The following is a 56478-nucleotide window of genomic DNA, read 5'->3' on the forward strand; positions in this document are numbered from 1 at the left end:
AGCGGCCCACGTGGTGCTCGGTGCCGTTGGCGGGCAGGTCCATGAGGACGGAGAGCGAGGTGATCTGCCCGAGTCCGTTGTCGAAGGTCAGGCATACGGCGGACCAGGTGGCGCCGGGGCGCTGGTAGGCGGTGCCGTCGGCGCCTGCCGTGCCGCCGTCGTCGGACCCGGTGCCGTTGCCGGAGCCCTGGGTGCCCAGGCGGCCGCGCATGTAGGAGAACGCGGTGCGCTTTTCCTCGGCCAGGCTGCCGCCGTTGTTCTGCGCGGCCTCGTTCATTTTCGGCCGGGCGTCCATGACCTGGAGCATGGCGTCGAAGATGGTGGACTTGCCCACGCCGGAGTCGCCGGTGAGCAGGGTTCCGGCGCGGTCCACGTAAATGGTGTGCGCGCCGTCGAACGTTCCCCAGTTCACGATCTGCACGGAGGACAGCCGGTTCTGGCCGGGGTTGATCAGGTCGCCCATGGGAAGGGTGGTTTCGATGCTCACGCGATGTCCTCGCCGTCGTTGGCTGTGGTCGGTTCGGCCGGTGCGGGGTCGGGCAGTGTGGGCTCGGGCAGTTCGCCGGAGGCGTCCGCCAGAGCCTGCATGAAGGTGACAATGTCACCGATGTGTTCGTAGGGCAGCGCCAGCGGCAGGGCACCGGAAATGACCCAGACGTTCTCCACCTCGGTGGGCAGCAGCAGCCGGCGTTCCTGCACCAGCTTGCGGATGGCGGCGTCGGCCACGTCCTCGACCGACTTGGCGTCGCGCTGGCCCGGATCGACGTAGCCCTCGATGATTTCCAGGATGTCGCTGCGTGCAATCACGGCGTCGTTGCCGGTGCCGGCGTGCCGGTCCAGCAGCAGGCGCATGCGCAGCAGCAGCAAGGTTTCCTCGCGGGTCATTTCGCGCTGGCGCTGCAGCACGGCGGTGTGCGGTTCGGGCATGTCCACCGGGCGCAGCAGGGCGACCTTGCGGTCCTCGTCGATGACCAGGGTCAGGAACAGTTCACTGAGCCGGGTGCGCAGTTCGGCCTGGTTGTCCACCACCGTGTTGTAGACGTTGTCCGAGCTGGTTGCGTCCAGATACGGGCCGCGCAGCAGCCGGATCAGGGCCTGGCGCAGCTTCAGCGGCAGGGTTCCGGTGTCACCGGGGAACAGTTCGGGTCCGTCCACGAGGACGTCCCGTTCCGCGGGGGCTGCGGCGTAATCGTCCGCGTAGGGATCGTCGTCGTTATGGTCGGCGGGACCGGCGGTGCTGGTCGGATCGAGGCTGGTTTCACTCATGGGTGGGGGCTTTCGCGACGGCGACGGCGGGCAGCAGCGCGGTGCGCTCGCTGCCGTCGATCTGGGTGAAGGTGACGGATTCGGGCGATGCGGCCAGTCCGGCGGGGGTGCTGCCGCCGCGGGAGCCGGGGGAGAAGTCAGCGGAGCCGGCTTCCAGGGCTGCCGAGAGCAGGGCGCGGATGCTGTTCAGGTGCCGGTCCTCGGGGGCGAGTTCGGCGAAGATCTCGCCCACCGTGGCGGTGCCGCGTTTTCCGGCGGCGCGGGTGACGGCGTCGCGCAGTGCCCGGCGGTTGGCCTTGGGCGTGCGCGCGGAACGGTGGATGTCCGCTTCGCTGAACGACGGCGGTGCCGGCAGCTTGGGCGGCGGTGCGTGGTCTTCGGGGTTGAACAGGTGCACCATGCCCAGGGATTCAAAGACCGCGCCGTACAGCTGGGGTGCCGGAACGACGGCGGTGCGGCGTTTGCTGCGCGGCGCCTTGTGGATTGCGGTTTCCGCGGTGCGGATCAGCTGACGCAGCTGGACCGATTCGCGGTACTCGTCGCTCTGCACGTAGGTGTGCATGGATTCGGAGAGCCGGCCGTAGATGCGGTGGATTTCGGTGGCCTGGCCGCGCATGTCGCTGATCAGCCGGTGGAGGCTCTGCCGGTCCTCGGGACTCATGTCCTCGGCGAAGTCCCGTTCCAGCACCTCGGCGATGGCGGCGCGGAAGCGGTCCTGCTGTTCGGCGTCGTTTAGGAACGCGGTGAAGCCCTCGTAGGTGCGGCCTTCGCTGGTGTTGCGCAGCTTGCGGTCCGCCTCGAGGATTTCGCCCATGGTCAGGCCCTTGGCGGCGTTGGATTCCACCATTTCCTGGCGCAGGGCGTGCAGCATTTTCTCCAGGCCGTCGCGCATCCGCTTGAAGTCCGCAGGCAGTGCTGCCGCGAGGTCCAGGATGTCCTGCGCCGCTTCGACGGCGGTTTCCCCGTCCACCGGGGCGGGCGCCTCGCCGGCCTCGAGGGCGCGGATCATGTCTTCGCGGCGGGCGACTTCCTCTTTCAGCACCGCGATGCGGGCTGCGGGGTCCGGGTTGGTTTCGTGGGCCAGGTTTTCCACCCGGTCCAGCAGGGTGGCCAGCCGGGAGGAGTTCAGGCTGGTTTTGTCCGAGGTGAAGCCGTCCAGGTAGGAGAGGTAGCGGACGGAGGATTCGGTGAGTTCGTACACGAACCGGCCGTCGACGCGGGGGCGGGCCAGGAAGCGGCGGGCCACCCAATCATCGGCATAGTTCTTGCCGGTCCAGTCCTCGCGCAGGGTCACTCCGGAGATGCGCAGCTGGCGCAGGAATCCGTCGGTCATGTTGTGGAATTCCTCGAGCGGAATCCGGGGCCGGGTGCGGCTGAAGGCTTCCCGGAAGAGGGCCAGCACCCAGGGGTTTGCGGTGGTGAGTTTCCAGCCCGGTGTGGCTTGGAGCCGCTGCAGTTCCGCCCAATGGGCCACTGCGTTTTCGATAAAGGACATTCTGCGCTTTCCGGACCGGGAACAGGACAAACGGGCCTTGTCGATTTTAGCTGTCGACGGCGGGGAAGGTGGCATTTGGTGGTTCCAGCTGGTGCGCTGCGTGCGGATACCAAACTTCAACTTCTGTCTGATTCAAGCTCACGCGCTGTGATCCCGGCATCCACCTGTCATGGCGTTCGTGGACAAGCCCAGTATTCTCATCTACCTAGTGAATTGCCTCCTGCGACAATTTTCATCGAACGATCTGGCTTATTCCAAAGAATTCGCGGACGCTAGGCGCTGGATCGCCGAGCCAGACGTAAGGCTGAGATTTCCTTATGGAAGTCCCGGAAGGAGGCGCTCCAGTCTGACTCTGTAGGAGCATTCTGCTCCGCAAAAATCTTGATCTTGCCTCCCCAAAGGTCGCGCTTCTCCAATCCGCTGCGAGCGACGGTGAGAAGAGCGGACCTGGGATACACGTTCCGTTTGGCTGCGATTCGATCGAACGCGAAGGTGTGCATGTCCTGGGCCGCGCGTAGTGCTCGGACCGATTCAGGATGAGTTGGCCAGTACCCTCCATGCACTATGCGGTGGCGTAAGAGGTATGACGCCTCGAACCACTCACCAACTGGCCCACTGGCCGTCGACCAAGACGCGCCTAATCGGGTAGACAGTTGACCGGTGATGCGCTGCAAGACCCTACCCTCGACAAACAGCTTCTCGGCGTCCCTCGGATCTACCCCCTCCTCCCAAAGGAGCATGCTGAGAATGACGTCCATGAGTGTCTCTGTCGCCGTATTAGCAAGAATCACACCTCCGGATCTGTCGCCTAGGCCGTTGATTGCTTCATCCGCTTCAATGATTCGCTCGCGCCACAAAACGACCGGATTGCCCTGCCGGATATATCGCATCCACTGATGAAACTCGGAGACCTGTTCGTCTGATAGAGCGTCACCTTTAAGTGGATCAGCAAAGTTCTCGTGTTCTAGCAGCACAAGTTCAGGTCCTTCCCACGCAGCAGTGGGCCCCAGCACCTTCAATAGCCCTTGGTCCTGTTGGTACACCTCACGTATTCCGGGAGCGGTGAACCGTAGAACAGGGAACGGAATCCGCTCGTAATGAGGGAGCGTTACGCCCTTGCCGCTTTGGAGTCGGTAGGCTCGCACAAGATCGGTGACGAGACGCAGGCATCGCATGAACTCATCGGAACGCGGCTCTGCATCCTGCGCGGTCTCGATCGATGCTTGATCTGGCTTGTCGGGGGACTCAACAGGAGTCAAAGCCTCCACCACCGTATAGGCCGTCTTCACCGAGCTTTCATACTCCTTGTAATCAGATGCGACTGGCTTCGCTGTTCCTGATCGCTCGGCTGCCTCCATGACAGCTTTGCTAACTCCTGACATGCGGCCATGCGTGTACTCCAACTGATGAAATACCAGGCTGACGTCGGGATCGTCCGGCTGACCTGGGTCGTCGGGGCGGTTAGCAACCTGCTCGCTCATTTGCAGGCCGTCCGGGAAAGGAATCGGGTGTGGCAAGGCGAAGTACCAGAGAGCCAAAGGCACCTCCGTCGAACTGATGAGTTCGCCCAATGGGCTTGAAATCGCTTTCGTGCGCCGCGAGTTGGTAGCTTTCCGCTTCACTCGAGCTCTCTTCCCGCTCACTTCGACGATGAGGCTCGTCTTGAGACACGGCGAGTTCGCGCAGCAGAGAGGTCCAGTCCGAGCTTCTTCAGTTCGTCCTCACTCCACCCGTCCTCGGTCGCCCGGACGTAGGCCTTCTCGTCCTGGCGTTCAGCCTCGGCAAGCTGCTCGCGCAGCTCGTCCACGCGCTTACGTGTGATCACCAGATCGGTGACCGATTCGATGCGCGAGTCGAGTAGCTTGTGTGCCTGGCTCTTGGTGGTTTCGAGGTAGATGGTCGCCATGCTCACTACACTAATGTCGTGCACGGATGTGCGTCACGACGCACGGCTTTCATCGGCCGGCTGGGTAGTCGTGGAGGTACCCGTTGGCGTGATCGCTGAACCAGTCCTCCCGGAACGAGCAGGGCGCACGGACAGGAAGAAAAGCAAAGCGGATACCGACCACGAGAATGCCATGCACCTCGTAGAGGCCGCCCGCGCCGAAGAACTCCACGCCCGAGCCGCGAAACTCGCGCCGGAAATGGAACGGTATCAAGTACCCGCGAAACAAGGGAGGACTATCACGTTAGTCCGGAACAGCTGGGAAAGGGCCGGTGCCACCGTTGGTGACAGCTTTTTCCTTGAGACGGCTACTTTGTAGTAGTTGCCACGGATTTCCCAGCGGCCGCCAGGAGTTCGCTCATCAAGGAAGCGGTCAGAGCAACGCCAGAATCTTCCTTGGATTCGGGCGACGAACCGAAGACTCGGGCAGCGAAGGCTGCCCGCATCTGGTCGCGAAGAGACTCATCGTGCAGAGGTTCCACGTAGCCGTCAAAGGTCAGTAGCTGCTCCTTGATGGTTCTCGCCCAAGTGCCTAGGTCTCGATGGTAACCGGCTTGCTTGCCGAAGTAGGTCGCCAACCCGAGGACAGCTGCCAAAAGGGAGACTCTGAGGATCCCATCTCCTATTGTCGTCGCTCCGCCATGCGAAACGCCCGGTACGAAGGCGAGGAAGTATGTGCCCGTGATGCCTGCCATGACACAGATAGCCGTTAACCAGCGGAATATACATGCGGACCTGAGGTGATCCTTGGATAGTTCTTCGAACCTTTTTGTTAACTGTGCACCGGACACAAAGCCGGCAGCTGTCTGGGCGCTGGCTGCTGCCGCCTCGACTTCTTGGACGGTTATCCGTGCCTTCTTGACGGCAATACGAAGATACTGGGATAGCTTCGCTTGTTCAACCCGTGTTGAAAGCAACGATGCTTTGCGGTAATCGATCCGCGCTGCTGATGCCTCGGACTTCTCCTGAGTGCCTTCGAATCTTGCAGCTTTGTCCCGGGCCGTCTGCGCCGCTGTGGCAACATATTTCTGGAGGATGTCCAATAGGTACACACTCGAGATTTCAATATTCCTCGAGTCACGCTGCCTGAGGGCCTTTACCAGTTGCTCGACCGTGGCCCTGTGGGCATCGATGGATTTACGGTCCCAGAGTACTGATTCTTCATAAGTAGGAAGAAAGTCATAGTCCGGGCTGAGAGCTTCCCACCAGATCATCAAGACATCGCTGATAGCCGCGTTTGCCTCAGAGTCTTCCATCCTCAACTGGTCGGTGACTTCGTTGTACGCCTCGTTGAGGGATTCGAGGTCGCCACTAAAGTCGCTCAGCTTCATCTGCATGGTCTATTTGACCATGGTTGGGCGTCCCGTCATATGCACATTGTTAGGATAGGACGCAAAGGATCTTCCGGCTCGTATCCTGACGCCCGGTCCTGATGTCTAATGCGACATCTACCTCGCAGGTGCGACTCCGTTGTTTCTGTGTCTTTGATGAACCACCACGTCGTCTATGCCGTGTCCCCGGGGTCTGTGGGTGATGATGAAAGCAGGACCAGCCGCCTCGCGCTCGAAAAACGAATACGATACGAACTCAGTACGTTGGCTGAGAGCAACGCTCACCATGATTTCGAAGCTATCTGCTTGGGTCTTGCTCACAAACGCATCGCGACGAATCTTATGCCTGCGACTGGGCCAGTCAGCGCTGGAGGGGACAAAGGTGAGACGCTGAGAGCTTTTGGACCAACCTTGCCTCGGAGGTCGCAGGAGCTTCATCTTTTGCGCTAGGTGCGACCCAAAAGAACGTTGTCCTGGCTTGCGCGATCCGGCTGGCGGACGTTCCCACGAAGATTCGAAGAGATCTGCGTTCCATATGCACACAGGGGGAACACATGGACCGGGTTGTGTTCTTCACACAAAGTCCTGTCCCGGTGGCGAAGCGTCATGAATTGCAGCAACAGGCAAGAGACCATCACGGTATCTCCTTGGATCGGAGAACAGCTTTACACTCCCCAAAAGAATGCAGCGAGTCCCACCTGAGGCACATGTAACAATCCTCCTATGGCCTTTACAGCACTGCACCGCGTTCTCGGGATGTCGCCATCCGAACTCTCCATGGACCTCGTGGTCGCAGCCGTTGCTGCAGCGGTTCGCGAACAGGCGGATCTGGATTGGAAGGAAAAGCTACCGGACAGCCGTGACCAAGCGGCAAAAGAGGAATTTGTCAAGGACGTAACAGCCATGGTGAATAGCGGCGGCGGTCTGATCGTGTTCGGAGTGCGGGAAAACCCTGCCACCTCGGCCGCTGAGGAAATCGTCGACACGGGTGCTTTTACCGATGGGGAAGCGAGGCGCCTGCGATCGATAGTCTATTCGGCAATCCAGCCGGCTATACAGGACCTGGTGTTCGAGGCTGTCAGCAGTGGAGCGGCGACCGTGGTTATCGTTCAAGTGCCGTCCAGTGTCGATACGCCGCATTTTCAGGTCCGACAGGGGTCGCTTCGGGCTCCGCGTCGTTTTGGCGCACAGACCGTAGACATGGCGGAACGTGATATTGAACAGGCCTACCGAGCGCGCTTTGAGGACCGCCGGGCAAAGGACGACACGCTCAATGAATTAGCCAGCAGGCTTTTAGCAGGCGTTCCCCGAGAGGGCAGGGTGTGGCTGACGGCTGCGGCAGTTCCGGTCAACCCGCGTCCGGCTCATCTGGGTCGCCTTTCCCGGGAGATCGCCCTAGACATTTTTCGAGATATTCGTATACAGAGCCCATTGTTGTCTCCCGATAATGAACACTATTTCGGCTATCTGGATCCCAACCCCCGGCCTGGGCTGAGGAAATGGAGGGCCGCTGTTCCTACGAACGGGGATGTGGGAGTAGTGGAAGTGCATGACCGCGGTGCCACAGGCCTGGCCTGGGCGCCCAGGCCAGGTGACGGTTTTGACGCCGGGCAGGACCTTCACGTTATGTTCGCGCATCATTTTCCGGTCTATGTCGTGCAGCTTCTCAATTCTGCGCTCGACCGCCTAGATATCTCTGGCGGATACCTGGTGCAGTTGATGATGCACGGTGCCGACGACAGCCATCCCCTCTACATCCGGACTTTTGAGTACGGCCATCCCAAGGACAGGGAAAGACTCACTCCGATTCATGGTTTTGCCCCTGTGGACTCATTCTTCAATGGAGGTAGTTTTCAGGATCTGCAGGAAACAGTCCAGTCCATGGCTTTGGATGTCCTGAACCAAGCGGGTATCGGGGCGGTTGACGCCACGTATCTTCGACCGCTTAGATAAATTCGCCCGGAGCTAAGCAGTGAATGAAGAATAAGTAGGCGGAAATTCACAGACTAAGTGTCCGGTCAAACTGACAACGAGCCGAGCGCACCGTCGCGGGCAATCGCGTCAAGCAGACCGCCTGGGCAGTGCCGCTGAGCTTGTTTTTTGCGCAGCGTCGGAAAGGCGCGCAATGGGAGCCTGTCCCGATTTGTGTGGATCAGGGCATGTGGGAAATAGTCGGTTCAAAGGACCGCCCGTGGGGGCCCTCTCCCGTCGTCCTTAGAGGCGCCGGGTCCTAACCGAGATCACCGGAGCCTTGGCCTCAAGCAGGATTTACTGCGCCGCGCTCCCGGGATGTCGGGCCGACAGCGGTACGGCTGACGTCAGGCTGGGTTCATCCGCGGGTCCTCGGTCGGGTTCGGGTACATGCACGGACAGCCGGCAGTGCCGGCGTCGGGCAGGTATTCGAAATGCGAGGGCTCGTTGCCGTACACCAGGCAGAGCCCGTACCCGGCGCCGTGTGCAGACAGCCAGTCGGTGACGGCGCCGGGCGCGACGTCGACCGCGCCCCCGTGCACATGCGTCGACGTCTGTGCGGTGGCCACCCAACGGGCTGCCTCCGCCCCGGAACCGTACCGGACGACGGCGATCTCCTCGGCCGCAGCATCCACCGCCGCTGCTCGGACCGCGTCGAGTAACACCCCGAACTGGTCTCCACGCTTGCCGAGCCGTTCCAGCGTGGCACGGAACGGGTGCGCTCGGATCAGGCCGGCGTCGGCCTTGGGCTGACCATCGTTGGGAGCATCGTCCAGGCCCACGATGGAACGCTCACTATTGGGGGAAGGCCCGCCGGCGGGCTCCGCGTCTCCGCGCTGCTGTCCGCCGGTGAGGTGAGCGGTAGGCTAGGCGACGTTGTACCGTCCGAAGCGTTATAAGGCTCGATGGACGTTTGTCCCGGGCTGTTAAGGAAGGCTCCGCTCATGCATTTGTCCCTTGTTCCGCCGCGTCAAGTCGCGATCGGTGATGCAGCGTCGTTCGTCGGTACCACCTCGGAAGCGATCCGCAGCTACCACGAGATGGGCCTGCTCCCCGAGCCCGAACAGGGCGGCGACGGCCCGCGCCGATACGGCTACGAATCCATGATCCGGCTGCTGTGGATCCAGAAGATGGTCGACGCCGGGATTGCCCTGGAGGACATCCGTGAAGTCTTTGCCGACACGGCTCCTGCTGGTGCGGACAGCGGCCACAATGCCGCCGTCGTGCAGCGCCTGCGCACAGTGAAGGGCAGGATGGGTCTGCTCTCCGACTTCGTCACCGGCCGGCTCGAGGGTCTGCCCGAGGGTTTCCTGCGCCAGACGGATCTGGATGGCCTGCTGGTCATGGAGCGGATCTTCGGGTCGCTCGGCGCGGCCATGGGCGCCGGCCGTTACCTTGCGCTGGCCGCTCACCCGGGTCTGCGGGAGGAATCCGACCGTGTTGATGCCGCCGAGGAAGCGCTCGATGACACGGTGCCTGTTGACGACCCCCGCGTGGCACAGGTGGCTGCCGAACGGCACGCCTTCGAACGAAGGTTGAGTGCCGCCATCGAGGATTCCGGTCAGGCGCAGAGGGACGAAGCGCTCCTCGACTCCTGGGATTCTCTGCACCCCGCTGTCCCCGGAAGTGAGGGCGAAGCCTGTCAGGTCGCTGGCGGAGGGGACAATCGCGTGAGCCTCAGCGAGGCCATTGGAATGATGCCCTACGACTACTCCCCGGCCCGCCTGCGCTGCATGGAATTGACCGTTGAACTCGACGCCAAGGAGTCATCCGCTTCCTAGACAGGGCGTAATGCCCCGATTCAAAGGCTGGTCACGCTTCTGAGGCCTAGTCCGTCTCGTTCGGATGGACCTGCGGATTCCCGGAGGCGACAGTGTGAGAGCGCGATCCGTGTCCTGGCCGAGCGCGGCATTCCGTCCCGCGTCGCCGCGTTGCCGCCGCTTTTTCCCTCGGCTACCTCTTGCCGAATCCCTACGACGAAGTCGACGTCCCTTATGCAAAGAAATGTTTGCAAATAAACCTTTGCGGTGGCATGCTGGGTCCATGACCGCAGATTCACAGCCTGAACCGAGTCCACCCCAGGGCGGCGACCGCATTCTCGAAGGCCCCGTCCTCAAGGCACTCGCCCACCCCCTCCGTGTGCAGCTGCTCCAGATCCTCTCTCAGTACGGGCCCCAAACGGCGAGCAGCATCGGCAAGCGGGTGGGGGAGTCGAGCGGTGCAACGAGCTACCACCTCCGGCAATTGGCCCGGCACGGCCTGGTTCGTGAAATCACGGATCGAGGTACGGGACGGGAACGCTGGTGGGAACGCACGCGAGGCGCCCTGACCATCAACTCACCCGCGAAGCAGGACCCCGCCGTCCGGGAAGCGGTCCGGCAGGTCAGCCGGACCTTTGAATGCGGACGAGCAGAATTGCTGGCCGCGTTCATGGCAAGCGACCTGTCCGCCATGCCGCCAGAGTGGGCTGAGGCCCCGGTAATCAGCACGTTTAACGCCCACTTCACGGCAGATCAACTTGAGACGTTCACCCGGGACATGGAAACGGTCCTGCGCGAGAAGCTCGAGACCTACCGCAGTGATCCAAAGACACCCGGCGCCCTCCCCGTTCAACTGCATTTCAACGCTTTCCCACTCATCGATACACAGGAGCCGACATGAGTTCTTCCGCCCGCGGGTACTACCAGCCCGCCCCCACCAGCATCCAAGCAGGCTTCACCTCCCGTGCCCTGACCCGCCTTGGCACGGCTTTCATCGCGGCCGGTTCCCGGCTCGCCGATCAGGATCGTTCCGCTGAAGTGGCGCTCTTTAAACAGCATATTGAGCGCCGAACCGATGCCTGTGCCATCGCACACAGCGGCGTCTACCTGCTGCTCTAGGAAAATAAAGTGGCGATATGAAAGCGCATTCCTACAGTGCAGTTGATGTTTTCTCCCACGACCCGTATCGAGGCTATGTGCGGTCCAAGGTTGTGAACCGGACCCGCAAGGATCTGTAGCTTCTCACTCACAGCAGCACCACCTCCGAAGGGCCTCGCCGATCAGCGGGGCCCTTCGGCGGTTTCCCCGCCAACACCGCGTCGGGGTGGACCAGGGGAATCCACGAGGGGTTGCATGCACTGCAAGCTACCGGTAGCGTGCAGTGCATGGCACCTACTACTGAATCGGTTCTGACGCAGCTTCGCAAGGGCACCGTGGACTATTGCGTTCTTGCGTGTCTGCGTTCCGGGGCCGCGTATGGGCTGGAGATTGCCGAGCGGCTCGGGGAAGGGAAAGTCCTGTTCGCCAGCGGCGGCACCCTCTACCCACTGCTTTCACGTCTACGGCAGCAGGGGTGGGTAACCACAACGCTGGAGCCATCGCCGGTGGGACCGCCCCGCCGCTATTACCACCTCACCAATGAGGGCGAGAGCGCTCTGCAGGTCTTTACCCAGACGTGGAACCTGTTTGCCGCGGATGTCACCACCATGATCAAGGAGACTTCATGAATACCACTGAACCGATGCCGGCCCTCTTGGAGGCGTACTTCGCCGACCTCGATCGGGCGCTGATCGGAACCGATGAGCGGGAACGCGCCGAGACGGTCCAAGCGATGCGCGAGCACGCGGCCGAGATGCTCCACCGGCATGGAGTCTCGGAGAAGACCGCTGAACGCGTGATCGGCGACTTCGGGCCCGTGGAGCAGATTGCCGCCGCCGCCACTTCCACGCCCGCCCCGGCGTCCGCACCGGCCCCGACGCGTTCCTGGAGCGACATCTGGCTGCTCGTGGGCTCCATCGTGAGTCTTCTGTTCTATGTTTTCCCCTTGTTTGGCATCGCGATGCTCATCTGGGCGATCCTGAGAATCAGGCGCACCAGCGGGAACCGGACGCTGCAGAAGGCGGCCTTGTGGGTCTCTGGTGTGTCGGTCGCGTTCTCGATCGGGATGTTCATCAGCCACGCCCTTCACGCCCTCTGACCTAAGCCAGCATCAGCCGAATCGATCCAAGGTCGACGGCGGCGCTGCCGGCGGCGCGCTCGCCCGCCGCCGGCAGAAGGGCGGCGTGCGCGCGGCGGGCCATGGTGGGGTTACCGGATTCGATCGCAGCCAGCCCGATGAGGGACCACGACACTTCAAACAACAGGTCCCGCGGAGGCTCCGGCACCACGTCGACAGCCGCACTTGCCTCCACCAGCCGGCCTCCGCGCGCCAGGAGCAGCGGCCGTACCCACGGTTCAACGGGGCCGAAGTTCCCGTCCGGAAGCTCCGTGCCGTTCCGCACCGCAGCGGTCAGCTCCGCCAGGGCGGGCAGACCCGTCCGAAACCCGGGCATCTCGTCTCCGGCGGGCGGAAGAGGGCCCTGCAGGAAGGTCCACCGGAACCAGGCGGTGAAGACGGTTGCCAGGTGTCGGTCGTAGCGGGCGGCGAGGGCATCTATAAGGTCCGCTTCGCGGGAGGCAGCATCAATGTCGTCCAGCGCGCAGAGCGCCTGCATCCGGATTAGCCGGCCCTGGATCTCGAACGTCGGCAACTCCGCTTCCACAGCCAGCGCAACGATCTCAGTCCCAAGGGCCTCCCGTGCACCAGCCAGCCCGGCTGTCGAGAACGTCTGCTGGTACTTAGCGCTGAGGGCAAAACACAGCAGAGCGGGATCGTTCAGCTTCCGGGCAATCCGTTCGGCCTCGGCCGCTTCCGCTAGCCGGTCCGCGGTGCCCCGGGACTCCATGGCAATAGTGGCTAGCAGCCTTGCCCGCACCCGTGCCGACGTCCGCGGCGGCAGGACCTTCAAGGTCCGCACGGCGGCGTCCACAATCGCCGCCGACTGGACCGGATCATCCGAGCGGGTCCAACTCCCCGGTACCTCAAAGCCGCCGATGACCCGCGCCGCCAGCTCCGGATCGCCGAACTGCTCCGCCGCAGCGATTGCAGCCATCCGCTGCTCGGCCGCCAGCTGGACCGACCCGGATACCGCCAGCACGGGAAGCAGCTGCGCCACTCCCTCGAGCTGGGCACGCTCGCCGGTTCGCCCAGCGGCGGCGACGGTCCGCGCCAGGAGGGAGGCGCCGTCGTCGGGCCCAAGATCCAGCGAGGGATCGTGGCTCAGGATGCGCTGCTCGAGCTTGGCCAGCGGGGCCCCGGGATCGAGGCCCAGATCGTGCCGCAGAGTGGAGCGGGCCCGGGACAGCAGAGCGAGGGCATCGGCCTGGCGTGCGCAGCGGTAGAGGGCCAGGGCGAGCAGTCGCCAGCCTTCCTCCCGCCACGGGTGCTCGCCGATATGGGCGTCGAGCAGAGCCAGGACATCCTGCGGGCGGCCGAGTTCCAACCGGGCGGAGGCTAGCTGCTCAACCGTGGCCGCCCGGAGTTCGGCAAGCCGCGCCCTTTCGGCTGTGGCCCAGGAGCGGGTGCTGAATTCCTCGAACGGACTGCCGCGCCACTCCTCGAGGGCGGCGGTCAGGGCGCGCTCGCGGGCGTCAAGGCCCAGTCCCGCCGCGCTCTGGAGACGTTGTTCCACCCGCCAGAGATCGACGTCGTCGTCCGGGAGGCGGAGCGCATAGCCGTCACTGGTGGTGAGCAGGACTGCCGGGGGAGTGCGGGGCGGGCGGTCCGGTTCGAGGAGACGGCGCAGCTCGCCGATGAAGGTGCGGACGGCGCCCACGGCTCCGGGCGGGGCGTCCTCCCACAACTCGTCGATCAGCCGCCGGGTGGACACCGTCCTGCCGCGGGCGGCGACGAGGATGCCGAGAAGCTCGCGTTGCCGTGCCTTGGACAGGCGGAGCGGGGTGCCCGCGTGCTCGGCGCCGACAGGGCCAAGAACGCGGATCCGCAGTTTATTCACCTGCTGATTCTAGTGCGCTGATCGGGCGCTGATCCGGCTGTGGAATCGTCATGCGAAGCCGCGCCGGAAGGCCCGACGCCGGCAACGGCCGCGTTCCGCGCGGCAGGAAAGGCAGCACCATGGATCTGCAGCTCATCGGGAAAACGGCATTCATCAGCGGTTCCACGCAGGGAATCGGCTACGCCGTGGCCACCATGCTGGCCCGCGAGGGCGTAACCGTGACACTTCACGGCCGGGATGCCGCGAAGCTTGCCGCCGCCGTCGAGACGCTGCGGCGGGAGGTGCCGGGATCCTCTGTGGACGGCATCGCAGCTGACTTCGCGGTGCCCGAGCAGGTGGAGCGGCTGTGCGCGGAACTGGCCGACGTCGACATCCTCATCAACAATGTTGGCCTGTTCGAGCTGAAGCCGTTTGAGGACATCTCAGCCGAGGAATGGCGCCGGTATTTTGAGGTGAACACCCTCAGCGGGGCACTGCTCGCCCAACGGCTGATGCCGGCCATGCTGGCACGGGGCTGGGGCCGGATCGTCTTTATCAGCAGTGAATCCGGCGTCAACGTGCCCGCTGACATGATCCACTACGGTGCGTCCAAGGCGGCCATGATGGCGGTGGGCAACGGCCTGGCGAAGCTCACCCGGGGGACCGGCGTGACAGTGAACTCGGTGCTGGGCGGACCCACGTATTCCGACGGCGTCGCCGCCACAGTGGAAGGCATCGCCGCTGCCACCGGGCAGTCCGTCGCCGACATGAAGCAGGCCATTATCGGGGCCAACCAGACCTCGCTGCTGGAGCGGTTCATCGAGCCCGAAGAGATCGCCGCTATGGTGACCTTCCTGGCCAGCCCGCATGCATCCGCGACGAACGGATCCGCCGTGCGCGTGGACGGAGGCGTGCTGACGAGCGTGGTGTAGGTCCACCTGAACGTATCGTTGGAGCCCAAGGCAGGCACGAATATTTTAGCGGCCTGCTTCCTTAGTCCATTGAGGAGAGGATGCACCCACGGTGCTCAAGGTTAAGCCCATGGCTTGCGTAGCCATCGCGTAGGGAACGGCGCCAACTACGAGTCGGCGAAACCCTCCGATTGGTACCACGAGGTGGCGTTCAGTGTGGTGACGGACTGCGTCAAACACCCAGAGGATCACGTCTTGGTGCGGTCCAAGTACGACCCCCGGTACGGCACCAGCGCCACGTACTATGACGTCGAGGCGGAGCGGGAAGACCCTGCAGACTGGACCCAGTTAGAGCTGTCAACGGACGTCAAACACTAGGGAGCGGGACGTCCGGCATCAGACGGGCTGCCTGCCGGGCGGTGCGTGCCGCAGGCACTGCCTCATTTGCGCGCACTGAGTCCGGTTTAGCGGGAAGACACTGCCGTCGTTCCCGGGCCCGGCCTAACCTGAAACGGAGGGCTTTTCGACAGCAGAGGGAGCATCAAATATGTGCACAGGCATCAGATTTTCGGACGGCAGCGGCAACCTCTATCTGGCCCGCAACCTCGACTGGACCTCCGACTTTGGGGAGCGGGTGGTGGTGACGCCCACCGGATACGCCACAAAATCGCCGTTCGGCGCGGTGCCGAGTATCCGGCACGCGGTGATTGGCATGGGCATCGTGCAGGAGGACACGCCGCTCTATTTCGACTGCGGCAACGACGCGGGCCTGGCTGTTGCCGGCCTCAACTTCCCGGGCTACGCGGAGTACGCGCCGGAGGCGGTTGAGGGTGCGTTGAACGTTGCCGCGTTCGAGTTCCCGCTTTGGGTGGCCTCGCAGTTCGCCAGCGTTGACGAGGTCGAGGCAGCGCTCGCCAACGTTGTTATTGTCGACAAACCAATTAACGAAAAGTACCCAAGCTCGCTGCTGCACTGGATCATTGGCGACTCGAAACGCGCCATCGTCGTGGAGTACACGAGCGACGGCATGCACGTCTTCGACGATGACGTCGACGTCCTGGCCAACCAGCCCGGCTTCGGCTGGCACCACGAAAACCTGCGCAACTACCTCAATGCATCACCCGACTTCCCCGAAAAAATTGTGCTCAACCGGGCGGACCTGGTCCCGTTCGGCTCCGGGTCACTGATGCGGGGGATTCCCGGTGACTATTACTCGCCGTCGCGGTTTGTGCGGGCGGCCTACGTCCACGCGCACTATCCGGACAAGACGACCGAGGAAGAGAATGTCAGCCGCGCCTTCCATACCCTGCAGCAGGTGGCCATGGTGGAAGGCAGCGCGGCCATGGGATCGGGCGAGTATGAGAAGACCACCTACACCGGGCTCTTTTCCTCCCGAACGATGACCTACTACTGGAACACCTACGATGACCCGGCGGTTCACAGCGTGGCAATGGCCGACCATGCGGCCGACGGAACGGACCTTGTGGTGGTCTAACACTTCGCCGGAACCGTCAGTTGAAGTCCGCCTTGCGGATCAGCCCGTGGACACCCACGGTCCGGTCCACCACCTGGGATACGGCGAAATCGGCGGCCGCCGACAGATAGGCGTAAGCAACGGCCCGGTCCATGCCTTTTTCCTGCTCGAGGAAGTCCAGCGCATTCACCACGGCGCGCCGCATGGCCACATTCAGGTCGCTGCTCACGCCGCCGTCGCCCAGACCGTCGGGGTCGGACAGCCCGATGGGAATCCATGCCTCCGCCGTTTCCCCGAACGGATACCGGTGGGCCAGTTCCGGAGCGTCACCTGCCCCGGGCTTGCATACGGTCAGCCGGAAGGTGCCGCGCAGTGACCCTTCCATCGCGGTCAGGGCCACCTCGCCGTCGCCCATGCCCATGTGCGGATCGCCCACATAGAAGAGGGCGCCGTCTGCCTTCACCGGCAGGTAGAACGTGGACCCCGGCCCGAGGTGGCGGATGTCGATGTTGCCGCCGCCGAGGGTGGGCGGTACCGAGTTGGCTTCCGGATCGGTTAGTCCGCTGCTTTCTGCGAAGGCCACGCCCATCATGCCCATGAACGGGCGCAGCGGAAAACGCACCTTCATGTCGCCGCTGGTCATCACACCTTTGCCGTCCTCGATCGCGGTGAAGACGGAGACATTGTGATAATCCGTCGGGATGCCGGAGGCGCGGTTGTCCAGGGCTGCCGGCGGCATGACTTCCTCCAGCGTGATGCCCTCCGGCGCCGCCGGACCTTTCTGCACGGCCAGGGAACCCTTGCCGTGCCGGCTGGACACGACGCCGTACGGCACCCGGGGCACGGCGGCGAGGGTCTCGATTTTCAGCACGTCGCCGGGTTCCGCCCCTTCCACCGAGACAGGGCCGGTGACCACGTGCGGTCCGTCGGTGTCAAAGTTCCGCGGGGTGCGGCTGTAGTCCGCGGCGATGTCGACGGCGTCCTGCAGCACCCCGTCCTTGTCCACACCGTGACCGGCGAAGAAGGACAGCGGATCCCGTCCCTGGTCTTCCAGAATTCCTTCGTGCGAGAGGGCATCGATGGTGATGGTTTGGCCTGACTTCATCCGCATGACCGGCGTCGCATGCACCGTTGGAACGTAGCCCCACAACACGTCCCCGGGTGTGGAGGCAAGGTAGTGGTCGCCGGGGATGTCTCCGGTATTCGGCTGCAGGATCTGCCCCGGCTGAGCGTCGGAGGGGCTGGCAGTGGCTGTGCCGGCAACCCCACCCGTGCCGGAAGTCCCCGCGGTGGAACCCGCCGTGGCCTGGTTCGTGCATCCGGTGGTGACGGCCAGAGCGCCAAGACCAGCCGCAGCTCCGAGGAATCCTCTGCGGCCCAGCCCTTTGGTCAGCACTTCGGCGGCTTCGCGGCCGATCAGCATTCTGTTCATCGTGTCCTCCTGTAGCTCGTGCCATCAAGCTAGTCAGCCGGAGTTTCAGCGCTGTTTCAGGCGGATGAACGGGATGTGCGGCCCCCGTTCTGAACGACGACGTCATCATCAGCCCCCGGAGCCCCAGCCAAGGCGGCTGGGGCCGACGTCGTCGTCCTCGTTTCACCGATTCATCATGGACAGCGGGAGGTATGCGCTGACGATTCGATTGGGAGCGTCCACAACCTCGCTGATTTTCAGGGCCACGATGACCGAGGACAGCAAATACGGTTCGATGCCGTAGGTGAAACACAGGTGCTCAATATGTGCCGGAGTGCGTTTCGGGCTGCTTCAAGAAGGTCGGGTCCCACTCCTGTGGTGGCGTAGTAACCCTGGTCCTCGATTCCGGGCCGGAGTGGTCCCGAGGCTTGGAATTGCGCCCTCCCGTGCGTAGGGGACTATGCGGACGGTCCAGACGCTTTCAATGTAACTGGTCAGGCCAGTACAGCGACGCTATCGGCCCGGAGGTCAGGGGCCAACGATAGGTTGTCGGACTACTGGCCTGTACCGGACTACCGACCTGTAAATGGACGGAAGGAACTTTATGCCACCTGAGCAGCCTCTCTTGTTGTTGTCGCCGCGACAATCACATTGTGGTTCTGGTTCTCGTGCGCCGGTTTAGCAAGTCCAATGCCGGAAAACACCCACCGGCAACCAAGGGCAAGTGGTTTGAGGTTCGACACCGGTAGGGAGTTGAGAGCCTGAATGGTGCTGTTCGGTCCCTGAAATTTGCGGCAGAATTTGCCTGAATCGCCGCAACGCGCACGGTTGGAAATGGCGGACAGCTGGGATCATCCCGGACGTCGGGATAAACAATGACCATTCCGACGCAAACTATAGGCAGCACAGCTAGACTGCAATTCTTCCCAAACCCCAAGGAGTAAACGTGTCTAATCCGCTGGACCTCAGCAACGCCCAATACGCAGAGGTGGAAAGCCCTCTGGTGTTGGAGCCGCCAAAGCCTGTGGTTGAGGTCGTGGTTCACGAGCCGGAAAAGGTTGGCGGCATGGTTCTAGTCGACGCCGAGGCCCAGAAGAAGCATGCTGCGACCGCCAAAAGCTTCCTTGATGACCTGCTGGCTACGCCGCTGCAAAGCCCAGACTTCCAGACAAAGCTGGCACAGCTGATTCGTCTGGGTGAGGGCACGATGCAACAGGCCAGCACTGCGTCCAACCGTATGCTGAAAAGGCCCGCAGCGGCGCTCGCGGCGACTGGCGATGACCCCGCATCGCGGACGGGCAAGACCCTTGTGGAACTCCGGCAAATCGTGACGGAGTTGGATCCAAAGCGCCACGATCTGACCGGGAAGAAGCGCATCTTGAGGTTTCTCCCCGGGGGCGACGCCATCCAGCGGTACTTCATGAAGTATGAGTCCGCTCAGGCGCAGCTCGATGCCATCACCAAAGCACTTAAGGGTGGGCAGGATGACCTGCGGCAGGACAACGCGGCCATCCAGACAGAGCGCGACGCCCTCTGGGAAGCAATGGGGCACCTCGCGAATTATGCCGTACTGGCGAACCACCTCGGGGACGGTCTTGAGCAGCGAATCTCGGACCTCAGAAACCAAGGCAAAACGGATGAAGCAGGCACGTTGGAAGCTGATGCTCTCTTTTACGTCCGCCAGCGGCATCAGGACCTTTTAACCCAGATGGCAGTATCCATCCAGGGCTATCTGGCTCTCGACGTGGTCCGGAAGAACAATTCGGAGCTTATCAAGGGTGTGGACCGCGCGCTCGGAACTACCCTGGCGGCTTTGCGGGTCGCTGTGATAGTCGCCCAGGCACTGGCGCAGCAGAAGATCGTGCTGGCCCAGATCGATGCCCTCAACTCGACGACGGCAGACATGATTGTCTCCACTTCAGAGCTCCTGCGTTCCCAGGGCACCGCCATTCACCAGAACGCATCCAAGGCGACCCTCGACCCCGCCAAGCTGCAACAGGCTTTCGACAATGTGTTCCAGGCCATGGATGAGGTTGACCGGTACAGGGCAGAAGCGGCCCAGTCCATGAAGCAGACGGTGCAGGTGCTTCAGGGGCAGGTCAGTCGCGCCCAGCTACAGCTGGAGCGCAGTCACTCCTCTGATGCTTCCGCCACCCAAACCCTGAAGGGATAGCGATGTCACGTCTCACGCTGGGCAACGTCGTCAAAGTGACGCTTGTGGTGCTGTTTTTTTACTTCGTCGTTCTCTTGGTGCTTCTGATCGGAATACGCAGGAAGAAACCGAAAGTCATCCTGGAGGGGGCCCTTTACGTTGCGCTCTTTATTGCTGCCTTCTCCATCCCCAGCGACAGTGGGTTCTCCACCGCAGCGGCTTTTATAGGTCTCGGGACTATGGCCGTATCAGCCGTGCGGGGCTATATGCTTCGTGACCTGTGGTTGCACCGGAGAGGCCGGGGGCGGCAGCCTGACATTACGGTTCAGGCCAATGTGCCCAGCCAACCTGTTGACCCGTCGTACGCAGCGCCGACGGTGCCGGCAAGAGACGATCTGTCATCCGCTTTGGCGTGGGTAGCCTCGCTTGCCAAGCACAGTAAGAACCAGCTTCCGGCTGATGCGTACGTGATCGTTTTGGAAACTTGTCAGACGCTTGACGCGGTTATCGACGCGGAAACGCGGCAGCCCTCGGGGGACGCCCGGTTTGAATATGAGTTGGCGGCTGTAGTGCGAGAGTATCTGCCGGCTGTTCTTCGCGGTTACCTTGCCATTCCGCCAAGCATGGTGGGCAACCGACAGCCGAACGGAAGAACCCCCAACGAGGAACTGGTTGAGCAATTGCAGCTCCTGTCAGGACAAGCAGAGGCGCTTCATTCCAGCCGCCACAGCCATACCTCAGCCGAGCTGACAAGCACGGGTAACTTCCTGAGAGAGCGGTTTGGCCACCATCAGCGCGATGGATTCGACTTCGGCATTAAGTAGGACCAGACGCGCTGGTTCTACTTACGAGCAGGGAAGCGGCCGTTACCTGAAGTCAGCTTTGCGGATCAGCCCGTGCATGCCCACGGTTCGGTCCGCCACCTGGGACACGACGACCGTTCTGGCCGGAATTATCGGAATGGCCAAGGAACTCAACATCACGCTGCTGGCCTAAGGCATCGAGACGGGGCGGAGTTCAGAGTTCTCAGGGCAGCGGGCATCGGCCTCTTCCAGGGTTATTGGTTTGCAAAGCCAGCCTTTGAGGAGCTTTCGCGCGTATGTTTTGGGTCAGCTCCGATGTCGCCGCAAACATTAGTCTGACCGAATATATTCATTAGTTGACGGAGTGGAGTTTCGCTCCATCCACCGAAAAAGGAAAGGAATCGTCAATGCCGAACTACGTCGTCTTGCAGGTAATCCTCAAAGAGAAACTTCTGGGAACGGGGTCGGGCAACCTGACCTCCCTTGAGAAGGCCATCAATGACCAGGCTGAGAAGGGTTACCGGCTCCATACGATTACCACCTCCAGCAGCGGGAGCAAGGGATTCGGAGGAGGTGACCGCATTCAGGCAACAATGGTGTTCGAAAGCCTCAGCTAACCGCGCAGCCGTCAGATTGTTGACCTACGGATCAGAGGAGCTTTGTGGAACCGGGAACCGCTCTTTTTATTGTTATGGTCGCGACGATTGCATTTGTTGTTGTGGCACTTTTGCTCCTGAATAGGTTCAAGAAAACCAACTCAGGCAAATATCCACCCGCCTCTGAAGGTAAGAGGTTTGAGATTCGACGATCTCCAAATAGATGAGACCGCGTTGCTGGACGCCCCAAAACTCCCCGGTTAGGCTCCCTTCATGGGGACTAAATCAGACCAGACACGCAAAACACAGCCCAGCTTGGCAGTGCCGGCGGTGTACTGCCTGATCATCATCGGCCTTGGACTGTGGGTAAGTCTGGCCACGGGCGAGTGGATCGCCATGGTTTGCGCCGCCGGTCTGTTGGTGCTGCCGGTGCGCGGTTACAGCAATCGGCGTTCCAAGGAATCCAAGTAGGCTGTCCTTCTCCGGTCAGCTAAGCTACCTGAGGCCGCGGCGAACCCGCCGCGCGCAATAGTTTTAGCTTTTTGGGGGAAGCATGTCCGAGAAAACGGCGCAGAACGCCAACCACAGTTCCAATGCACCCGGCGGTCCGGGGACGGCTTTAGCCGCACCGGCACGCGCCAAGACCGTGGAGATTGCCTTTTGGCTGCTGCTTGCTTCGGCAGCTGCCGTACTGATCCGGATCCCGGTGGCAATCAGTGTCCTGAACACAGACGAGTTCAAGACCAGGCTTGAGGAAACTTTCGGCGCGTACGTCATCGTGCCCAACTGGATTTCCTCGGAAAGCTCAGGGTATGTGTGGTCCGGCATCATCACCGCCGTAGTCCTTGCAGCGATTGCCGTCCTGGTCCGCATGGGGCTTGGCTGGCCCCGGTTTGTGCTCATCGTGGTTACCGTCCTGACGGCGCTGAACATGCGCGTGCAGTTCACGCAGGAGCCGGTGGTCATGGCTGCAGCGTGGGTGACGCTTGCTGCGGTCCTGCTGATGCTCGCAGCCACGGTTTTGCTCTTCCTGCCGCAGGCGGGAGCCTACTTCAAGTCGCGCGGACAGTACCGGAAGGACAGGACGCTTAGTCGGGCCTGACGCGCCAGCAGGCGGCTAATCCGCGGAAGACAAAGCGGGCCATCCCTCAACGGGGATGGCCCGCTTTTGCGTGTTCGCTACTTCTGGTCGTCGTCTTTGTTGCCGTCCATTTTGTCTTTGACCTTGTCCTTGGCCTGATCAACCTGCTCCGGGTGATCCTTGGCCGCGTCCTTCGCCTTGTCTGCCATTCCGCCCAAATCAGCCATGAGATTTTGCCTTTCCTTCGAGGTCCAAGGCAGCACAGTGAGCGGCCTCGGTCTGACACGCCCCATCCTCCACCCGGGGAGCGTCGAGTACCACCCCCGTCGGGCTATCTCTTCAAGGGGCTCCGGCGCGCAGCTCATCTCCGGCGCAACTGCGTGCGCAGCAAGCCGGCAACCCGGCACGTGATGATGGTTCCGGTGAAGCGCAGCGAACGAACGCTACTGCGCGTCGACCTTGCCCGCCCACGCCTGGGCGTAGAACAGCGGGGAGTTCGAGTCCAGCAGTTCGCCATAGGCGCCGGGGTCCAAAGCCTGGGCCGAATCGGCCGGTATCCCGGGCGCGAAGGCGGATACACCCAGTCCGGCCTGGGAATCCTGCAGCGTCAAACCTGCCGCTTCCAGAATGGTGGGAAACATGCTCAGCTGGTCCGTGCCGGGCCGCTGGGCAATGGTCTTGTCCTGGCCCGGAACCCAGATCCGGTTGAAGATGGTGCGGTTCTCGTGGAAATCCAGCTGCTCGTGGAACGCGTCGCCGGCGCTCATGTGCTTGAGGTGGTCGCCCATGATCACCACGGCGGTGTCCTCGAGGTAACCCATATCCTTCATGTGGTTCACGAAGCCGGCCACCTGGGTCATGGAGCAGTCAAAGACGGACGTGACCCGCTCCTGGGTATCTACGTTGCAGTAGTCGTACACGTGCACCGGCTCGTGGGTGTCCAGCGTCAGCACGGAGAGGTTGAACGGCTGACCCGTGGTTTCCGCCTCCGCGTGCAGCTCATCGACCTTGTCCTTGGCATTGGCCATGAGGCGTTCGTCGCTAAGGCCCCAGTCGGGCCGGAAGTTCTCCTCCGGTTCGCCGGCGTCGCGCCAGTCAGCGAGCCCCTTCACTTCGGAGTAACCGTGGCTGGTCAGGAAGGTGTCTTTCGCGGCGAAGGAGGAACTTGCGCCGCCCATGAAGACACTGGTGTAGCCCTGCCCGTCCAGGACATCACCCAGGCAGGTTATTCCTCCCAGATAGGTGTCGGCGTCTTCGTCGACTGCGGTTGAGGATCCGCTGTCCGCACCGAAACCGGCGCCTTTCAAGGGAACGCCGCACTGCGTCGACGCCAGACCTGCCATGGTCCAGCCCCCGCCCTTGTACTGCTGCAGGTTGTCGACGCTCTGCCAACCCTCTTCGGCTGCGGTGGCTGCCTTGAGCGGAATGAAGGCGTCCTTCTCGAACAGCTGGTCATCCTCGAGGGTCGCCTCGCCGGACTCCAGATAGATCAGCACCAGGTTGTTCTTGCCCGAGTCGCCGGTGACGGTTGGCGCCGCATAAAAATCGTCGACGTCGTACGCGGACTTCCCCGCCTTGATGTAATCTCCCATGCCCACCGTGGTGGCGAAGGAGGTGGTGCCGCCGACGACGACGGCGGACACCAGCAGCGTGGAAACGCTGCGCATAATCCATTGCTTGCGGCGGGTAGGCATCCCCTCGCCGGAGATGCGGCGTTTACGGTGCCGCATATGCCGCCACAGGGCAATCAAAAGGGTGATGAGCAGAGGCGCGACGCCGACTGCCAGGATGCCCGTCCAGACGAGGGATCCGCCGCCGCCGTCGGTTTCCACGGAAACGAGGTTCAGGAGCATCTGGCCCACGGAGATGTTGCCCCAGTAGAAGCGGATGCCGGCAGCGGCGATAAGGAGCGCAAGGCCCGCCCAGATCAGGACGTAGACCAGGATGTGTCCGACGACGACGCCGACGCGTCGGCTGACAGAACGTACCCGGTCAGACATGGCACTCCCTTCGATTTCCCGATGCCCCGCGTTTATGCCGGGCACTCTTGACAAACACCCGTGTTCGGGTCCATAGAAGACTAGTACCGATGCGCTGCCCGTTCAACCACGATGACCCGTAAGTAACCAGTTGCACACGCACTGCGGGGCTCCAGTCACCACCCGCCGCGGGTGGGTGTATGGCCCTTCCGTGCGTCGTCGGGCATGGCCATTTCGGCGCGGAGTCCCAATAGGCGGATGGGCCGGCCGGCCTCGATGGCACCCGCCAGGTCCAAGGCCCGGGCCAGGACTTCGTTGCCGTCGAACGTTTCGGGGATTTTCCGTGCGTGGGTCTTGGTGGTGAACGGCGCGTACCGGACCTTGAGGGTGAGCCCGATGACCGGCCGCCCCTCGGCAGCCACGTCCAGGAGGACGTTCGCGGCCAGTTCCCGGATGGCGTCGTCCACCTCTGCGGGGGTGGTCAGGTTCTGCTGGAAGGTGGTCTCCCGGCTGTGTCCGCGGGCCACCCACGGGGTGTCATCCACCTCGGCGGACCCGTCTCCGCGGCCAAGTTCTGCATACCAGGGGCCCATTTTGGGGCCGAACTCCGGGACCAGCGACTGGGGGTCGGTTGCCGCAAGCTCGGCAACAGTGCCAATGCCCAGCTTCGCCAACCGGCCCGAGATCTTAGACCCGACGCCCCACAGCTCCTTGGTGGGCCGGTTGCCCATGACGTCCAGCCAGTTCTCCGCAGTAAGGCTAAATACGCCGGCCGGCTTGCCGAGGTCGGTGGCGTTCTTGGCCCGGATCAGGGTGTCACCGATGCCCACGCTGCAGTGCAGCTGGGTCTGCTCCAGGACGGCGGCCTGAAGGTTTCGGGCGTAGGCGCCCGGATCCCCGGTTTCCACGCCGACGAACGCTTCATCCCAGCCCAGGACCTGCACGACGGCGCCGGGCTGGCCGCGCAGGGTGGCCATTACGACGTCGGACGCCGCCAAATAGGCGTCGCGGTCCACTGGCAGGAACACTGCGTCGGGCACCTTCCGGGCCGCAACCCGCAGCGGCATGCCCGATCCCACGCCGAAAGCCCGTGCCTCATAGGAGGCAGTGGACACCACGGCCCGTTCCGTCGGGTCACCCCGCCCGCCCACGATCACCGGCAGGCCCGCCAGTTCCGGGCGCCGCAGCACCTCGACCGCCGCAATGAATTGGTCGAGGTCAACGTGCAGCACCCACGGGTTTCCGCTCACGCGACCAGTGTGCCCCAAACGGTCCTGACAGTCATCGGTGGAACCCCGGACGGTTCAGCCTTCAAACAACAGGGCTGAACCAACGCGGGTGTTAGACGATCTCGTCGGCGACGCGGATCAGGATCTTGCCGGTGGTGCCGTTTTCGACGGCGTCATGCGCGGCAGCGGTTTCCTCCAGCGGGAACCAGGTCAGCGGCAGTCCGGCGGATTCGCCAACGGGCAGGACGCCGTCGTGCAGTGCAGCCGTGATGTCCTCCGCCGCGGCATGCTGGGCCGCTTCCCCGACCGTGTAGATGAGTACGCCCTGCCAGCGGACGTTCTTCGCAAAGCTGGCCACGATGGGTGCCGTGAATTCTTCGCCGTTGTTGTTCGCGTAGTAGGCGACGCTGCCGTGGTTGGCAATGACGGCCACGTCCAGCGCAGCGTTCTGGGCGGGGGAGACCTCCACAATCTGGTCCACGCCGTCGGGTGCGATCTCGCGGATGCGGTCCGCCTCGGCGTCGTCCGGGTAGCGGACAATGTGGTGGGCTCCGGCGGAGCGGGCGAGCTCCGCCTTGGCATCGTTGCTGACTGTCGCGATGACGGTGGCGCCGGCCCAGACGGCGAGCTGGATCGCGGCGTGGCCCACGGCTCCGGCGCCGCCCTGAACCAGGACCATGCGTCCGGCGAGGGTGCCCGGAGCCAGCCGTGACGGCCCAAATTCGTGGACGGTCAGGGCGCGGTGCGCGGTCATGGCCGGCACGCCCAGGCTGGCGGCGACGTCGAACCCGATGCCCTCGGGAAGCTTCACTGCGCGGTCGGCGGGGAGGATGGTGAATTCCTGGGCCGTGCCGGTCGGCCGGCCGTGGGCTGCGAGGTAGATCCACACCCGGTCGCCGGGCTGAAGGTCTGTGACGCCGTCGCCGACCGCGTCGATGACACCGGCGCCGTCCTGGTTCGGAACCACCTCGGGGAAGGCAAGATCGCCGGCGGCGCGGGCTTTCCAGTCCGTGGGGTTCACGCCCGAGACGGCGACGCGGACGCGCACTTCGCCGGGACCCGGGGCGGCAATGTCCCGGTCGACGGGTGTGAGGACGGACGAGGGGCCTGTGGCGGAGTACACGATTGCTTTCATGGGCGGTACAAGAGCCGCGGTCAGTGTTCTATTCCCTGCCCCTGACCCCGTCCCTGCCGTGGAACGGCTTAGTTCCCGAACGTGTCCTGGAAGAAATGCCGGTTTGTGTCCACCTTCTGCAGGAGCTGGCCGCCGGTCAAATATCTGCGGTCGAACTCTTCCCAGTCTCCAACGAACATGGTCCATTCCCCGTCCACCTGGACCGGCCAGCTGCGGCGTACCCGGTGGAGCTTTTCACCGACCTTTTCCGGATTGTCCGGGTCAGCGGAGGTGTACTGCAGGACGGTGCAGTTGTGGATTGTTTCGGCCTTGTCGGCATCGCGGTCCAGGAATTCTTCATCGCTCCAGCGTTCCAGGACCAGACGAGTCGCCCACATGAATTCCCCGTGGGTGACCATCAGGACGTTCTCGCGGGGGTTTTCGCGGTGCAGGGTGCTGAGAATGTTGCGCACCCGGTTTTCGGCAACGTTCGCGATGGATTCGCCGGCGGGAGGAGCCCAATAGAGCGGATCATTGTCGCGGTAGGCCGCATTCTGTGAGTACTTTCGCGCAAAATCCTGCTTCGACATGGAACCGATCTCACCCCAGGAGCGCTCACGGATGACACGGCTCTCTTCCCAGGACACGTCCAATCCGAGTATTGCGGCCGTTTCGCGGGCCCGGGTGTAAGTGGAGACAATGGCGCGGTCGAACTCAATCTGCTGCTCGGCATTCCAGGCCCCGGCCACCTTCGCCTGCTGCACTCCGAGTTCGGTCAGACGCCAGGAACGGTCCGGGACGGTCATGGTCTCTTCGGTGTAGAGGCTCTGATCGCCGGCTTTGGAGGCCTTCTGCATGACGTTCGCTTCGCTCTGTCCGTGGCGGACAAGGAAAAGGTTCCGGGGCATGACCATCGAGCAGGTACTCCTTTGTGATGCGGATTGATCCAGCCGTTAAATTCTATGAGGTTGGCTGCGGATGGCGCGGGGCTCCTGCATCGCGTGTCATCAGGCTGGACGGAGCACGGCAGGCTGTCGATCCTGCGGCCAGAAGCACCACACCAGCAGGGCAGCGGACACCAGCGGCGCAATGAACCCGGCCCCCGAAACAACGATCACGCCGATGAACGCTGCAGCGAGCCCGCCGCCCAGGGCTGCGCTGAGACGCAGCAGCGGAGGTCCCGGAACCAACTGCGCGAGGGGAAGGACAAACCCGAAGCCCAGCAGAATTCCGCCGATCAGCGTCAGCGGCCACTGCCAGGGATGCCCGACGCCGGCAAACTGGGCTGCCGCTTCGGACAGGAGGCCCCCGGAAACCAGCAGCACGGTCCAGTGGAGCACGCCGCCAACCCGCGGGAGAAGCACCATGCCCACCGCTGCGGTCAGCACGACGGCGTTGAGCGCCCCGGCAGCCAGGCCGAGGTTCATCGCCGCCGTGGAATCCGTCGCAAGATCGGACCAGGTGCTGCCGGACACCGCGAATACAATGCAGAGCAGACCAAAAATGAGCGTTCCGCCCGCAATGACTACGACGGCGGTGCGTGAGCTCCGGGAGGTGGGGAAGCGCGTGACGGGTTCTGCAGGACGCGCATCAGCCGGACGCCTACCGGTTGGCCACGGTCCGCGCGGGTGCGGGTCCGCCGGATTCTTCGACGGATACCCTGCAAGGGACCGTTCCGCGCTTCCCTCCTTTAGCGCCACAAACAGCAGCCCGGCTGCGGCAAGCGGAGCCAGCAGGTAAGCCACAAGGAACAGGACGAGAAGGGCCAACGCCGCCGGCGCCGCGAGCAGCAGGCTCTGTGCCGAGCGGTACGCGAGGGAACGGCGCGGACTCCACAGAGAGTTGACGGTAGGGAGGAGCGCCGCGGCACCGGCAACCACGGCTAACGCCAGAAGCGGCAAGGCTGCCGCCTCAAACCAGCTCAGGGGTACGCCCGCATCAGCGGCGGTGAAGCCGGCGGACCAACTGACAGCCGCCGTCGCCGCCAAACCCCACGCCGGCACGGCTGCCGCCACAGTAAACAGGGCTTCCGGAGCTGACAGCCGGCCGGACCGGTGGCTCAGCACCACAAGGGAACCCGTCAACGCCAAGGGTCCGAGGAACAGTGAGGCCAGGATGCGGACGATGTCGGCCCCCGGCCAGTAAAGAGCCCCGGTCAGTAGGATGCCCGCGGCCAGGAGGAAGGCAGCCAGAGAAACCGCTGCACACCCGGCCGCCCACTTGTACGTTGCGCGTCCGGCCAGGGCATCGGCACGCGCAGCCCACGTTTGCGCACGTGAGGGGCGGTTCGAGGTCATGTCGAACAACCTACCTCCCGGGAGGAAAAACAGGCACTGTCCGGTTGGAACAGACGCACCGGCCCCGGAGAGCCAGCACCCTCGTCATCCGCCGCGTAGGCTGGAACCGTGCGAAAAGAAACCCTCTGGGAAGCTCAAAAACGGTCATCACCGGGCCACTCTGCCTGGTACATCTCGCGGTTCGCCCAAATGCGCGAGCAGGGCGCGGATCTGCATGGTGAGGCGCGTCTGATCGATGCCATGGTGCCGCGGGGCGCGCGGATCCTGGACGCCGGTTGCGGCCCGGGCCGGGTGGGCGGCGAGCTGGCCGCCCGCGGGCACGACGTCGTCGGCGTCGATATTGATCCGGAACTGATCGAGGCCGCGAAGCAGGATTTCCCGGACCTTCCCTGGCTGGTGGAAGACCTGTCGGAACTGGACCTTCCGGCGGCCGGCATCACCGAGCCCTTCGACGCGATCGTCTGCGCGGGCAACGTGATGGCATTCCTGGCGCCCGGGACCGCCGTCGACGTCCTGACCCGGCTGCGGAACCACCTGGCCGACGGCGGCCGCCTGGTCACCGGGTTCGGCGCCGGCCGCGGCTATGACTTCGGAACCTTCCTCGAGGACGCCGCCGTAGCGGGACTGAAGTGCCAGCAGAAGTTTTCCACCTGGGACCTGCGCCCGTTCGAACCGGATTCCGACTTCCTGGTGGCGGTTTTCGGCCGCGACTGACGCGTTCCACCTTCACTGTGGCGGCGTTCCGGATCCGCCGCTAGCCTTCGGAGAGACCGTTTCAGTTCTCTCGTAAGGGCAGGCCATGGAACTTGTCGGCAACACAGCAATCGTCACCGGCGGGTCAAAGGGCATCGGCTACGCGGTGGCCGGTGCACTCATGGCCCACGGGGCCGACGTCGTGATCACCTCGCGGCACGATAAAGAGGCGGCGAAGGCGGCGGCAACCCTGGAAGCCGCCCATCAGGGCGGGCGCGCCCTTCCGGTGGCCGCGGACGTGACCAGCGCCGCCGACGTCGAACGCCTCTTCGCGCGCGCGGAGGCCAAACTTGCCCCAGTGGCAATCGTGGTGAACAACGCCGGCATCCACTCCTATGAAACCATCGCCCATCTGTCCGAAGACGACTGGAACGGTGTGGTGGACTCCCACCTCAAAGGCACCTTCCTCGGGACCAAAGCGGCTCTGGCGCACATGCGGGCCAGCGGTACGGCCGGAGCGATCATCAATCTCGGCGCGGTGGACGCCGTCGCAACGACGCGCGGCACAGCCCACTACGCGGCAGCGAAGGCCGGCATCGCGAAGTTCACGGAAGTGGCCGCGCTGGAGGCCGGTCGCCACGGCATCCGGGTCAACACGGTGTCGCCGGGGGTGATCGTGACCCCGGAGAACGCCGGGACCTTCAGCCCCGACTTCGAGGCCGCTTGGCACCGCAGCTTCGCCATCGACCGGATGGGCGAGCCGGCAGACGTGGCCAAGGCCGTGGTCTTTTTGGCCTCTGACTATGCCGCCTGGATCACGGGAATCAACCTGCTGGTCGACGGCGGCACCCACCTGCGCGGGCTGCCCGACTATGCGGATTACCTGCTCGGAGGCAACGAGTGAGGGGCATCCGAGGGGGCAGGGTCATAACCGGCAGTGTCAGATCAGCCAGACCGTTGCAGCGCCCGGAAGCATGCCGTCCTGGAGAGGTGAACTGCTCAGCAGCACTTTGCCTGCGGGCAGGTTTGCCGGGGTGGAACCGAAGTTGGTGACGCAGTGCCAGCCGTTGGGCCGGGTGAAGTGCAGCACCTCGGGGGAGGCCGCCGCGATCCACTCGAAGCCCTCCTCGGTCTGCAGTTCGCGGCGAAGTCCGAGGGCGCGCCGGTAAAAGCTGAGGGAAGAGGCGGGGTCCTCTTCCTGGGCTTCGACGGCGTATCCACCGAACCACTCGGGCTGCGGCAAGTGGGCCCCACCGGAGCCAAAGCCGAAGGAACTGCCCTCCATGGTCCAGGGCAGCGGCACGCGGCATCCGTCGCGGCCGATGTCCACGCCCTTGTTGCGGAAGAAGGTGGGATCCTGGCGATGCTCGTCAGCAATGTCGGCCACCTCGTGCAGCCCCAGTTCCTCGCCCTGATACAAGTAGGCGGAGCCCGGCAGTGCCAGCATCAGCTGGGACACGGCACGGGCGCGGCGCTCGCCGAGCGTGTGGTCCAGCACCGGTTCCCTACCGCCGCTCATCAGCCAGGCGGAGCCGTCCTGGCTGTCCGGATCGGCGGGAGCGGAGACGGGCAGGCCGTAGCGGGTGGCATGCCGAACGACGTCGTGGTTTGAAAAGACCCATGTTGACGACGCACCGGAGAGCTTCGCCTCGGCGAGGTTCTTGGTGATGATGTCTCGGAACTGGCCGTGGTTCCAGTCAGCCTTCAGCAGGTCGAAGTTGAAGGCCTGGCCCAATCCTTCGGGGCTGGCATAGCGGGCGCGGCGGTCGGCGTGCACCCAGGCTTCGGCCACGGCGGTACGCGGCGGGGTGTATTCGTTGAACACCCGGCGCCACTCGGCGAACACCTCGTGGACCTCGTCGCGGTCCCAGAACGGGTGCTTGCCGTTGTTGTTGTCATTTTCGGCGCCCAGATCCGCCTTGGATGCGAGCGGCTCAGTCATGTCCTTGGTCAGGGCATGGGCAACATCCACCCGGAAGCCGTCCACGCCCCGGTCGGACCAGAAGCGCAACGTGGTGAGAAAATCATCCCGGACCTCGCGGTTGTCCCAGTTCAGGTCCGGCTGTTCCTTGGCGAAAATGTGCATGTACCACTGGCCGTCTTCGGTCCGTTCCCAGGCCGGGCCGCCAAAGACGGAGTCCCAGTCCGACGGCGGCTCGTCACCGTTGGGGCCCAAGCCGTCGCGGAAGATGTACCGGTTCCGGGCGGCCGATCCCTTCGGGGACGCCAGCGCCTCCTGGAACCAGACGTGGCGGTTGGACGTATGGTTCGGCACAATGTCGGCGATCAGCTTGATGCCGGCCGCGTGGAGGGCCGCAATCATCTCGTCGAAGTCCGCGAGCGTGCCGAGCTTGGGATCGACGTTGCGGTAATCATCCACGTCATAACCGCCGTCCGCCAGCGCCGAGGGATAGAACGGGCTGAGCCAGACGGCGTCGACCCCCAGGGACAACAGGTACGGAATCCTTGACGTGATGCCGGGCAGGTCGCCGATCCCGTCACCGTTGGAATCCGCGAAACTGCGCGGATAGATCTGGTAGACGGCGGCCTGCCGCCACCAGTGCGGATCCTGCATGCGTGCTGCGATGTCTGCAGCGGACTGGACCTGGGGGCTGGCTGTGGAAGTCAAGGAGAAATTCTTTCGGACGGAGTGCGGGCTTTCCGAGATACTACTTGACGGTCCCTGGCCGGCCTTACTTCTTCGCGGCAACCAGCTCCGGGTGATGCAGCTGGGCGACCTGCGGATGTGCGCGGAGCCACCCCTTGAGGACGTTGGAACCGTACGAGGCCAGCATCGGGTTTTCCGGATCATCGGAGATGCCGCGGGACTGCGCCGCCAGCTCCGCGGGAAGTTCCACCGAATCGATGACCGAGTCCAGCCGCGGGGACCAGAAGAACGGGATGGCGTAGCGGTCCACGCCGGGTGCCGGTGCCGTGACCCGGTGAATGGTGGCCGAGAGGTACCCCTGCGTGGCAACCTCAAGCATCTCGCCCAGGTTCACGACGAGGGCACCGTGAATCGGCTCCACCGGAATCCAGGTGTCCGATTCATGCGGCCGTACCTCCAGGCCGCCCACCGAATCCTGCAGCAGCAGGGTCACGAAACCGTAGTCCGCGTGCGACCCGACTCCCTGAGACCCGGCTTCCTTGACCACGCCGCCCACGTAGTGGATGAGCTTGGCCATCCAGGCGGGAGTGCCCTCGAACGGTTCGGTGAAGTGGTCCTCCGGCAGTTCCAGGGACACGGCGATTGCACTGAGCAGCTCGGCACCCACTTCCGACATCAGCTCCGCCCACTCCATCGACTTCTGCCGCAGCTCGGGCAGCACCTCATCGGGGAACAGGTTGGGTCCCTGCACCAGCCAAAACGGCTGATCCTTGGGGTAGTCCGTCACGGACTCGCGTTCCGGGCCGAAGTCCACCTGTTCACGCGCGTCCGGCCGTCCCTGCGTCAGCTCGGTTCCGAGCCGGGTGTACCCGCGGAAGTGCGGAGACTTCCGGTTGTCCAGCTCCAACCGGTCCTCCAGCGGCAGGTCGAAGAAACGTTTGGTGACGTCAAACAGGTCATCCACCTTCGCCTCCCCTTCGCCGTACCCCACCAGCTGGAAGAAGCCGATGCGGTGCGTTGCATCACGAAGCTGGTCAATGAACTCTGCGTTGAATGAACCATCCGCGTTGCGGGCGGTGCTCAGGTCAAGGACGGGAATCGAGGTGGGGATCTCAGTCATAGGGCGAAGCTACCACCGCCGACTGTCAAGTAAGCAGCAAATGTTACGACGGCAGTCCCATACCCCATCCTGACCTGCGCCTTTATTCGGCACTCCGCGGATCGGGGTGTAACACGGCGTCTTGTGGCGACATGATCCGCCGTCGGGCGGTGCAGCGGCAGTCGGAGCCCGTGCCGGGTCGCCGATGTGCAGCAGGCCCACCCGAACGCTCCGAAAGCAATTAGTTCACAAAAATGTGCGCTAATCCATTTCATATGTTCTGATATGTACATAAGTCTTTAGGTATGCCTAACCTACCAACCCGATAGGAACGTCGTTGAGCTCCTCCCACCCTCCCCGCGGAACCACCCGCCGCCATGTTCTCGGCGGTGCCGGCCTGGGCCTTCTTGCCCTGGCCCTTGGCGCCTGCTCCTCCCGTGAAACCGTTGCGGCCGCGGGCGGCGCGGCGGGTTCCGGCGGCTTCACCGTCACCGACATGCGCGGCATAGAGGTCTCCTTCGACGCTCCCGTGCAGCGGATTGCGACGACGGTCATCCCGTCGCCGTCCATGCTCGCCGCAGTGGACGGCGGCTACGGGCGCATTGTGGGCATCAACGAATCGACCCTCCAGGCCAACAAGCAGGGCCTGTTCGGTGAGATGTACCCCGAGTCAAAGAGCACCACCACCATTTCCCCGTCGAGCTTCACGCCCAACATTGAAACCATCACCAAACTGCAGCCCGACGTCGTGTTCCAGTGGGCGGATCAGGGGGACGGGCTCGTGGAACCGCTGGAAAACGCCGGCTTCAAGACGGTCTGTCTGCTCTACGGCACGCAGAAGTACCTGGAGACCTGGGTTTCCCTCTTCTCCACGATCCTCGGCAAGCCGGAGCGCGGCACCGAGATTGTGGACTGGATGCACGCGGAGATTGCCCGTCTGAAGAAGGAACTCTCCGGCGTGAAGACTCCGGTCCGCGTAGTCCACCTGGGCCAGTCCGGCGACGGCTATTCGGCCTCCAACAAGTCCTCCTACATGCACTACTGGATGGAACTGGCCGGCGGGAGGAACATGGCGGCCGACAACATGTCAGCGGAAAACGTGGTCAGCGCAGAACAGCTCATCACCTGGGATCCGGAGATCATCACGCTGGGCGGTTTTGACGCCCGCACCCCCGCGGAGGTCTACGCCGACAAGTCGCTGGCCTCGGTTTCCGCCGTGCGCAACCGCCGCGTCTACAAGGCTCCGCTGGGCGGCTACCGCTGGGAAGTTCCCTGCGCCGAATCTCCGCTGATGTGGCAGTGGGCAGCCGAGCTTTACCACCCGCAGCTCACGGGCCACACGCTGCGCGCCGCGATGGCCGAGAAGATCGCCTACCTGTACAACTACGAGATTTCCGAGGCTCAGATCGACGCCGCGCTCCGGCTGGAACTCAACAGTGAAAGCGCCGGCTATGACGTCTTCCGCGGTTAAGCCCGGCACGACGACGACGGCGGCGGGTTTCGCAGGTTCGCCGGCACGCAGCCGCCGGGTGCCGCTGCTGCTGTGCGTCCTGATTCTCTGCGCCGTCGCCCTGATCTCGATGGCGGCCGGCCGGTACTGGGTGCCGCCGAATGAAATCCTGCGCATCCTGGCCAACGAATCCACTGCGCTCTTTGGGGCAGGCGGCGGCGAAGGGGTCCTGCGCCGCACCTGGACCGAACAGGAGGCCACCGTGGTGCTGGATGTGCGCCTGCCGCGGGTTCTCCTGGCCTTCCTGGTGGGCGGTGCCCTGTCCCTGGGCGGCGCCTGCCTCCAGGCGCTGTTCCGCAATCCGCTCGTCAGCCCGGACATCATCGGCGTCACCGCCGGAGCGTCCTTCGGCGGCGTGCTGGTGCTGACCCTGGGCCTGTCCGGCGGCGCAATGGTGGGCGGTGCCTTCGGCTTCGGCCTGGCCGCACTCGCCGTCGTGCTTCTGCTGGGCCGGCTTGGCGGCAGCGGCGGACCGATGCTGATGATTGTGCTCGGCGGAATTGTGGTGGCGGCGTTCTTCAATGCCTTGGTCTCCTTCATCACCTACACCGCCGACCCGTACTCCGAGCTGCCGTCGATCGTGCACTGGCTGCTGGGCTCCATCGCCGCGGCCGGCTACGACAAGGTGCTCACAGCCCTTGTTCCGATTGCCATCGGTGCGGCCGTGGTCCTGGCCATGCGGTGGCGGCTGAACGTGCTCTCGCTGGGGGACGACGATGCCGCCGCCCTGGGTGTCAATCCGCACCGCTCCCGCGTGGTGCTGCTGTGCGCCGTGGCCCTCATGACCGCCGGCACCGTGGCCGTGGCCGGTGCCGTCGGGTGGGTGGGTCTGGTGGTTCCGCATCTGGCCCGGCTCTGGGTGGGACCGGATCACCGGGTGCTCCTGCCCGCTTCGCTGCTCCTTGGCGGCACCTATCTGATGCTGATCGACACCCTCAGCCGTTCCATGACCAGCAGCGAACTGCCGCTGGGCATTCTCACCGCGGTCATCGGCGCCCCCGTATTTGTGGCGCTGCTGGCCCGTTCCCAGAAAAAAGGCGAGATTTCGTGACCTTCCATTCCGCCCTGACTCCCGCGGCTGCCGCGAATGCCGCGCCCGCCGCAGCTTCGGCCACATCGGAAGAAACCCTGCTGCAGGTCTCCGGACTCGGTTTCCGCTACTCCCGCGTGCGGCCGTGGCTGTTCCGGAACCTGGGGTTCACCCTGGAGCGCGGAGAAATCCTCTCCATCCTCGGCCCCAACGCGCGCGGCAAAACCACGCTGCTCAAATGCCTGTCCGGGCTGCTCACCCCGCGAGAGGGGCAGGTCACCTCTGCGGCCGCCGTCGGCTATGTCCCGCAGGACCACGGTGCAGGCGGTACGTCCTTCACCGTCGCCGAAATGGTGCTCATGGGCCGCAGCCGGCACCTGCGCGCCTACCAGACTCCGCGCCGTGAGGACCATGACGCGGCGGACGCCGCCATGGAACGGGTGGGCGTGGCCGGCTGGGCCAACCGCCCTTACTCCGAGCTTTCCGGCGGGCAGCGCCAGCTGGTCCTCATCGCCCGCGCCGTGGCCTCCGGCTCCGAACTGCTGGTCTTGGACGAACCGGCGTCGGCGCTGGACCTGCACAATCAGTCCCGGGTGCTTGGTGTCCTGGCCGGACTGGCGGCCGACGGCATGGGCGTCATCATGACCACCCACCATCCGGACCACGCCCTGCACGTCTCACGCAACGCCCTGCTTTTTGTCGGCAGCGACGACACCCGCTGGGGGCCCACCGACCAAATGCTGACCAGCTCCGCCCTCTCGGCGGTCTACGGACTGCCCATCTGCACCCCCACCGTCGGCACTGACTCCGGCAACCGCGTGATCGCGGTGCCGGACTTCGGCCCCTCCTGCCGCAAGGACTGCGGCGTGCCCTTTGCCACTGCGCCGTCCGACGCTGCGCCCGTCGCCTCCGCACGCCTCACCTCCGTGCCCCTTCGAAAGGACCTCTCATGATTTTCCGGCTCATCGGCAGCACGCCGATGCGCGGCCAGCGCGACCCCTCCTGGCGCGGAGCGCTGGAAGACATTGACGCCTACGACCTCGACGACGACGCCGCCCGCGCCCGGATCCTTTCCTCCGACGGACTGGTGATCGGCGGCGGTGCAGACCACCTGCTGCTGTGCCGTCACCGCGAAGCGCTCAGCGATTTTGTCCGCTCCGGCGGCCGGGTGCTGGTCAACGCCCAAGTGGTTAAGCCGTTTATTGACGGACTCGCGGTCTGGCGCAAGCTGGAATTCAGCGGCGCGCAGGACGTACACCCGCACGCCGTCACCGCGCATCCGGTCTGGAACGGCGTTGATTACCGGGACCTGCACTACCGCACCGGTGTGCCCGGAACGCACAGCTACGAAAAGCTGACAGAAATCGGAGTTTCCGGTTTCTACGGCCGCGGATACCATCTGGAGCTGCCCGAGGGCGCCACCGTAGTCACCGGCATCGGACAGTATTCGCTGCCGCTGGACTACAGCTACCCGCTGGGCGACGGCGAAGTGCTGGTCCACGGCGGCAACGACCTGGAGAGTTTCAGCGACGACAGGTACTCCACCGGCCGGATCGGTCCCAACCTCGTGGACTGGCTCGAGGGCGGAAGCCGGGGAGCGGAGACGGGCACGGCGCCGTCATCCTCAATTGAGGCCAGTCCGACGGCACGTCATGCCGCCACCCGGCCCGCCTCCGCGCGTCCCGCCGGCACGCAGTCCGCACCCGGTGACACCCCGCGCATCGGACTGCTGCACTGCGGCACCTTCCCGCCGCTGCGCACGCTGGCTGATCCGGCCCTGGCCCCGTACCGGCCGGAGTCCGTCCACCTGCCGGACGCGGATCCGTCGGTGCTCGCCGGCCTGGACGTGATCATTGTGGGGGACCGCCTGCACCAGGGGCAGCTGGGCCGTTTTGCCCCGGCCATCCGTGCCGCACTGCAGGACCCGGCCAAGACCGTGATCGTCCTCGGCGAGAACAAGGTGGAGAACTGGCTCCCCGGCGTCGGCTACACCTTCCGGCCCACCGTGTTCTGGACCTGGCGCACCGGCGAGGACAACGGCACGCGGCTGCGGCTGCCCGAGGACCCGATGTGGGAATTCTTCACGCCGCGGGCGGTGTCCTGGCACCATCACGGGCTGCTCCATCCGCCCGCCGGTGCCCGGTCCCTGGTGGTCATGGAAGAGAACGGCACAGACTCCGGCGCCCTGCTGTATGTGGACGAGGTGAACCAGCCGGCCTGCCTGATGGTGACCACCATGGACCCGGTGTACCACCACGGCTCGGGGTTCATGCCCGGAGCCTCCCAGCTGCTGTACTCACTGCTGCGCTGGGTTACGGCCACGCACGTTCCGAGTCGCCAAGCGTTCGTCTCCGCCGGCGGTAAATCGACCACTTTGTGAGTTTCCCTCCACTTTGGGAAATCCCTGCCGTTTTAAACCGGCAGGGATTTCCCAAAACGGTGGGGATTTCCCAAACCGGAGGGATTCTTCGACCCATCGGCAGGTCCAGCTCAGCTCAGGACCAGCTCAGCACCGGATCAGGCCCAATCCAGCACAGGATCAGGCGCAGCACAGCACCAGCCCCAATCCAGCACAGCTTAGGACCAGCCCCCATCCAGAATGAGCGTCAGCCCAGGGCCAGCCGCACGGCCAGAACCAGCATCACGACGCCGATGAGCAGGTCCAGTATCTGCCAGGTCCGAGGCCGGTTCAGCACGCCGGACAGCGAGCGGGCGCCGTAACCCAGCGCTGTGAACCAGAGGCAACTGCCGACGGCGGCGCCGGCCGCAAAAAGCCAGCGGGCGTCCGGACCGTACTGGTTCGCCAGGCTGCCCAGCAGCACCACCGTATCCAGATAGACATGCGGATTCAGGAAGGTCAGGGCGAGGGTGGTCAGGATGACGGTCCCCCTGGCACGCGGCCCCTGGGCGGTTAAGGCCGAGGGGCGCAGCGCAGAGATCAGCGAGCGGATGCCCCACCAGGCCAAATAGGCGGCCCCGCCCCACCGGAGTATCTCCAGTGCGGCGGGAAAGCGGGCCACCAGTGCGCCAATTCCCGCGGTGCCGCCGAAAATCAGCAGCACGTCACTGACAATGCAGAGCGTGACTACCACCGAGAGGTGCTCGCGCCTCAAACCCTGCCGCAGCACAAAAGCGTTTTGGGCTCCGATAGCCATAATCAGTCCCAGACCGGTGACCAGGCCGGTTGCCGCGATGCTTAACATGTCTTCACCGTAGCCAGCCGCGTTGATTCAATCCAACGAATGATTTTCAGGATGCATTAGCTTTGCTTCATGAACTTTGAGCACTTGAGGGCACTTGCCGCCGTCGTGGACGAGGGTACTTTCGAAGCGGCGGCAGACCGGCTGCACATCAGCCCCTCAGCGGTCAGCCAGCGAATCAAGGCCCTGGAAAACGCGGAGGGTCAGATCATGATCCGCCGCGGCGTGCCGTGCAGCCCCACGGAACCCGGAGCCGTCCTGCTGCGGATGGCCCGGCAGGTGCAACTGCTGGAGGCCGACGCCCGGGAGGCTCTGGGACCCCAGGCATCGGCATTGACCTCCACCCGGCTGGCTGTAAACGCCGATTCCCTGGCCACGTGGTTCCTGCCCGTGCTCGCGGAGGCCGCAGGCTGGGCGGATACCACCCTTGACCTGCATGTTGAGGACCAGGACTACAGCAGCCGCCTGCTGCGGCAGGGCGACGTGATGGGAGCGGTGACGTCGGATCGGACTCCGGCGAATGGCTGCCGGGCAGTGCGGCTGGGAGCAATGCGTTATGTCCCTGCCGCCGCTCCCGGGCTGCGGGACCGGTTTGCCGGTGCAGGCGGCCCGGACTGGGACGCCATGCCGGTGTTGCAGTTCAACGCCAAGGACGACCTGCAGCGCGGTTTCCTTGCCACCCGCTGCAGGGCCGGCGCGCCGCCCATGCACACCGTGCCGTCGTCCGAGGCCTTCGTGGCCGCCGTACGTGCCGGGCTGGGGTGGGGAATGGTGCCGGAACTGCAGGTTGGCTCGGACTTCGACAACGGCAGCCTGGTGCTGCTCGACGCGCGGGATCACCACGACGTCGTACTGTACTGGCAGTTCTGGTCCCTCCAGTCACAGCGCCTGGACCGGCTGACGGCGGCGGTCCGCCGGGCAGCCCGGCAGTTGAGAAGCTAGCTCAGCTGAAGAATTAGCTCACGCCGTCGTCGTCGGTTGCCCTGCCCGCGGCCATGGCCGCCCAGCGGGCAAAGTACGCGCCGCCGGCGTCTTCATGGATGCGGTCCCCGGCGGTCAGCACCGGATAGGGCTTGGCCGGAACTCCGTCGGCCGGGCGGACGTCCACGTGCGCGACGTCGTAACCCAGTGCGTGCAGCTCATCCGCCATCGCGTAGTCCGTGCGGGAATCTCCCACGGTGCGCCAGACTCGGGGAATCTCCGTGCCGGCAGCGTCCAACAGTGCGAGGGCGCGGCGGGCGCCGAGGTCCTTCCCCACGCCCAGCGCTTCAATATCGGTGGAAATGATCGTGGGATCAATGCGGTAGTCAATGGAATCGTCGCTGTCCGGGGCATGGTGATCCAGGCGGCACACGCCCAGATCGAACGTCCCCATCAGCGCCAGTGCGTCAGCGTCGAACTGCTGCTGCTCGGCCAGGTAGTCGGCGTTGGCCACGTCCACGTGCTGTTCGACCGACACCATGGCGCGCTTGGTTTCGTCGTAGAACATGTGACCGCTGTACTTCTCGGCCACCAACTCCCGGACGGCGTCGGCGTAGTTTCGGGGAAGGGCCAGCGTGGAATCAACCTGCGGCTCGCCGGGACCGGAGCCGGTGAAGGAGAACCAGACGGCTCCTTTTTCACAAACGGCGTGCAGCATGGTGTCCGAGGAAAGGCCCGCCGCGATCATCGGGAGCATTACCTGCTCCCGGATGAACTCGTCGGACCGGCCGGTGTTGAAGATGACGGGCCATCCGGCGGTTGCCAGGGCCACGAGATCGGCAATAATTCCGGCGGGCACGGATCGGGTGACCGGGCTGGCCACGGGGCCGTCGACGTCGAGCAGGAGTCCAAAGCGGGAGGAAATCACCGTGCCAGTATTCCACCGTGGCGCAGGTCCCGGAAAACTGTCTGCTGTCCGGCGACGCGGCGCGTTTGTACTGGTGAGAGGTCGGATGGGGTGAAAACGGCTCGTCAGTGGCCTATTTGTAACCGAATGCGAACGCCCCGCCGGGGTGCCCTGTTTCAAAGGGTGCAGATGTTCTTTACTCTGTATTAGTGATCTTCAAAGCTGTTGGCGACGGGCGCCCTTACCCCGACCATGGATACGTAACGCCCAAGGACTGGGCGGCGGTGCCTCCCCGGCAGGTCCGGCTCGATGAGCTGGTCACCACCAAGAGCACCCTTGACCTGGGCGCCCTGCTGGCTGAGGATTCCACCTTCTTCGGAGACCTGTTTCCGCACGTTGTGCAATGGAAGGACACCATGTACCTGGAAGACGGACTGCACCGGGCGGTGCGGACGGCCCTGCACCAGCGGACCATCCTGCATGCCCGCGTCCTGGTGATCGATGACTGACAGGCCCTCCGGTGCGCAGCATCGGAACAGGGCAGCCAAGAGTGACCCCACCGAGTGGCACGGCCACCGGATTGTCACTGAGGACGATCTCGGTGCCGTCTTTGACGCGGAGGCGAATGAAGCGGAGCGGGTGCGGCTGGCCCGCCGGCGGAAGCTGCGGCACCGGATTGTCATTGGCCTGCTTGCGGCCGTGCTGCTGGCCGGGGCGCTGTTTGCCGTCGCAGTCCTGAGGGGATGGATCGTCCTCTCTGAACCCGTGGAAAAGCCGGTGGCCTCCAAGGAATGCCCCGTGGGGCCATTCTCGTATCAACCGCCGGACACCATAACGGTCAACGTGTACAACACGACGCCGACGGCGGGGCTGGCCACGCAGGTTTCCGAAGCCCTGGCTGAACGTGGTTTCCAGAAGGGGACCGTCGGCAACAGCTCGGTCAACCGTCAGGGCATGACCGCCATCATCATCTCCGGACCGGAAGGAGAAGCCGCGGCCTTCACCCTGCAGCAGCAGATTCCGGAAACCCAGTACTCCCAGGACGCCCGAGCCGATGCCACGGTGGACGTGGTTCTGGGGTCCGGGTATACAGCGCTGGTGCCTGCGGAAAACGTTTCGACCACCGCCACCGGGCCGATGAGCTGCCCGTCGATGACCGAGACCGCGGCACCTCCGGCTCCGGCGGGCTAAGCATGAGGCGCACGCCGGAAGAACGAACCCTGATCGGACTGGAGTTCGGTACGGCTGCGGCTGCCCTGGGAGGAGGCATCCTCCTGTCGCTGCGACCGGACGGCGCCTTTTTGCACGCCAGCCCGGCAGTCCTGCGGCGTACTCCGTTTACGGACTGGCGGGTTCCGGGACTTCTTTTGGCCGCCGGTTGCGGCGGCGGTTACCTGCTTGCGGGGCTGCTGACCCTGCGGCGGCACCGGGCCGCACGCCTGGTGTCCATTGCCGCCGGAACCGCGCTGGTTGGGCTGGAAGCGTGGGAAGTGGCGTTCATCGAATACCAGCCGCTGGAGGCAATTTTCGCTGCGGTGGGAGCCGCCGTCGTCGTGCTGGCGCTGCGAAATTTTCCTGCGTCCGACCAGCAGGTCAGCTCCGGAGCAGCTCTGCCCGCTTAGCGGTTCGCGGCCCTGCGCCAATCCGTCGCGCGGGCAGTCAGGCATCTGTTTCATGAATACCTGACATAGGGAATTACGTCTTCTCCAAATATATGATGCGCCTCACAGTTGGACTGAACATCAGCAACTATTGAAGGCGAGTAAGCCCGTGGATCGACTCCTCTCCCATTTGGCACATCTGGAAATCACCAGCCCCGACGTTGACGCCTCGACCCGTTTCTACGTGGAGAAGTTCGGCATGCGGCTGGTTGATTCCATTGACGGTGTTTCCTATCTTCGCTGCTGGGGCGACTACTACCGCTACAGCCTGGTGGTGCGTCCCGGCGCCGAGCCTTCGCTGGCGAACATGGCCTGGCGCACTGCATCCGAAGAGGCACTTGGGGCAGCGGCAGCAAGCATCGAAGCCGCGGGAGTGCAGGGCGAATGGGTTTCGGGCGGACACGCCCACGGCAAGGCCTATCAGTTCACCGGACCTTACGGGCACCCGATGAAGCTGTTCTACGAGGTGGAAAACTACGTGGCGGAGCCGGGTTTCGAGTCGTCCTACCCGGACCGTCCCGAACGCCGCAGCAGCCATGCCGCTGCCCCCCGTTTCCTGGACCATGTCACCATAGCGGCCAGCGACGTGCGCGGTTTCGCCGAGTGGTACAACCGGGCCCTGGGCTTCCGCATCATGGCTTTCACAACTCTGGACGAGGCTCCGATCACCGTCTTCTCGGTCCTCACCACCAACGAAAAGTCTCACGACCTGGGCGTCGTCATGGACACATCGGACTGCGCCGGCCGCGTCAACCACATCGCCTTCTGGGTGGACACCCATGAGGACCTGCTGCGCACGGCGGACGTGTTGATGGAGAACGGGACCGCCATGGAATACGGCCCGTCCATCCACGGTATCGGCGAGCAGAATTTCCTCTACTTCCGGGAACCCAGCGGCCTGCGGGTGGAGCTGAACTCGGGCGGCTACCGGAACTATGTGCCGGACTGGGAGGCGCGGTCATGGAAGCCGTCCCTCGGGTCCAACAACTTCTACCGCAACGGGGCCATGCCGCATTCCATGACGGAGTCCTTCCCGCTGGCGGACGGATTCACGGCCACCGAGGAAGGCGCCTCGGAGGAAATGAAACAGGCGCTGCTCAACCCCTACGCCGAGCATGGCAGGGGCTGAACCGGTGACGTACTCGCTGATCACGTTCACGGATCCGAACACGGGTGAGCCCCGGACCGGGCTGGAGACCGGAGGCCAGGTCCTGCCGCTGACGGACGCCAACCTGGACCTGCCCGGGGACGGCAGCATCACCATGGAGGCCGTGATCGAGCACTGGGACAAGGCGGAACCCCAGCTGGACCTGCTTGCCGAACAATCCTCCACAGAACAATCCTCCGACGCCCCCGGCTGGCTCAACTCCGAAGAGCTGACCGTGCTCGCCCCGCTCCAGCCGCGGCAGGTCCTGCAGGCCGGCGCCAACTATCGCCAGCACGTCATTGATCTGGCCGTGGCGCACCGTGACGGCGGCGGCACCGAGGAGGAGATCCGTGCCCGGATCACTGCCACCATGGACCGGCGGGCCGAGGGTACACCGTACTTTTTCATCGGGCTCCCGACGGCGATGGCCTCCGCCACTGAGGACCTGGTGCTTCCGAGCTACAGCAAAACCCATGACTGGGAACTGGAACTGGCCGCCGTCATCGGCAAACGGGCCTTCCGCGTGAGTCCCGAGGAAGCGCTGGACCATGTCTTCGGTTACACGATGGTCAATGACATCACCACCAGGGAGCTGGTTTTCCGCAAGGACATGCCGGCCATCGGCAGTGATTGGTTCCGTGCCAAGAACGCCCCCGGATTCCTGCCCACCGGGCCTCTGGTACTGCCGGCGAAGTTCGTCGAGGACCCGCAGGACCTGATGGTCACGCTCCGGCTCAATGGCGAGACCATGCAAAAGGAATCGACGGCGGACATGATCTTCACCGTGGCCCAGCTCATTTCACACGCCTCCCAGCAGATGCCGCTGCTGCCCGGGGACCTGATCCTGACCGGCAGCCCGTCCGGCAACGGGGCACACTGGGGCCGCATGCTGCGCGACGGGGACGTCATGGAAGGCACGATCACCGGGCTGGGCACGCAGCTGGTGCACTGCAGGGATGAGGTGGCACCGTGATCGAGGTTAATGCTGAAGACCAGGGGATGATTCGCCGCTCGGACGCACTGGGCAGCATCGAGGCCATGGCTGCCGCGCACAACAACTGGGGCCGCTGGGGTTCGGACGACGTCCTTGGGACGCTGAATTTCATTGACGAGGCGAAGCGGGTTGAGGCAGCCGGCCTGGTCCGGACCGGGCAGGCCTTTTCCCTGTCCCAGCCGTTCAACACCGATGGTCCGCAGAAGGGTTGGCGCCGCCGCATCAATCCGGTGCACACCATGACGGACACCGGCACGGATGCGGAATTAGGGAACCAGGGCTTTCCGCATGGCATTGGCGGTGCGGACGACTACATCACCATGCCGCTGCAGTGCTCCACCCAGTGGGACGGCCTTGGGCATATCTTCGATCGTGGAAAAGCTTGGAACGGCCGCCGCGCGGGGAAGGTGGTGACCAGCGACGGCGACCAGGTAACCGGGATCCAGACGGCAGCGGCGAAAATCGTCACCCGGGGTGTGCTGCTCGACGTCGGGCGGGCACTGGGTCCCGAGCTGGGCGAGGACGCCGGCGAACTGCCGGACGGGTTTGCCATCACGGCCGAACACCTCGAGGCCACCATCGCGAAACAGGGTCCGAGTTCCGTGGTTCGCCGCGGCGACATTGTGGTGCTGCGGACCGGCCAGTACGCCCGGACCCTGCGCCTGGGATGGGGCGACTATGCAGGGGGACCGGCCCCGGGACTGTCCTTCGGCACCGCGCCCTGGCTGCACCGGAGCGAGATTGCCGGTATCGCCACCGACACCTGGGGCTTCGAGGTCCGGCCCAACGAATTTGACACGGCGTTCCAGCCGCTGCACCAGATTGCCATTCCCAACCTTGGCCTGTACCTGGGGGAAATGTGGGATCCGGAGCAGCTCGCAGAGTCCTGTGCCGCGGACGGTCAGTACGACTTCCTGCTTACGGCCGCGCCCCTGCCCATCACCGGTGCGGTCGGATCACCGGTCAACCCCATCGCTGTAAAGTAACCCCTCCCATCCGCGCCTGACTGAAAACAAAGGAGTTTGCACCATGGCAGCTGTGAGCAAAGTAGGAATTGTCGGTTCGGGGGCAGCCGGATTGACGGCTGCGGTTCTGCTGGCCGATGCAGGCATCGACGTGGAAATCCTGGAGAAGGAAACGGGCCCCTCTTCGCTGGGGTCCGGCATCACGCTCCAGGGCAACGCCCTGAGGATCTTCCGGCAGCTCGGCATCTGGGACGAAATCGCGGCGAAGGGCTTTGCCTTCAGCGAGCTGGGTTTCCGCGCACCGGATCCGGCGGGAACCGTCCTCTCCGTGACGGACGATGCCCGGACCGGCGGAGCGGACCTGCCGGCAACGCTGGGGATGTACCGGCCGGACCTCGCCGACGCCCTCCGGCGCCGCGCCGTCAACGCCGGCGCACGCATCAGCTACGGCACGAAGGTCAAGGGCGTGGAACAGGACGGCAGTTCAGTCACTGTCATTACCGACGACGGCGACCGGCTCAGCTATGACCTGCTGATCGGCGCCGACGGACTCCACTCCGCGGTGCGTACAGCGATCGGGATCAAAACCGAACCGGAACCCACCGGGATGGGCATCTGGCGGGCGTTCGTGGAGCGCCCCGCCGAGGTGGTCCGCACGGATCTCACCTATGGCGGGCCCTGCTACATTGCCGGCTACTGCCCCACCGGCGAGGACACCATGTACGCCTACCTGGTCGAAGATGCACAGGAGCGCAGCGTCGAGGACGGCCCGAAGATCATGGCCGGCCTCGCCGCGGCCTACGGCGGGCCCTGGAAGGAGATCACAGCCAGCCTGGACCACAGCGCGCGGGTCAACTACACCCGGTTCACGGCCCACCTGGTGGATGGTCCGTGGAACCGCGGCCGGGTGGTGATCATCGGCGATGCTGCCCACAGCTGCCCACCCACCATTGCCCAGGGCGCGGCCATGGCGGTCGAAGACGCTGCAGTCCTTGCCGAACTGCTGACCAACGGCGAAGAACTGAACGACGCCCTGTGGGAAGCGTTTACGGAACGCCGGCTGGCGCGCGCCCGGACCGTGGTCCGGGGATCTGTCCAGCTGGGGCAGTGGATGCTCGACGGCGAGATCCGGAACGCGGACGTTCCGGGTCTGATCGGCTCCGTGGCAGCAACCGTGACCCAGCCCGCATGAGCGTACCCCAGGCCCAGGCCCAGGCCCAGCGCCCGGCCGCGGCCCCTCTGGTCGATGTCCATGCCCACGTGGTGCTGCCCGAGCTCCAAGGGTTTGTGGCGGCTTCCGCTCCGGCGGAATTTGCTGCCGCGCAGGAACTTGATGCCAGGCGGCAGGGACCCGTGTCCGCGGAACACTCCGGTGCCATGATCCGGGAACGCTGGCCGCGGCTGGTGGACCTTTCCCGGCGGCTCGCGGACATGGACGCCGCCGGCATCGACGTGCAGCTGGTTTCGCCGTCGCCGTCGCACTACTACTACTTCGCGGAGCCGGACGTCGGAGCGGAGATCGCCCGCCGGGCCAACACCGCGATGATGGAGCTGGTGGAATCGGCGCCGGACCGCCTGGCCGGACTGGGGCTGGTTCCGCTGCAGCACCCGGACCTCATGGTGGCCGCACTGGAGCATGCGGTGCAGGAGTGCGGCCTGTACGGGGTGGAAATCGGTTCCTATGCCCCCGGCCGGGACCGCATCGCCGGCCAGGGGCCGAACGAGGGGACCGTGGAACTGTCCGACGTCCGGCTTGAACCGTTCTGGGCGCGCGCCGAAGAATTGGGTGCGATCATCTTCCTGCACCCCTTCGGCTGTTCCCTGGATGAACGGCTGGACCGGTTCTACCTCGCCAACACGGTGTCGCAGCCGGCAGAGAACGCAGTCGCCCTGTCCCACCTGATCTTCGCCGGGGTGCTGGACCGCTACCCCGGCCTGCGATTGATTGCGGCGCACGGCGGCGGCTACCTTCCCACCACGCTGGGACGGTCCGACCATGCCTGGCGGGTCCGCCCGGAGGCGCGCGGGTCCGCCGAACCTCCGTCGTCCTACATGAAGCGGATGTGGTTCGATTCGCTCACCCACAGCCCGGCTGAACTGCGTGCCCTGGTCGCGGCGGCCGGAGCCGACCGGATCCTGATGGGCTCCGACTATCCGTTCGACATGGGGTCCGAAGACCCCACGGGCGAAGTGCGCGCCGCCGGTCTTTCACCGGAGGACGAACAGGGGATCCTCACCGAAAATGCTGCAGCGCTCGGAATCCGCCCCGGACACGCAGCACATTCCAAGGCCATGAGCGGGGAAGGAACCGGAGACGATGGTTAAGATTGCACGCTGGACAAACGGCGGGGAGGTCCACTCCGGCTTTATCCAGGAGGACCTGGCCTACCGGCTGCCGGCCGGACAGACCACCAACCACCTGTTGGACGCCGGGCTGGAAGAAACCCTGCAGATCGCGGAACGAACCATCGAAGGAGCAGGGGAGTCGGGTGCGGGTGCTCCCAGCCCATTGTCCGACGTCGTACTCCTGGCCCCGCTGGTTCCCGCCTCCATGCGCGACTTTGTCGCCTTTGAAGAACACGTGGAAGGCATCCGGAAGACTATCGAGGGCGCCGGCGGCGTGATGGAGGAGTGGTACGAAGCTCCCACGTTCTATTTCACCAACCCGCACACGATCCGTGCCACGGGTGAGGAAATCGGCATTCCGGCAGGCTGCAGCCAGTTGGACTTCGAGACGGAGGTCGCGGCCGTGATCGGCAGGGTCCCCGGGAGCAGCGGCGCCAACCTGAGCGCGGAGGAAGCGCACCGGCACATCTTTGGTTACACCGTTTTTAACGACTGGTCCGCCCGGGACCTGCAGCGCCGTGAGATGAAAGTCAGCCTGGGTCCGTGCAAGGGGAAGGACTTCGCCGGCACTCTTGGTCCATGGATTGTGACTGCTGACGAATTTGCCGCCAAGCATGATCCCGAAGGTTTCCTGGGCCTGGCGATGAGCGTTGACGTCAACGGGGAACGGGTGGGGGAGGACCTGCTGTCCAACATGGGCTGGCCGTTCGCCGAGCTGGTGGCCTACGCCTCCCAGGACTCCCGGGTGCTGCCCGGTGACGTGTTGGGCTCCGGGACCTGCGGCAGCGGGTGCCTTGCCGAACTGTGGGGCCGCCACGGATCGGTGACGCCGCCTCCCCTGCAGACGGGGGACACCGTCAGCATGACGGTCGAGGGCATCGGCACCATCACCAACACCATCGGCCTCCGCCGCGAGGCTCAGACCTTGGTGCGTGCCCGGCCGCGGCCGCGGTTGCCCCGGGCCCATGACGGTGCCGGGATCGCGGGGGCCGCGGGAATTGCTGGAGTGGCCGGGGGCTGAAACCCCGTGCGGGAGGGGAGCGAACCCCGTGCGGCGGCGGACGCCGCAGTGTTTCTGCTGCGGGACGGTGCAGCGGGGGTCAGCCTCGCTGCACCGCTGGCCGTGCGTCCCCCATGACGGCCACTCGTGTGGCTTCGCCCCCCGCCAAATTCCCGTGCAGCTGCGCGCAGGCACGTTGGACTACGGACCGGAGCCAGCGGCTCGCGGGGTCCTCTGAGCGGGTGGTGTGCCAGAACATCGCCTCGACCAGCATGGGTTCGGCTTCCACCGGAAACTCGATAATGGAAATACCCGCACCCCGTTGAGCCCTCTGGGCCAGCATTTTGGGAACCAGCGCCACCAGATCCGTACCTTCAACGAGAAGCGGGAGAGCCAGCAGCCCGGACACGCTGGCCGCAACCTTGCGTTCAATCCCCAGCGATTCCCAGAAGAGGTCTGCCGGGGTTTTGATTGATTCGCCGAAGGAACCCACCGCATGGTGGAGGCTGCCCAGATCCTCGGCACGGATCAGGTCCCCGGCCAGGACGGGGTTCCCGGAATCCACCACTGCTACGAAGCTGTCCCGGAAGACGGGCTTGCTTTCGCCGGGCAGCGCATACCCGGCCGGACCTACGATCAGGTCGCAGCGGGTGAAATCTGCCTGGTGAAACGGCATCATCGACGTGGGAACAAAGTTCACGCTGACGCCGGGCGCCTCCACCTGCAGGATCCGGCGCAGCGGTTCCACTGCCATGGTCGTTGCATAGTCCGACGCGGCGATGGCAAATTCACGGTCGCTGGTGAGCGGATCAAACCTGCTGCGGATTCCGGTGACGCGGTCCAGGTTCTGGATCGCGTCATCCACCAGCGGGACCAATTCCTGGGCCAGCGGCGTGAGCTCGAACTGCCGTCCTGCCCGTACGAGCAGCTCGTCGTCAAAATAGCGGCGCAGCCGGGCGAGGGCGGCGCTCGTTGCCGGCTGGCTCAGCTGCAGATGGTCCGCCGTCCGTGAGACATTCCGCAGCCGAAGAAGCGTCTGAAGCGTTGGCAGCAAATTCAGATCGATGGACTTCATGCGTGCCAGCTTAGGCGGGAGGCCAAATGTTCCTGCTCCGGAGCGGTCACTCCGCGGGTCGCAGCCATGCCTGCCCCTACGTCGTCTGGCCGGAGCGGCGGCGGCCCAGATAGCTGGAGAGCCCGACGGCGACGAGCAGCGCCACGCCGTTGAAGACCTGGTCCACCCAGTTTGCGGCGCCGCTCAGCGTCAGGCCACTGACGCTGACCGCCACAAACAAGACTCCAAAAACGGTGCCAATGACATTGAAGCGCCCGGGCAGGATTGCCGTCGCGCCCAGGAAGACCGCAGCCAGCGCCGGGAACAGCAGGTAGGTTCCGTTGTCGGCGTTTGCCCCGCCGGTGCGTGCTGCCAGGATCACTCCCGCGAGTCCGGCCAGTGTGCCGGAGAGGAGGAACGCGGTGTGCGTATAGCGGCGGAGCGGAAGGCCCACCAGAACCGCCGCCCGGTTGTTGGAGCCAATGGCGTAGAGGGAGCGGCCGAACGGGGTGTGGGTGAGCAGGTACCAGGCCAGAAAGACCAGGACCGCCACCACGAACACCACGCGCGGAAGCCCCAGCCAGGTGCTGCTGCCGAATGCCGTGAAGGAGGGGGCGACGCCGATAATGGCCAGGCCTCCGGTGTACCACTGGATGAGCCCGCCCAGCAGGGTGGCCATGCCCAGGGTGGACACGAAGGCGTTCATCTCAAAGCGTGCCACCAGCAGCCCGTTGACGAGGCCCACCGCGGCGGCTGCGGCCACGCCGAGCAGGCAGGACAGCCACAGCGGCAGCGAAAAATGAGCCATGGACGCGGCGGTCACCACGCTGCTCAGGACCGCGATACCGCCCACTGAGAAGTCGAAGTGGCCGGCGACGAGAGGAAAAATCAACGCGATGGCGACAAGCGTGACAACGGACTGGTTTGCCAGCACCACTGAAACGTTCGCTCCGCTTAGGAAGACCGACGAGCTGGCCGGGAACACTCCGAAAAAGACAATAATGAGGACCAGCAGCAGCGGCAGCGCAAACCGCTCCAGCCGGGTGCCCAGAGGTGTGCGGTGCCGTTGGGGAGCAGCCTCCGCCGGGCTGGAGGCAGCCGGATCCGCTGTGGCGGAAACCGGAACCTGCCGGGTGTCGGAGGAATCGGCCGGGGGCGTGTGGGTGGCGTCCATTAGTCTTGGAATCCTTCGTGAGAGGCAGGGTGGGCGGAACCCGCGGACATGACGGCAGCGGCCAGCGCGCCGCGCCCGGATTCTGCGGGATTGAATTCAGCGACAATCCGGCCGTCTACCAGGACCAGGATCCGGTCGCACAGTTCGGCAAGTTCATCGAGGTCGCTGGAGGCCACCAGCACGCCGCAGCCCTCCGCCGCACTGCTCCGCAGGGACTGGTAGATGTCCCGCCTGGACATCACATCGACGCCTTGCGTGGGTTCGTCGAGCAGGAGAAGCCGGGGCTTCCGGCGCAGCCAGCGGGCAAGGATCACCTTCTGCTGGTTGCCGCCGGAGAGCCTGCCGATCGGGATTTCGATTCCATCCGTACGAACGGAATGTTCCTCAACGAGTTGGTGTGTTTCAGCACGTTCCAGGCGCAGGTTCATCACCAATTTGCGCCAGTAGCGCCCAATGACGGCGGCAGAGGTGTTTTCCCGCACTGCGAGATCCAGAAAGGCAGCGTCCCGGTGCCGGTCTTCCGGCACAAAGGCGATTCCGGAACGGACGGCATCAGCCGGAGAGGACGGCGTGTGCGGTGTTCCGTTCAAGAGCATCTCGCCGGCGGCGAGGGGCGTGTCGCCAAAAATGGCCCGCAGCACCGTGGAGCGTCCTGATCCTGCCAGTCCGGCCAGGCCCACGATCTCTCCGGGAGCCACGGACAGACTCACCTCTGCCAGCGGCGGCCGGGAGAGATTCCGGCCTTCCAGCACCGGGACGCGTGTGTCGGTGTTCGTGGCGGTGCCCCCGTCATCGATCAGGGCCGCCTTCGGGCTGACCCGGGGACCGCCGTCGCCGACGGCGTTCGTCCCGGGCCGGGCCGGACCGGACATCATCGCCACAATGTCGGGGGTGGTCAGCTTGGCTGCCGGTCCGCCGCCGGCAACGATGCCGTCGCGCAACACCGTGACGTAGTCGGCAACTTCGGCGACCTCGCGGAAACGGTGGGTCACCAGCACGATTGTCTGACCCAGGTCAGCCCGGGTGCGCAGGGCCGTCATCAGCTCACGGGTTTCCTGCTCCGGCAAGGACGCCGTCGGCTCGTCCAGCAGCAGCGTAAACTCGCTTTCCTGCTGGTCGGCAAGGGCGCGTGCTACGGCCACCATGGTTTTCTGGCTGGGACGCAGCGAGCCCAGCGGGTCGGTGGCACGGGCCGTTATGCCGTAGGACGCCAGCAGTTCATCCGCGCGGTCCCGCAGTTCCTTCCAGCGGATGCCCTGCAGCGGATTGGTGGGGAAGCCGGAGTCCAGGGCGAAGTTCTCTGCAACGGTCAGGGCGTCGAACAAACCGAGGTCCTGATGAACAAATCTCAGCCCCGCGGCGCGCGCCCGGCGCGGCGTCATCTGCCGGGCCGGAACGCTTTCTCCGCGCACGGTGATGGTGCCGGCGTCGGCCTGGTACACCCCGGCGAGGCACTTGATCAGTGTGGATTTGCCGGAACCGTTTCCGCCGAGCAGCGCGTGGATGGTGCCGCCGTCGACCGTCAGGTCCACGCCCGAGAGGGCAGCGGCGCCGGCAAACGATTTCATCAGTCCGTGTGCACCCAGGGTGATGGACCGCGTGTGGTTATCCGCACCTTCCGTGCCCGCGGGAGCCGCGGGCACGGAACGATGCAGTTCGTCATGAGCAGCCACTACTTGCCCCATGCCTCCAGGTACGACTGCCTGAAGTCAATCTCCGGATCGTAGGCGAATGATTCGCCGTCGGCGGGCATGTTGGTCGTGGCATCCACCACCTGAAGCCCGACGCCGGACGGCACGATCGGCTGATCGGCCAGCAGTCGGAGGGCGGCGTCCATGCCGGCCCATCCGTCCCATTCGAGGCTGAATGCCACAGAAGCGTCCTGTCCCTGGCCGGAGGCAATCAGGTCCAGATTGCTGCGCTGCCCGAAGGTGCCGATGACGGCGAGGTCGTCCGAGCGCTGTGAGGACACGATTGCCTGCGACAGACCCGCCATGAACCAACCGTCGAGAGGGACGGCGATGGCGTTGGCGTCAGGGGCTTGAAGCAGGGCGGTGGAGAGCTTCTGGCCCATGGCCCCGCTAGCCGCGTCCTGGTTGCTGAGCTGGAGCGTGCCAACAACTTCACAGGAATCGCAGTCCGCAAGCCCTGCATTCAGGCCGTCACTGATCCAGGGGCCAAAGCGGGCATCCGCAAAGGTCACCTCCAGCAGTTTCACGTTGCCGTCGGTCTGGCCCATCAGCCAGGCCGCCTGCAGCTCGCCGATCTTGTTCCACCACTGCTCGTTGTCCAGGCCTTCGAGTTTCTGTGTGATGCCGGTGTACAGCGGCTCGCCCCCGTCGATGTCACAGTCGTTGGCGCCAACCCCCACCGTGGTGATCCCCGCTGCGCGGGCTTCCTCCAGCGGGCCTTGGAAGCTGGAGCAATCCTGGCCCATGACGAGGATGACGTCCGCATCAGCGGCTACGCCCTGCCGGATGCAGTTGGCCCAGCCATTGGGATTGAGCTGGCCGTCGCACACACTGTTTTGCCAGCCGATGGCTTCGGCTGCATCCGCCGCCGCCTGGGACGGTGTCGAGCACGTCACCTGGGACTGGCCGCAGGAGACGATCCAGACCATCAGATCCTCCGGAACCGGAACCGCGTCCACGGGCGGAACGCCGACCGTGCCTTCATAAGCGGCCGCCAGAGCGTCTGTGCCGGCGGGGGTTGCGGATGCCGAAGCGGAGGAGCCGGCGGAGGAATCGGCGGCTGGCTCATTTTCGGCGGTTGCTGAACTGCAGGATGCCAGTGCGAGGCTGGCAAGTAGTAAGGCGCTGAGGGCGCCCCGGGCCTTGAATCTCGGCGTCATGCTTCTCATCGGGTCTCCATCGACAGTCAAAGGGGAAACGTGACGTCGGTCACGTTAACTCAGTGTGCGGTGGAGGAACTATTTGAGGAACCGAAGAAATGGGATACCTAGTATCCGCTGTACAGATAGCCGGGAGCGTTTATGAGCCCAACGCGACGGTATTTGCCAGCCCCGGAATTACTCGACGCCGGCTCGCTGTGGCCCAGCCCGATCAGGACTTCAGCGGCCGGGTTCTCCGGCCGCCGCGGGGGTGGCTGCACTGGTGTCGGCCGCGGAATCCGCCCGGGGATCGAGGGTTTCATCGGCCAGATCGGCGCGCACCCTTCCATCGCCGCGCACCCACAGGCGGTAGGCAACGAACAGCAGGCCAATCCAGACGGCACCCACAATGAGCGCCACCCGTGTGCCCGGCATGACGCCGAGCAGCACCACGATGAAGACCATGAAGGCCAGCGCCGCGTAGGACGCCACCGGCCAGAACGGCACCCCGAATTCCGAGGCGGGCAGGTTGCGGCGGGCGATGTCGCGCTTCATCGAGATGTGCGACAGCAGGATCATCAGCCACACCCACACGGTGGCGAACGTGGCAATTGAGGCGATGATGGTGAACAGGGATTCGGGCAGCAGTGCATTGAGCACGACGCCGGCCAGCAGGACTCCCGCCATGGTGGCCACGGTCATCCAGGGCACGCCGTTTCGGGAGACTTTCGCGAACGACGCCGGTGCCTGGCCCTGCCGGGCCAGCCCGTACATCATCCGGCCGGCACCAAAGATGTCGGCGTTGATGGCGGAGAGGGCGGCGGTGATGACCACGGCGTTGAGGATGTGCGCTGCGGCGGTAATGCCGAGGGAATCGAAGATCTGCACAAAGGGGCTGGTGGAGCCGTCGATATCCTGCCACGGGAAGATCATCATCAGGACGGCCAGGGTGCAGACGTAGAACAGAAGGATTCGGAACGGCACGGTATTCACCGCAGCGGGGATGGCTTTCTTCGGGTTCTCCGCCTCGCCGGCGGTGATGCCGATGGTCTCAATGCCGCCGAAGGCAAACATCACGATGGAGAAGGATGCCAGCAGACCCCACACGCCGTTGGCGAATAAGCCGCCGGAACCCAGGAGGGTGTCCATGCCCGGGTTGGCGCCGTCGTCGAGCCCGAAACCGAACACGATGATCGCAATGCCGCCCACAATCATGGCGATGATGGCACTGACCTTCAGGATGGAGAGCCAGAATTCGGTTTCGCCAAACACCTTGACCCGCATCAGGTTCAGCGCCGCGATGAGCAACACCACCGCCAGGATCCAGATCCAGCGCGGCACGTCCGGGAACCAGAAGCCCATGTAAATGCCGAAGGCGGTGACATCGGCAATGGCCACCACCGCCATTTCGAAGGCGAAGGTCCATCCGGTGATGAAGCCGGCAAACGGACCCAGATAGCGGCTGGCATAGTCGCCGAACGAGCCGGAGACCGGATGCCGCACCGCCATCTCGCCCAGCGCCCGCATGACCAGGAACACAGCGGCGCCGCCGATCATGTAGGCCAGCAGGACCGCCGGCCCAGCGGACTGGATGGCGGACGCGGACCCATAGAAGAGACCGGTGCCGATGGCCGAGCCGAGCGCCATGAAGCGGATGTGCCTGACATTCAGGCCCCGGGCCAGCGCCTGGGTAAAGGAGGACTTCAAAGAGAACGCACCTTGGATATTGGGGGATAGGCCGAATAGTCGGCCTATCCATATTACGCCGGTGCGTGCGGACCGGGGTTTTCAGCCCTTGGACCTGCCGGCCAAGTCCCTAGCAGCCGTCCGGACCGCAGGCAGGACCGTCGGCGGAGGCGGATGCCGGCGTGAGGTTCACCAGCGGATGGGATTCCTTCCACGCCTGTTCCAGGGCGGAGGAGAAGAGCTCGACGGGCTGGGCGCCCGAAATCCCGTACTTCTCATCGAGCACGAAGAACGGTACGCCGCTGACCCCCAAAGACCGGGCCTGCGAAATGTCGGCGTTTACGGCGTCGGCATACTCATCGGTGGCCAGCATGGACCGGATCCTGTCCGGGTCAACGCCCGCAGCGGCACCGATCCCGGTCAGCACCTCCGTGGACCCGATGTCCTGCCCCTTCTCGAAGTGGGCCGAAAGCAGCGCCTCCTTGACGGCGTCGGCCGCTTTGATGCCGCCCTCGGCACGGGCCAGATGGATCAGGCGGTGGGCCGAGAAGCTGTTGGCCACCACCAGCGAGTCGAAATCGTAGGCCAGGCCCTCGCCGGCGGCCTGGGCCGTTACCTGCTCCAGCATTCCGGCCAGCTGCACCGGATCGATGCCCTTGCGTTCGCTGAGGTACTGGACTTCGGTGCCGTCGTAGTGTTCGGGGAGGGACGGATCGAGCTGGTAGCTGCGCCAGTGCACCTGAACCTCGTCCCGGTGCGGGAAGGAGGCCAGCGCGGCTTCGAAGCGGCGTTTGCCGATGTAGC

55 protein-coding genes (2 of these 55 running past the window's edge) are annotated in these 56478 nt (G+C 64.5%); 30 read left to right on the forward strand and 25 right to left on the reverse strand.

Annotated features, from left to right (window positions below):
• From MUG94_RS01145 to MUG94_RS01170, 6 genes are all read right to left on the reverse strand, one after another.
• A protein-coding gene (locus MUG94_RS01145) for an ATP-binding protein (RefSeq protein ID WP_227909161.1) crosses the window boundary here: on the reverse strand, positions 1–487 show its 5' portion. Its footprint begins 2867 nt before the window's first position; the window shows 487 of its 3354 coding nt (coding positions 1–487); its start codon is at positions 485–487; its stop codon lies off the left edge, out of view.
• Positions 484–1266: a DUF4194 domain-containing protein gene (locus MUG94_RS01150; protein ID WP_227909160.1), complete on the reverse strand. Its 783-nt coding sequence runs from the start codon at positions 1264–1266 to the stop codon at positions 484–486. Before MUG94_RS01150 ends, MUG94_RS01145 begins: the two co-directional genes overlap by 4 nt.
• Positions 1259–2761: a DUF3375 domain-containing protein gene (locus MUG94_RS01155; RefSeq protein WP_227909159.1), complete on the reverse strand. Its 1503-nt coding sequence runs from the start codon at positions 2759–2761 to the stop codon at positions 1259–1261. Before MUG94_RS01155 ends, MUG94_RS01150 begins: the two co-directional genes overlap by 8 nt.
• A gap of 272 nt (positions 2762–3033) precedes the next feature.
• Positions 3034–4383 (reverse strand): hypothetical protein, encoded by a 1350-nt coding sequence (locus MUG94_RS01160; RefSeq protein WP_227909158.1) that lies wholly within the window; start codon positions 4381–4383, stop codon positions 3034–3036.
• A gap of 17 nt (positions 4384–4400) precedes the next feature.
• A complete protein-coding gene (locus MUG94_RS01165; protein ID WP_227909157.1) occupies positions 4401–4667 on the reverse strand; it encodes a hypothetical protein in 267 nt (88 codons plus the stop codon).
• A 347-nt stretch (positions 4668–5014) separates the two neighbouring features.
• Positions 5015–6037 (reverse strand): hypothetical protein, encoded by a 1023-nt coding sequence (locus tag MUG94_RS01170; RefSeq protein WP_227909156.1) that lies wholly within the window; start codon positions 6035–6037, stop codon positions 5015–5017.
• 723 nt (positions 6038–6760) lie between these two features.
• Between MUG94_RS01170 and MUG94_RS01175 the strand changes: the two genes are divergently transcribed.
• A complete protein-coding gene (locus MUG94_RS01175) occupies positions 6761–7990 on the forward strand; it encodes an AlbA family DNA-binding domain-containing protein (protein ID WP_227909155.1) in 1230 nt (409 codons plus the stop codon).
• 365 nt (positions 7991–8355) lie between these two features.
• Here MUG94_RS01175 and MUG94_RS01180 read toward each other — a convergent pair whose 3' ends face one another.
• Entirely contained in the window at positions 8356–8790 is a 435-nt protein-coding gene (locus MUG94_RS01180; protein WP_227909154.1) for a M15 family metallopeptidase domain-containing protein, read from the reverse strand.
• Between MUG94_RS01180 and MUG94_RS17255 the strand changes: the two genes are divergently transcribed.
• The 6 genes from MUG94_RS17255 (at position 8725) to MUG94_RS01210 (ending at position 11965) form a co-directional block, all read left to right on the forward strand.
• On the forward strand, positions 8725–8907 hold the full coding sequence (locus MUG94_RS17255; protein ID WP_341482176.1) for a hypothetical protein: 183 nt from the start codon (positions 8725–8727) through the stop codon (positions 8905–8907). The genes MUG94_RS01180 and MUG94_RS17255 overlap by 66 nt on opposite strands.
• Before the next feature lie 45 nt (positions 8908–8952).
• The gene (locus MUG94_RS01190) at positions 8953–9789 is read left to right on the forward strand and encodes a MerR family transcriptional regulator (protein ID WP_227909153.1); all 837 of its coding nucleotides are present in this window, start codon (positions 8953–8955) and stop codon (positions 9787–9789) included.
• Between the two features lie 262 nt (positions 9790–10051).
• Positions 10052–10669: an ArsR/SmtB family transcription factor gene (locus MUG94_RS01195; RefSeq protein ID WP_227909152.1), complete on the forward strand. Its 618-nt coding sequence runs from the start codon at positions 10052–10054 to the stop codon at positions 10667–10669.
• On the forward strand, positions 10666–10887 hold the full coding sequence (locus MUG94_RS01200; protein ID WP_227892516.1) for a hypothetical protein: 222 nt from the start codon (positions 10666–10668) through the stop codon (positions 10885–10887). Before MUG94_RS01195 ends, MUG94_RS01200 begins: the two co-directional genes overlap by 4 nt.
• A 266-nt stretch (positions 10888–11153) precedes the next feature.
• Positions 11154–11495 (forward strand): PadR family transcriptional regulator, encoded by a 342-nt coding sequence (locus MUG94_RS01205; protein ID WP_227892515.1) that lies wholly within the window; start codon positions 11154–11156, stop codon positions 11493–11495.
• Complete coding sequence (locus MUG94_RS01210) at positions 11492–11965, forward strand: HAAS signaling domain-containing protein (protein WP_227909151.1); 474 nt, start codon at positions 11492–11494, stop codon at positions 11963–11965. Before MUG94_RS01205 ends, MUG94_RS01210 begins: the two co-directional genes overlap by 4 nt.
• Before the next feature lies 1 nt (position 11966).
• Here MUG94_RS01210 and MUG94_RS01215 read toward each other — a convergent pair whose 3' ends face one another.
• A complete protein-coding gene (locus tag MUG94_RS01215) occupies positions 11967–13823 on the reverse strand; it encodes an AfsR/SARP family transcriptional regulator (protein ID WP_227909150.1) in 1857 nt (618 codons plus the stop codon).
• Between the two features lie 50 nt (positions 13824–13873).
• Between MUG94_RS01215 and MUG94_RS01220 the strand changes: the two genes are divergently transcribed.
• Both MUG94_RS01220 and bsh read left to right on the forward strand, forming a co-directional pair.
• Positions 13874–14734, forward strand: coding sequence for an SDR family NAD(P)-dependent oxidoreductase (locus MUG94_RS01220; protein WP_227909149.1), 861 nt, complete (start codon positions 13874–13876; stop codon positions 14732–14734).
• Between the two features lie 526 nt (positions 14735–15260).
• Entirely contained in the window at positions 15261–16208 is a 948-nt protein-coding gene (bsh, locus tag MUG94_RS01225) for a choloylglycine hydrolase (protein ID WP_227909148.1), read from the forward strand.
• Between the two features lie 16 nt (positions 16209–16224).
• Here bsh and MUG94_RS01230 read toward each other — a convergent pair whose 3' ends face one another.
• On the reverse strand, positions 16225–17619 hold the full coding sequence (locus MUG94_RS01230; protein ID WP_227909147.1) for an acetamidase/formamidase family protein: 1395 nt from the start codon (positions 17617–17619) through the stop codon (positions 16225–16227).
• A gap of 925 nt (positions 17620–18544) precedes the next feature.
• Between MUG94_RS01230 and MUG94_RS01235 the strand changes: the two genes are divergently transcribed.
• The 5 genes from MUG94_RS01235 to MUG94_RS01255 all read left to right on the forward strand — a co-directional run bounded on the left by MUG94_RS01235 (position 18545) and on the right by MUG94_RS01255 (position 22251).
• Positions 18545–19771, forward strand: coding sequence for a toxic anion resistance protein (locus tag MUG94_RS01235; RefSeq protein WP_227909146.1), 1227 nt, complete (start codon positions 18545–18547; stop codon positions 19769–19771).
• A 2-nt stretch (positions 19772–19773) separates the two neighbouring features.
• Positions 19774–20574, forward strand: coding sequence for a hypothetical protein (locus MUG94_RS01240; RefSeq protein ID WP_227909145.1), 801 nt, complete (start codon positions 19774–19776; stop codon positions 20572–20574).
• Between the two features lie 386 nt (positions 20575–20960).
• Positions 20961–21170 carry a DUF4177 domain-containing protein gene (locus tag MUG94_RS01245; protein ID WP_227909144.1) on the forward strand — a complete coding sequence of 70 codons (210 nt, stop codon included), beginning with the start codon at positions 20961–20963 and terminating at the stop codon, positions 21168–21170.
• A gap of 252 nt (positions 21171–21422) precedes the next feature.
• Positions 21423–21620, forward strand: a complete 198-nt coding sequence (locus tag MUG94_RS01250; RefSeq protein ID WP_227909143.1) for a hypothetical protein — start codon at positions 21423–21425, stop codon at positions 21618–21620.
• Positions 21621–21702: 82 nt separating this feature from the next.
• Complete coding sequence (locus tag MUG94_RS01255; RefSeq protein WP_227909142.1) at positions 21703–22251, forward strand: hypothetical protein; 549 nt, start codon at positions 21703–21705, stop codon at positions 22249–22251.
• A gap of 77 nt (positions 22252–22328) precedes the next feature.
• Here the strand turns inward: MUG94_RS01255 and MUG94_RS17175 are convergent, their stop codons facing one another.
• From MUG94_RS17175 to MUG94_RS01280, 6 genes are all read right to left on the reverse strand, one after another.
• The gene (locus tag MUG94_RS17175; protein ID WP_258060171.1) at positions 22329–22457 is read right to left on the reverse strand and encodes a hypothetical protein; all 129 of its coding nucleotides are present in this window, start codon (positions 22455–22457) and stop codon (positions 22329–22331) included.
• Between the two features lie 216 nt (positions 22458–22673).
• Positions 22674–24230 (reverse strand): LTA synthase family protein, encoded by a 1557-nt coding sequence (locus tag MUG94_RS01260; protein WP_227909141.1) that lies wholly within the window; start codon positions 24228–24230, stop codon positions 22674–22676.
• A gap of 155 nt (positions 24231–24385) precedes the next feature.
• Entirely contained in the window at positions 24386–25459 is a 1074-nt protein-coding gene (locus tag MUG94_RS01265) for a DNA polymerase IV (protein ID WP_479768615.1), read from the reverse strand.
• A 91-nt stretch (positions 25460–25550) separates the two neighbouring features.
• On the reverse strand, positions 25551–26573 hold the full coding sequence (locus MUG94_RS01270) for an NADPH:quinone reductase (protein WP_227909140.1): 1023 nt from the start codon (positions 26571–26573) through the stop codon (positions 25551–25553).
• Positions 26574–26641: 68 nt separating this feature from the next.
• Positions 26642–27466, reverse strand: a complete 825-nt coding sequence (locus MUG94_RS01275) for a histidine phosphatase family protein (protein ID WP_227909139.1) — start codon at positions 27464–27466, stop codon at positions 26642–26644.
• 93 nt (positions 27467–27559) lie between these two features.
• Positions 27560–28849 carry a hypothetical protein gene (locus MUG94_RS01280; protein WP_227909138.1) on the reverse strand — a complete coding sequence of 430 codons (1290 nt, stop codon included), beginning with the start codon at positions 28847–28849 and terminating at the stop codon, positions 27560–27562.
• A gap of 108 nt (positions 28850–28957) precedes the next feature.
• Here MUG94_RS01280 and MUG94_RS01285 point away from each other — a divergent pair, with 108 nt between their 5' ends.
• Together MUG94_RS01285 and MUG94_RS01290 are read left to right on the forward strand one after the other, a co-directional pair.
• On the forward strand, positions 28958–29563 hold the full coding sequence (locus MUG94_RS01285; RefSeq protein WP_227909137.1) for a class I SAM-dependent methyltransferase: 606 nt from the start codon (positions 28958–28960) through the stop codon (positions 29561–29563).
• An 85-nt stretch (positions 29564–29648) separates the two neighbouring features.
• Positions 29649–30446, forward strand: a complete 798-nt coding sequence (locus tag MUG94_RS01290; RefSeq protein WP_227909136.1) for an SDR family NAD(P)-dependent oxidoreductase — start codon at positions 29649–29651, stop codon at positions 30444–30446.
• Positions 30447–30482: 36 nt separating this feature from the next.
• Here the strand turns inward: MUG94_RS01290 and MUG94_RS01295 are convergent, their stop codons facing one another.
• Both MUG94_RS01295 and MUG94_RS01300 read right to left on the reverse strand, forming a co-directional pair.
• On the reverse strand, positions 30483–32117 hold the full coding sequence (locus MUG94_RS01295) for a glycoside hydrolase family 13 protein (RefSeq protein WP_423724477.1): 1635 nt from the start codon (positions 32115–32117) through the stop codon (positions 30483–30485).
• A gap of 118 nt (positions 32118–32235) precedes the next feature.
• Positions 32236–33270 carry an isopenicillin N synthase family dioxygenase gene (locus MUG94_RS01300; protein ID WP_227909134.1) on the reverse strand — a complete coding sequence of 345 codons (1035 nt, stop codon included), beginning with the start codon at positions 33268–33270 and terminating at the stop codon, positions 32236–32238.
• 316 nt (positions 33271–33586) lie between these two features.
• Here MUG94_RS01300 and MUG94_RS01305 point away from each other — a divergent pair, with 316 nt between their 5' ends.
• The 4 genes from MUG94_RS01305 to MUG94_RS01320 are packed head-to-tail and all read left to right on the forward strand — an operon-like array spanning position 33587 to position 38169.
• On the forward strand, positions 33587–34720 hold the full coding sequence (locus MUG94_RS01305) for an ABC transporter substrate-binding protein (protein ID WP_227909133.1): 1134 nt from the start codon (positions 33587–33589) through the stop codon (positions 34718–34720).
• Positions 34701–35810, forward strand: coding sequence for a FecCD family ABC transporter permease (locus MUG94_RS01310; RefSeq protein ID WP_227892497.1), 1110 nt, complete (start codon positions 34701–34703; stop codon positions 35808–35810). The genes MUG94_RS01305 and MUG94_RS01310 overlap by 20 nt, the downstream gene beginning before the upstream one ends.
• Positions 35807–36742: an ABC transporter ATP-binding protein gene (locus MUG94_RS01315; protein WP_227909132.1), complete on the forward strand. Its 936-nt coding sequence runs from the start codon at positions 35807–35809 to the stop codon at positions 36740–36742. The genes MUG94_RS01310 and MUG94_RS01315 overlap by 4 nt, the downstream gene beginning before the upstream one ends.
• Positions 36739–38169 carry a hypothetical protein gene (locus tag MUG94_RS01320; protein WP_227909131.1) on the forward strand — a complete coding sequence of 477 codons (1431 nt, stop codon included), beginning with the start codon at positions 36739–36741 and terminating at the stop codon, positions 38167–38169. Before MUG94_RS01315 ends, MUG94_RS01320 begins: the two co-directional genes overlap by 4 nt.
• A gap of 226 nt (positions 38170–38395) precedes the next feature.
• Here MUG94_RS01320 and MUG94_RS01325 read toward each other — a convergent pair whose 3' ends face one another.
• Positions 38396–38992, reverse strand: coding sequence for a LysE/ArgO family amino acid transporter (locus MUG94_RS01325; protein ID WP_227909130.1), 597 nt, complete (start codon positions 38990–38992; stop codon positions 38396–38398).
• 69 nt (positions 38993–39061) lie between these two features.
• On the opposite strand from MUG94_RS01325, the gene MUG94_RS01330 reads away from it, so the two are divergent.
• Positions 39062–39931, forward strand: coding sequence for a LysR family transcriptional regulator ArgP (locus MUG94_RS01330; RefSeq protein ID WP_227909129.1), 870 nt, complete (start codon positions 39062–39064; stop codon positions 39929–39931).
• 13 nt (positions 39932–39944) lie between these two features.
• Here MUG94_RS01330 and MUG94_RS01335 read toward each other — a convergent pair whose 3' ends face one another.
• On the reverse strand, positions 39945–40838 hold the full coding sequence (locus MUG94_RS01335) for a hypothetical protein (RefSeq protein ID WP_227909128.1): 894 nt from the start codon (positions 40836–40838) through the stop codon (positions 39945–39947).
• Positions 40839–41026: 188 nt separating this feature from the next.
• On the opposite strand from MUG94_RS01335, the gene MUG94_RS01340 reads away from it, so the two are divergent.
• The 9 genes from MUG94_RS01340 to MUG94_RS01380 all read left to right on the forward strand — a co-directional run bounded on the left by MUG94_RS01340 (position 41027) and on the right by MUG94_RS01380 (position 48951).
• Positions 41027–41326 carry a type II toxin-antitoxin system VapB family antitoxin gene (locus MUG94_RS01340; protein ID WP_227892491.1) on the forward strand — a complete coding sequence of 100 codons (300 nt, stop codon included), beginning with the start codon at positions 41027–41029 and terminating at the stop codon, positions 41324–41326.
• Positions 41319–42008 carry a LytR C-terminal domain-containing protein gene (locus MUG94_RS01345; RefSeq protein WP_227909127.1) on the forward strand — a complete coding sequence of 230 codons (690 nt, stop codon included), beginning with the start codon at positions 41319–41321 and terminating at the stop codon, positions 42006–42008. Before MUG94_RS01340 ends, MUG94_RS01345 begins: the two co-directional genes overlap by 8 nt.
• A gap of 2 nt (positions 42009–42010) precedes the next feature.
• Positions 42011–42439, forward strand: a complete 429-nt coding sequence (locus MUG94_RS01350; RefSeq protein ID WP_227909126.1) for a hypothetical protein — start codon at positions 42011–42013, stop codon at positions 42437–42439.
• A gap of 148 nt (positions 42440–42587) precedes the next feature.
• Positions 42588–43607 carry a VOC family protein gene (locus MUG94_RS01355; RefSeq protein WP_227892488.1) on the forward strand — a complete coding sequence of 340 codons (1020 nt, stop codon included), beginning with the start codon at positions 42588–42590 and terminating at the stop codon, positions 43605–43607.
• The gene (locus tag MUG94_RS01360) at positions 43594–44598 is read left to right on the forward strand and encodes a fumarylacetoacetate hydrolase family protein (protein ID WP_227909125.1); all 1005 of its coding nucleotides are present in this window, start codon (positions 43594–43596) and stop codon (positions 44596–44598) included. The genes MUG94_RS01355 and MUG94_RS01360 overlap by 14 nt, the downstream gene beginning before the upstream one ends.
• A gap of 26 nt (positions 44599–44624) precedes the next feature.
• The gene (locus MUG94_RS01365) at positions 44625–45605 is read left to right on the forward strand and encodes a cyclase family protein (RefSeq protein WP_227892538.1); all 981 of its coding nucleotides are present in this window, start codon (positions 44625–44627) and stop codon (positions 45603–45605) included.
• A gap of 43 nt (positions 45606–45648) precedes the next feature.
• Positions 45649–46776 (forward strand): FAD-dependent monooxygenase, encoded by a 1128-nt coding sequence (locus MUG94_RS01370; RefSeq protein ID WP_227909124.1) that lies wholly within the window; start codon positions 45649–45651, stop codon positions 46774–46776.
• Positions 46773–47909 carry an amidohydrolase family protein gene (locus MUG94_RS01375; protein ID WP_227909123.1) on the forward strand — a complete coding sequence of 379 codons (1137 nt, stop codon included), beginning with the start codon at positions 46773–46775 and terminating at the stop codon, positions 47907–47909. The genes MUG94_RS01370 and MUG94_RS01375 overlap by 4 nt, the downstream gene beginning before the upstream one ends.
• Positions 47902–48951 (forward strand): fumarylacetoacetate hydrolase family protein, encoded by a 1050-nt coding sequence (locus tag MUG94_RS01380; RefSeq protein ID WP_227909122.1) that lies wholly within the window; start codon positions 47902–47904, stop codon positions 48949–48951. The genes MUG94_RS01375 and MUG94_RS01380 overlap by 8 nt, the downstream gene beginning before the upstream one ends.
• A gap of 79 nt (positions 48952–49030) precedes the next feature.
• Here the strand turns inward: MUG94_RS01380 and MUG94_RS01385 are convergent, their stop codons facing one another.
• From MUG94_RS01385 to MUG94_RS01410, 6 genes are all read right to left on the reverse strand, one after another.
• Positions 49031–50005, reverse strand: coding sequence for a LysR family transcriptional regulator (locus tag MUG94_RS01385; RefSeq protein ID WP_227909121.1), 975 nt, complete (start codon positions 50003–50005; stop codon positions 49031–49033).
• A gap of 76 nt (positions 50006–50081) precedes the next feature.
• On the reverse strand, positions 50082–51158 hold the full coding sequence (locus tag MUG94_RS01390) for an ABC transporter permease (RefSeq protein WP_227909120.1): 1077 nt from the start codon (positions 51156–51158) through the stop codon (positions 50082–50084).
• Positions 51158–52831 carry a sugar ABC transporter ATP-binding protein gene (locus MUG94_RS01395; RefSeq protein WP_227909119.1) on the reverse strand — a complete coding sequence of 558 codons (1674 nt, stop codon included), beginning with the start codon at positions 52829–52831 and terminating at the stop codon, positions 51158–51160. Before MUG94_RS01395 ends, MUG94_RS01390 begins: the two co-directional genes overlap by 1 nt.
• The gene (locus MUG94_RS01400) at positions 52831–54009 is read right to left on the reverse strand and encodes a sugar ABC transporter substrate-binding protein (protein WP_247098826.1); all 1179 of its coding nucleotides are present in this window, start codon (positions 54007–54009) and stop codon (positions 52831–52833) included. The genes MUG94_RS01395 and MUG94_RS01400 overlap by 1 nt, the downstream gene beginning before the upstream one ends.
• A 219-nt stretch (positions 54010–54228) precedes the next feature.
• Entirely contained in the window at positions 54229–55635 is a 1407-nt protein-coding gene (locus MUG94_RS01405) for an amino acid permease (protein WP_227909181.1), read from the reverse strand.
• 169 nt (positions 55636–55804) lie between these two features.
• A protein-coding gene (locus MUG94_RS01410) for a DsbA family oxidoreductase (protein WP_227909117.1) crosses the window boundary here: on the reverse strand, positions 55805–56478 show its 3' portion. Its footprint extends 40 nt past the window's final position; only the last 674 of its 714 coding nucleotides appear in the window; its start codon lies off the right edge, out of view; it ends in the stop codon at positions 55805–55807.

This window comes from Arthrobacter gengyunqii, assembly GCF_023022985.1.
Lineage (GTDB): Bacteria > Actinomycetota > Actinomycetes > Actinomycetales > Micrococcaceae > Arthrobacter_B > Arthrobacter_B gengyunqii.

Bases quoted from the DNA above. Each gene is read 5' to 3' on its own strand.
- MUG94_RS01150 (WP_227909160.1), bottom strand. From the start codon at position 1,266: ATGAGTGAAACCAGCCTCGATCCGACCAGCACCGCCGGTCCCGCCGAC.
- MUG94_RS01155 (WP_227909159.1), bottom strand. From the start codon at position 2,761: ATGTCCTTTATCGAAAACGCAGTGGCCCATTGGGCGGAACTGCAGCGG.
- MUG94_RS01165 (WP_227909157.1), bottom strand. From the start codon at position 4,667: ATGGCGACCATCTACCTCGAAACCACCAAGAGCCAGGCACACAAGCTA.
- MUG94_RS01170 (WP_227909156.1), bottom strand. From the start codon at position 6,037: ATGAAGCTGAGCGACTTTAGTGGCGACCTCGAATCCCTCAACGAGGCG.
- MUG94_RS01175 (WP_227909155.1), top strand. From the start codon at position 6,761: ATGGCCTTTACAGCACTGCACCGCGTTCTCGGGATGTCGCCATCCGAA.
- MUG94_RS01190 (WP_227909153.1), top strand. From the start codon at position 8,953: ATGCATTTGTCCCTTGTTCCGCCGCGTCAAGTCGCGATCGGTGATGCA.
- MUG94_RS01195 (WP_227909152.1), top strand. From the start codon at position 10,052: ATGACCGCAGATTCACAGCCTGAACCGAGTCCACCCCAGGGCGGCGAC.
- MUG94_RS01200 (WP_227892516.1), top strand. From the start codon at position 10,666: ATGAGTTCTTCCGCCCGCGGGTACTACCAGCCCGCCCCCACCAGCATC.
- MUG94_RS01205 (WP_227892515.1), top strand. From the start codon at position 11,154: ATGGCACCTACTACTGAATCGGTTCTGACGCAGCTTCGCAAGGGCACC.
- MUG94_RS01210 (WP_227909151.1), top strand. From the start codon at position 11,492: ATGAATACCACTGAACCGATGCCGGCCCTCTTGGAGGCGTACTTCGCC.
- MUG94_RS01220 (WP_227909149.1), top strand. From the start codon at position 13,874: ATGCGAAGCCGCGCCGGAAGGCCCGACGCCGGCAACGGCCGCGTTCCG.
- bsh (WP_227909148.1), top strand. From the start codon at position 15,261: ATGTGCACAGGCATCAGATTTTCGGACGGCAGCGGCAACCTCTATCTG.
- MUG94_RS01230 (WP_227909147.1), bottom strand. From the start codon at position 17,619: ATGAACAGAATGCTGATCGGCCGCGAAGCCGCCGAAGTGCTGACCAAA.
- MUG94_RS01240 (WP_227909145.1), top strand. From the start codon at position 19,774: ATGTCACGTCTCACGCTGGGCAACGTCGTCAAAGTGACGCTTGTGGTG.
- MUG94_RS01245 (WP_227909144.1), top strand. From the start codon at position 20,961: ATGCCGAACTACGTCGTCTTGCAGGTAATCCTCAAAGAGAAACTTCTG.
- MUG94_RS01250 (WP_227909143.1), top strand. From the start codon at position 21,423: ATGGGGACTAAATCAGACCAGACACGCAAAACACAGCCCAGCTTGGCA.
- MUG94_RS01255 (WP_227909142.1), top strand. From the start codon at position 21,703: ATGTCCGAGAAAACGGCGCAGAACGCCAACCACAGTTCCAATGCACCC.
- MUG94_RS17175 (WP_258060171.1), bottom strand. From the start codon at position 22,457: ATGGCTGATTTGGGCGGAATGGCAGACAAGGCGAAGGACGCGGCCAAG.
- MUG94_RS01260 (WP_227909141.1), bottom strand. From the start codon at position 24,230: ATGTCTGACCGGGTACGTTCTGTCAGCCGACGCGTCGGCGTCGTCGTC.
- MUG94_RS01270 (WP_227909140.1), bottom strand. From the start codon at position 26,573: ATGAAAGCAATCGTGTACTCCGCCACAGGCCCCTCGTCCGTCCTCACA.
- MUG94_RS01275 (WP_227909139.1), bottom strand. From the start codon at position 27,466: ATGGTCATGCCCCGGAACCTTTTCCTTGTCCGCCACGGACAGAGCGAA.
- MUG94_RS01280 (WP_227909138.1), bottom strand. From the start codon at position 28,849: ATGACCTCGAACCGCCCCTCACGTGCGCAAACGTGGGCTGCGCGTGCC.
- MUG94_RS01290 (WP_227909136.1), top strand. From the start codon at position 29,649: ATGGAACTTGTCGGCAACACAGCAATCGTCACCGGCGGGTCAAAGGGC.
- MUG94_RS01295 (WP_423724477.1), bottom strand. From the start codon at position 32,117: ATGCAGGATCCGCACTGGTGGCGGCAGGCCGCCGTCTACCAGATCTAT.
- MUG94_RS01300 (WP_227909134.1), bottom strand. From the start codon at position 33,270: ATGACTGAGATCCCCACCTCGATTCCCGTCCTTGACCTGAGCACCGCC.
- MUG94_RS01310 (WP_227892497.1), top strand. From the start codon at position 34,701: ATGACGTCTTCCGCGGTTAAGCCCGGCACGACGACGACGGCGGCGGGT.
- MUG94_RS01320 (WP_227909131.1), top strand. From the start codon at position 36,739: ATGATTTTCCGGCTCATCGGCAGCACGCCGATGCGCGGCCAGCGCGAC.
- MUG94_RS01325 (WP_227909130.1), bottom strand. From the start codon at position 38,992: ATGTTAAGCATCGCGGCAACCGGCCTGGTCACCGGTCTGGGACTGATT.
- MUG94_RS01330 (WP_227909129.1), top strand. From the start codon at position 39,062: ATGAACTTTGAGCACTTGAGGGCACTTGCCGCCGTCGTGGACGAGGGT.
- MUG94_RS01345 (WP_227909127.1), top strand. From the start codon at position 41,319: ATGACTGACAGGCCCTCCGGTGCGCAGCATCGGAACAGGGCAGCCAAG.
- MUG94_RS01350 (WP_227909126.1), top strand. From the start codon at position 42,011: ATGAGGCGCACGCCGGAAGAACGAACCCTGATCGGACTGGAGTTCGGT.
- MUG94_RS01360 (WP_227909125.1), top strand. From the start codon at position 43,594: ATGGCAGGGGCTGAACCGGTGACGTACTCGCTGATCACGTTCACGGAT.
- MUG94_RS01365 (WP_227892538.1), top strand. From the start codon at position 44,625: ATGATTCGCCGCTCGGACGCACTGGGCAGCATCGAGGCCATGGCTGCC.
- MUG94_RS01370 (WP_227909124.1), top strand. From the start codon at position 45,649: ATGGCAGCTGTGAGCAAAGTAGGAATTGTCGGTTCGGGGGCAGCCGGA.
- MUG94_RS01375 (WP_227909123.1), top strand. From the start codon at position 46,773: ATGAGCGTACCCCAGGCCCAGGCCCAGGCCCAGCGCCCGGCCGCGGCC.
- MUG94_RS01380 (WP_227909122.1), top strand. From the start codon at position 47,902: ATGGTTAAGATTGCACGCTGGACAAACGGCGGGGAGGTCCACTCCGGC.
- MUG94_RS01385 (WP_227909121.1), bottom strand. From the start codon at position 50,005: ATGAAGTCCATCGATCTGAATTTGCTGCCAACGCTTCAGACGCTTCTT.
- MUG94_RS01390 (WP_227909120.1), bottom strand. From the start codon at position 51,158: ATGGACGCCACCCACACGCCCCCGGCCGATTCCTCCGACACCCGGCAG.
- MUG94_RS01400 (WP_247098826.1), bottom strand. From the start codon at position 54,009: ATGACGCCGAGATTCAAGGCCCGGGGCGCCCTCAGCGCCTTACTACTT.
- MUG94_RS01405 (WP_227909181.1), bottom strand. From the start codon at position 55,635: ATGGCGCTCGGCTCGGCCATCGGCACCGGTCTCTTCTATGGGTCCGCG.